At 50.0% G+C, this 57,671-nt stretch carries 52 protein-coding genes and 3 tRNA genes (2 of these 55 cut by a window edge); 52 read left to right on the top strand and 3 right to left on the bottom strand.

Going from position 1 to position 57,671, the window contains the following annotated elements; all coding sequences use genetic code 11:
• Positions 1-1,002 carry the 3' portion of a transposase gene (locus DWZ76_RS12440; protein ID WP_347561295.1) on the top strand. It extends 285 nt beyond the left edge of the window, so only the last 1,002 of its 1,287 coding nucleotides appear in the window; the start codon falls outside the window, past its left edge; it ends in the stop codon at positions 1,000-1,002.
• Between the two features lie 234 nt (positions 1,003-1,236).
• Positions 1,237-1,866: an RNA polymerase sporulation sigma factor SigK gene (sigK, locus tag DWZ76_RS12435; RefSeq protein ID WP_118472874.1), complete on the top strand. Its 630-nt coding sequence runs from the start codon at positions 1,237-1,239 to the stop codon at positions 1,864-1,866.
• Positions 1,867-1,928: 62 nt separating this feature from the next.
• Here the strand turns inward: sigK and galE are convergent, their stop codons facing one another.
• Complete coding sequence (galE, locus tag DWZ76_RS12430) at positions 1,929-2,954, bottom strand: UDP-glucose 4-epimerase GalE (protein ID WP_118472873.1); 1,026 nt, start codon at positions 2,952-2,954, stop codon at positions 1,929-1,931.
• 288 nt (positions 2,955-3,242) lie between these two features.
• Between galE and DWZ76_RS12425 the strand changes: the two genes are divergently transcribed.
• The 43 genes from DWZ76_RS12425 (at position 3,243) to DWZ76_RS12220 (ending at position 47,762) form a co-directional block, all read left to right on the top strand.
• Positions 3,243-4,865 carry a putative DNA modification/repair radical SAM protein gene (locus DWZ76_RS12425; RefSeq protein ID WP_118472872.1) on the top strand — a complete coding sequence of 541 codons (1,623 nt, stop codon included), beginning with the start codon at positions 3,243-3,245 and terminating at the stop codon, positions 4,863-4,865.
• Between the two features lie 20 nt (positions 4,866-4,885).
• The gene (locus DWZ76_RS12420) at positions 4,886-5,683 is read left to right on the top strand and encodes a TIGR03915 family putative DNA repair protein (RefSeq protein ID WP_118472871.1); all 798 of its coding nucleotides are present in this window, start codon (positions 4,886-4,888) and stop codon (positions 5,681-5,683) included.
• Between the two features lie 329 nt (positions 5,684-6,012).
• Positions 6,013-6,306 (top strand): hypothetical protein, encoded by a 294-nt coding sequence (locus DWZ76_RS12415; protein ID WP_118472870.1) that lies wholly within the window; start codon positions 6,013-6,015, stop codon positions 6,304-6,306.
• A 183-nt stretch (positions 6,307-6,489) separates the two neighbouring features.
• Positions 6,490-6,882: a GntR family transcriptional regulator gene (locus DWZ76_RS12410; RefSeq protein ID WP_107000076.1), complete on the top strand. Its 393-nt coding sequence runs from the start codon at positions 6,490-6,492 to the stop codon at positions 6,880-6,882.
• Positions 6,869-7,768, top strand: coding sequence for an ABC transporter ATP-binding protein (locus DWZ76_RS12405; RefSeq protein WP_117795722.1), 900 nt, complete (start codon positions 6,869-6,871; stop codon positions 7,766-7,768). Before DWZ76_RS12410 ends, DWZ76_RS12405 begins: the two co-directional genes overlap by 14 nt.
• A complete protein-coding gene (locus tag DWZ76_RS12400; protein ID WP_118472869.1) occupies positions 7,743-10,160 on the top strand; it encodes a DUF6449 domain-containing protein in 2,418 nt (805 codons plus the stop codon). Before DWZ76_RS12405 ends, DWZ76_RS12400 begins: the two co-directional genes overlap by 26 nt.
• Positions 10,161-10,409: 249 nt before the next feature.
• Positions 10,410-10,985: a zinc ribbon domain-containing protein gene (locus tag DWZ76_RS12395; RefSeq protein ID WP_118472868.1), complete on the top strand. Its 576-nt coding sequence runs from the start codon at positions 10,410-10,412 to the stop codon at positions 10,983-10,985.
• 3 nt (positions 10,986-10,988) lie between these two features.
• Positions 10,989-11,495, top strand: coding sequence for a small multi-drug export protein (locus tag DWZ76_RS12390; protein WP_022358562.1), 507 nt, complete (start codon positions 10,989-10,991; stop codon positions 11,493-11,495).
• A gap of 211 nt (positions 11,496-11,706) precedes the next feature.
• A complete protein-coding gene (locus tag DWZ76_RS12385; RefSeq protein ID WP_118472867.1) occupies positions 11,707-14,379 on the top strand; it encodes a heavy metal translocating P-type ATPase in 2,673 nt (890 codons plus the stop codon).
• A 73-nt stretch (positions 14,380-14,452) separates the two neighbouring features.
• Positions 14,453-14,788: a metal-sensing transcriptional repressor gene (locus tag DWZ76_RS12380; RefSeq protein WP_022358560.1), complete on the top strand. Its 336-nt coding sequence runs from the start codon at positions 14,453-14,455 to the stop codon at positions 14,786-14,788.
• A 130-nt stretch (positions 14,789-14,918) separates the two neighbouring features.
• Positions 14,919-14,992 (top strand) — tRNA-Pro (locus DWZ76_RS12375).
• Between the two features lie 18 nt (positions 14,993-15,010).
• Positions 15,011-15,082 (top strand) — tRNA-Glu (locus DWZ76_RS12370).
• Positions 15,083-15,127: 45 nt separating this feature from the next.
• Positions 15,128-15,200 (top strand) — tRNA-Thr (locus DWZ76_RS12365).
• Between the two features lie 297 nt (positions 15,201-15,497).
• Complete coding sequence (locus DWZ76_RS12360) at positions 15,498-16,841, top strand: Mur ligase family protein (RefSeq protein ID WP_118472866.1); 1,344 nt, start codon at positions 15,498-15,500, stop codon at positions 16,839-16,841.
• Between the two features lie 54 nt (positions 16,842-16,895).
• Entirely contained in the window at positions 16,896-17,051 is a 156-nt protein-coding gene (locus tag DWZ76_RS15095) for a hypothetical protein (protein WP_022358683.1), read from the top strand.
• Between the two features lie 6 nt (positions 17,052-17,057).
• Positions 17,058-18,479: a tetratricopeptide repeat protein gene (locus DWZ76_RS12355; RefSeq protein WP_233430161.1), complete on the top strand. Its 1,422-nt coding sequence runs from the start codon at positions 17,058-17,060 to the stop codon at positions 18,477-18,479.
• A gap of 192 nt (positions 18,480-18,671) precedes the next feature.
• Positions 18,672-19,019, top strand: a complete 348-nt coding sequence (locus DWZ76_RS12350; protein WP_022358681.1) for an anti-sigma factor antagonist — start codon at positions 18,672-18,674, stop codon at positions 19,017-19,019.
• 142 nt (positions 19,020-19,161) lie between these two features.
• Positions 19,162-19,620, top strand: coding sequence for an anti-sigma F factor (gene spoIIAB / locus DWZ76_RS12345; protein WP_182429178.1), 459 nt, complete (start codon positions 19,162-19,164; stop codon positions 19,618-19,620).
• Positions 19,613-20,335: a SigB/SigF/SigG family RNA polymerase sigma factor gene (locus DWZ76_RS12340; protein ID WP_118468787.1), complete on the top strand. Its 723-nt coding sequence runs from the start codon at positions 19,613-19,615 to the stop codon at positions 20,333-20,335. The genes spoIIAB and DWZ76_RS12340 overlap by 8 nt, the downstream gene beginning before the upstream one ends.
• A 121-nt stretch (positions 20,336-20,456) precedes the next feature.
• Positions 20,457-20,669 (top strand): hypothetical protein, encoded by a 213-nt coding sequence (locus DWZ76_RS12335; protein ID WP_022358678.1) that lies wholly within the window; start codon positions 20,457-20,459, stop codon positions 20,667-20,669.
• On the top strand, positions 20,666-21,301 hold the full coding sequence (locus DWZ76_RS12330; protein ID WP_118472865.1) for a stage V sporulation protein AA: 636 nt from the start codon (positions 20,666-20,668) through the stop codon (positions 21,299-21,301). The genes DWZ76_RS12335 and DWZ76_RS12330 overlap by 4 nt, the downstream gene beginning before the upstream one ends.
• Positions 21,291-21,854: a stage V sporulation protein AB gene (locus DWZ76_RS12325; protein ID WP_118472864.1), complete on the top strand. Its 564-nt coding sequence runs from the start codon at positions 21,291-21,293 to the stop codon at positions 21,852-21,854. Before DWZ76_RS12330 ends, DWZ76_RS12325 begins: the two co-directional genes overlap by 11 nt.
• A gap of 15 nt (positions 21,855-21,869) precedes the next feature.
• Positions 21,870-22,319: a SpoVA/SpoVAEb family sporulation membrane protein gene (locus DWZ76_RS12320; RefSeq protein WP_118472863.1), complete on the top strand. Its 450-nt coding sequence runs from the start codon at positions 21,870-21,872 to the stop codon at positions 22,317-22,319.
• A 259-nt stretch (positions 22,320-22,578) separates the two neighbouring features.
• Complete coding sequence (gene sufC, locus DWZ76_RS12315; protein ID WP_107000429.1) at positions 22,579-23,349, top strand: Fe-S cluster assembly ATPase SufC; 771 nt, start codon at positions 22,579-22,581, stop codon at positions 23,347-23,349.
• Positions 23,350-23,448: 99 nt separating this feature from the next.
• Positions 23,449-24,855: a Fe-S cluster assembly protein SufB gene (gene sufB, locus DWZ76_RS12310; RefSeq protein ID WP_118472862.1), complete on the top strand. Its 1,407-nt coding sequence runs from the start codon at positions 23,449-23,451 to the stop codon at positions 24,853-24,855.
• Between the two features lie 91 nt (positions 24,856-24,946).
• Positions 24,947-26,089 carry a SufD family Fe-S cluster assembly protein gene (locus DWZ76_RS12305; protein WP_118472861.1) on the top strand — a complete coding sequence of 381 codons (1,143 nt, stop codon included), beginning with the start codon at positions 24,947-24,949 and terminating at the stop codon, positions 26,087-26,089.
• Positions 26,090-26,168: 79 nt separating this feature from the next.
• Positions 26,169-27,380 carry a SufS family cysteine desulfurase gene (locus DWZ76_RS12300; RefSeq protein WP_107000052.1) on the top strand — a complete coding sequence of 404 codons (1,212 nt, stop codon included), beginning with the start codon at positions 26,169-26,171 and terminating at the stop codon, positions 27,378-27,380.
• Positions 27,370-27,804: a Fe-S cluster assembly sulfur transfer protein SufU gene (sufU, locus tag DWZ76_RS12295; RefSeq protein WP_118472860.1), complete on the top strand. Its 435-nt coding sequence runs from the start codon at positions 27,370-27,372 to the stop codon at positions 27,802-27,804. The genes DWZ76_RS12300 and sufU overlap by 11 nt, the downstream gene beginning before the upstream one ends.
• 342 nt (positions 27,805-28,146) lie before the next feature.
• Entirely contained in the window at positions 28,147-29,370 is a 1,224-nt protein-coding gene (locus DWZ76_RS12290; RefSeq protein WP_118472859.1) for a type II secretion system F family protein, read from the top strand.
• A 73-nt stretch (positions 29,371-29,443) separates the two neighbouring features.
• Positions 29,444-29,911 carry a prepilin-type N-terminal cleavage/methylation domain-containing protein gene (locus DWZ76_RS15430; RefSeq protein ID WP_270497524.1) on the top strand — a complete coding sequence of 156 codons (468 nt, stop codon included), beginning with the start codon at positions 29,444-29,446 and terminating at the stop codon, positions 29,909-29,911.
• 356 nt (positions 29,912-30,267) lie between these two features.
• A complete protein-coding gene (locus tag DWZ76_RS12280; RefSeq protein ID WP_118293240.1) occupies positions 30,268-30,801 on the top strand; it encodes a type II secretion system protein in 534 nt (177 codons plus the stop codon).
• Between the two features lie 118 nt (positions 30,802-30,919).
• Positions 30,920-31,696 carry an A24 family peptidase gene (locus tag DWZ76_RS12275; protein WP_118472857.1) on the top strand — a complete coding sequence of 259 codons (777 nt, stop codon included), beginning with the start codon at positions 30,920-30,922 and terminating at the stop codon, positions 31,694-31,696.
• 13 nt (positions 31,697-31,709) lie between these two features.
• Positions 31,710-32,771, top strand: a complete 1,062-nt coding sequence (locus tag DWZ76_RS12270) for a pilus assembly protein PilM (protein WP_182431324.1) — start codon at positions 31,710-31,712, stop codon at positions 32,769-32,771.
• 12 nt (positions 32,772-32,783) lie between these two features.
• Positions 32,784-33,413 carry a hypothetical protein gene (locus tag DWZ76_RS12265; protein ID WP_118472855.1) on the top strand — a complete coding sequence of 210 codons (630 nt, stop codon included), beginning with the start codon at positions 32,784-32,786 and terminating at the stop codon, positions 33,411-33,413.
• A complete protein-coding gene (locus DWZ76_RS12260; protein ID WP_118472854.1) occupies positions 33,410-34,105 on the top strand; it encodes a hypothetical protein in 696 nt (231 codons plus the stop codon). The genes DWZ76_RS12265 and DWZ76_RS12260 overlap by 4 nt, the downstream gene beginning before the upstream one ends.
• A gap of 3 nt (positions 34,106-34,108) precedes the next feature.
• Complete coding sequence (locus tag DWZ76_RS12255; RefSeq protein WP_117795689.1) at positions 34,109-34,972, top strand: hypothetical protein; 864 nt, start codon at positions 34,109-34,111, stop codon at positions 34,970-34,972.
• Entirely contained in the window at positions 34,962-35,387 is a 426-nt protein-coding gene (locus DWZ76_RS12250; protein ID WP_147341923.1) for a hypothetical protein, read from the top strand. Before DWZ76_RS12255 ends, DWZ76_RS12250 begins: the two co-directional genes overlap by 11 nt.
• Before the next feature lie 11 nt (positions 35,388-35,398).
• Positions 35,399-36,070 (top strand): type II secretion system protein, encoded by a 672-nt coding sequence (locus tag DWZ76_RS12245; RefSeq protein WP_117795685.1) that lies wholly within the window; start codon positions 35,399-35,401, stop codon positions 36,068-36,070.
• 81 nt (positions 36,071-36,151) lie between these two features.
• The gene (locus DWZ76_RS12240; RefSeq protein WP_118472853.1) at positions 36,152-41,044 is read left to right on the top strand and encodes a prepilin-type N-terminal cleavage/methylation domain-containing protein; all 4,893 of its coding nucleotides are present in this window, start codon (positions 36,152-36,154) and stop codon (positions 41,042-41,044) included.
• 268 nt (positions 41,045-41,312) lie between these two features.
• Positions 41,313-44,891, top strand: a complete 3,579-nt coding sequence (locus DWZ76_RS12235; RefSeq protein WP_118472852.1) for a DUF5717 family protein — start codon at positions 41,313-41,315, stop codon at positions 44,889-44,891.
• A 27-nt stretch (positions 44,892-44,918) separates the two neighbouring features.
• Positions 44,919-46,139: a DUF5716 family protein gene (locus tag DWZ76_RS12230; RefSeq protein ID WP_118472851.1), complete on the top strand. Its 1,221-nt coding sequence runs from the start codon at positions 44,919-44,921 to the stop codon at positions 46,137-46,139.
• Complete coding sequence (locus DWZ76_RS12225; protein ID WP_118472850.1) at positions 46,136-46,948, top strand: hypothetical protein; 813 nt, start codon at positions 46,136-46,138, stop codon at positions 46,946-46,948. Before DWZ76_RS12230 ends, DWZ76_RS12225 begins: the two co-directional genes overlap by 4 nt.
• Before the next feature lie 85 nt (positions 46,949-47,033).
• Positions 47,034-47,762, top strand: a complete 729-nt coding sequence (locus DWZ76_RS12220) for a histidine phosphatase family protein (protein WP_118472849.1) — start codon at positions 47,034-47,036, stop codon at positions 47,760-47,762.
• A gap of 67 nt (positions 47,763-47,829) precedes the next feature.
• Here the strand turns inward: DWZ76_RS12220 and DWZ76_RS12215 are convergent, their stop codons facing one another.
• Both DWZ76_RS12215 and DWZ76_RS12210 read right to left on the bottom strand, forming a co-directional pair.
• Entirely contained in the window at positions 47,830-48,840 is a 1,011-nt protein-coding gene (locus DWZ76_RS12215; protein ID WP_118472848.1) for a nucleoid-associated protein, read from the bottom strand.
• A 7-nt stretch (positions 48,841-48,847) separates the two neighbouring features.
• Positions 48,848-50,563, bottom strand: coding sequence for a CvpA family protein (locus tag DWZ76_RS12210; protein ID WP_243017834.1), 1,716 nt, complete (start codon positions 50,561-50,563; stop codon positions 48,848-48,850).
• A gap of 251 nt (positions 50,564-50,814) precedes the next feature.
• Between DWZ76_RS12210 and secG the strand changes: the two genes are divergently transcribed.
• From secG to DWZ76_RS12175, 7 genes are all read left to right on the top strand, one after another.
• The gene (secG, locus tag DWZ76_RS12205; protein WP_107000428.1) at positions 50,815-51,051 is read left to right on the top strand and encodes a preprotein translocase subunit SecG; all 237 of its coding nucleotides are present in this window, start codon (positions 50,815-50,817) and stop codon (positions 51,049-51,051) included.
• A 615-nt stretch (positions 51,052-51,666) separates the two neighbouring features.
• Positions 51,667-53,772 (top strand): ribonuclease R, encoded by a 2,106-nt coding sequence (gene rnr, locus DWZ76_RS12200; protein ID WP_118472882.1) that lies wholly within the window; start codon positions 51,667-51,669, stop codon positions 53,770-53,772.
• A 49-nt stretch (positions 53,773-53,821) separates the two neighbouring features.
• Positions 53,822-54,286: an SsrA-binding protein SmpB gene (gene smpB / locus DWZ76_RS12195; protein ID WP_022358767.1), complete on the top strand. Its 465-nt coding sequence runs from the start codon at positions 53,822-53,824 to the stop codon at positions 54,284-54,286.
• Between the two features lie 104 nt (positions 54,287-54,390).
• Positions 54,391-54,888: a PD-(D/E)XK nuclease domain-containing protein gene (locus DWZ76_RS12190; protein WP_337412500.1), complete on the top strand. Its 498-nt coding sequence runs from the start codon at positions 54,391-54,393 to the stop codon at positions 54,886-54,888.
• A gap of 487 nt (positions 54,889-55,375) precedes the next feature.
• Positions 55,376-55,912: a transcription termination/antitermination NusG family protein gene (locus tag DWZ76_RS12185; RefSeq protein WP_118472846.1), complete on the top strand. Its 537-nt coding sequence runs from the start codon at positions 55,376-55,378 to the stop codon at positions 55,910-55,912.
• Positions 55,909-56,820 (top strand): glycosyltransferase, encoded by a 912-nt coding sequence (locus DWZ76_RS12180; protein WP_118472845.1) that lies wholly within the window; start codon positions 55,909-55,911, stop codon positions 56,818-56,820. Before DWZ76_RS12185 ends, DWZ76_RS12180 begins: the two co-directional genes overlap by 4 nt.
• Positions 56,821-56,928: 108 nt before the next feature.
• Positions 56,929-57,671, top strand: partial view of an exopolysaccharide biosynthesis polyprenyl glycosylphosphotransferase gene (locus tag DWZ76_RS12175; protein ID WP_118472844.1) — the 5' portion only. Its footprint extends 628 nt past the window's final position; 743 of the gene's 1,371 nt are visible here — the first part of the coding sequence; it begins with the start codon at positions 56,929-56,931; its stop codon lies beyond the right edge, outside the window.

Raw genomic sequence — 57,671 nt, 5'->3', positions numbered from 1 at the left:
TTTTATGCCCTTAAAAAGACCGGCGGGATCAAAGCGCCAAATCCTCCGCGATTTAAACAGGACAATATACCGATCACTTACATGCAGATGGGAATCCGGCACGAGAAGGGTTCCGGCCAATTACGGCTGTCTCTGTCAAAGGATCTGAAAAGCTACATGGAAGAAACTTACGGGATTCATGAAAAATTTCTATATCTTGAAAATAAGATTTTCAGGAACATGGATCACATAAAACAGCTGCGGATCTATCCACCGGAAGATGGAAAATGTGACCTTATCGTTATCTATGAGGTCAAAGAGCCGGAACCGCTTTCCCTGAATGGCCATTATTTATCAATGGATCTTGGAATTCATAATCTGATGACCTGTTATGATTCCGGAAATGGAAGGAGTTTTATTCTGGGAAGAAAATATCTTTCGCTGGAAAGATACTTTCACAAAGAAATCAGCAGGGTTCAATCAATATGGTATGCACAGCAGGTGGAAAATGGCATAAAATATCCCCGATCATCGAAACACATCAAGAGGCTTTATCGGAAAAAACAGAACGCAGTAAAGGATTACCTTCATAAGGTGACCAGATGGCTTGCAGAATACTGTAAAAAAGAAAGGATAAGCTGTGTAATCATAGGAGATATCCGAAATATCCGTAAAGGAAAAGATATAGGGCACAAGACAAACCAGAAGTTTCACGGACTGCCGTATAATAAACTTTATATCATGTTGGAATATAAACTAAAACTGTATGGAATATCACTGACAAAACAGGAAGAAAGCTATACCAGCCAGTGCAGCCCGTTTTCACCAGAAATATCAAAAAGATATGCAGAAGCATCAAACAGAAAAGAGCGGGGCATGTATATAACGGATGGAGTAAGATATAATGCGGATGCAGTAGGAGCATTTAATATCCTGCGTAAACATCTTTCCGTATCCGGAAAACAGAAAGAACTGTCCGTAACCGGACTAAAGAATCCAGAAATAATAAAAGTAGCTGTATAGCCGAAAGGTAAGCAGTAGTGGTGTCATGGACGCACCCTGAAAAAAGGCGGTATCCCGCCAGATTTCAGATGCTCTGGTAACTTAGTTACCGAGTAGTTCACACGCAGCGGATTTATAACCGGCTGGATGGTATGATTTTTAGCGCCCTTTCTAAAATCGGAAAAGCAAGTGGTGCACTGGAAAAGCCACCGAAGCATAAACTATCAGTAAGTAAGCTTCAGGGTGGCTTTTTCTTTGCATACATTTCCAAAGCCTTTGACACCTGGAGAGGAACGGTCCTGTCTGGAACGCATGAAAGAGGGAGACCATGAGGCACGCAATACTCTGATAGAGCGAAATTTACGGCTGGTGGCGCATGTGACCAGAAAATATCAGGGTACAGATTATGAAATGGAAGATCTCCTGTCGATCGGCACCATCGGGCTCATTAAAGCGGTCAATACGTTTCATCCGGAGCGGGGATCGCGGTTGGCGACGTATGCGGCGAAATGTATCGAGAATGAGATTCTGATGACCTTCCGTGCTGGTAAAAAATATGCAAAGGATATCTCGTTATATGACCCGATCGGGGTAGATAAAGATGGAGAAACCGTCAGCCGGATGGATGTGCTGGAGGCAGAAGGAAAAGAAGTTCTGGAAACCATTATTTTAAAGCAGGAAATTGAACAGCTTTACCGCGCCTATGAAGCGTGTTTAAAAGAAACAGAGAAAATCGTCTTACGCAGCCGGTACGGGCTGTTTGGCGGAAAGGAACAGACGCAGCGGGAGATTGCCGACGGACTTGGAATCTCGCGTTCTTATGTGAGCCGGATCGAGAAGCGGGCGCTGGAAAAAATGCGGCGGGGATTTGCGGAACACAAATAAAGAACAGAAAAAGCGGCTGGCAGATGTTAGGGTGGACATCTGTCAGCCGCTTTTGTTATCTTTTAGTCCTCAGCGTCCCGATATCCGTTCGGGTTCATCGACTGCCATTTCCAGGAGTCAGCGCACATCTCCTCAATGCCGTACTGAGCTTCCCAGCCGAGTTCATTTTTCGCTTTGGTAGCATCGGAGTAGCAGGTTGCGATATCGCCGGCGCGGCGTGGCTTGATTTCATAAGGAATTGTTTTGCCGCAGGCTTTTTCGTAAGCCTTGACAACATCGAGTACGCTGTAGCCTTTGCCGGTGCCGAGGTTGTAGATATATACGTCTGGCTTATCGTTAAATTTTTGGAGTGCTTTTACATGACCGACTGCAAGGTCAACTACGTGGATGTAATCGCGCACACCGGTTCCGTCCGGAGTCGGGTAATCATTGCCGAAGACACCGAGGCATTTCAGCTTGCCGACAGCAACCTGTGCGATATAAGGAACCAGGTTGTTCGGGATTCCCTTCGGATCCTCGCCGATCAGACCGCTCTTGTGTGCACCGATTGGGTTGAAGTAGCGGAGCAGAACGACATTCCATTCCGGATCTGCCACGTGCAGGTCAGTTAAAATCTGCTCAAGCATTCCCTTTGTCTGACCGTAAGGGTTTGTGATTTTGCCTTTCGGGCATTCTTCGGTGATCGGGACGAATGCCGGATCTCCGTATACGGTAGCGGAGGAACTGAAAATGATTTTCTTGACGCCATGATTGCGCATTACGTCGCAGAGAATCAAGGTTCCGGTGATATTGTTGTGGTAATATTCCAGTGGCTTCGCAACGGATTCTCCGACTGCCTTTAAGCCTGCAAAATGAATGACCGAATCGATGGATTCTTTCTCAAAAATCTCATTGACTGCCTCGCGATCCAGCATATTTGCCTTGTAAAAGGTTACATGCTTGCCGGTGATTTTCTCCACGCGGCGCAGCGCTTCCTCACTGGCATTGTAAAGGTTGTCCATGACAACGACCTCATATCCGGCGTTTAAAAGTTCGATGCAGGTATGACTGCCGATGTAACCGGCGCCTCCAGTAACTAAAATAGCCATTGTAAACTCCTCCTTCATCCTACCTATAAGAATAATTCATTTTATACCTTCAATCTTTCTTTATTATAAACGCGGCTTGCGAGGAAAACAATCGGAAATATTGTCATGTGTTATCGAAATTATATTTTAAGAGGAAGTTTAACAACGCTTTGCGTAGAATTGGAAAGACTCGGATACAGTGTGCGGGATGATAGAATGTGCGTTCGAAAAACGGCTTGCATTTAAAAAGAGGGTGTGATATGATAAATACAGAACGGATGTTCGAGAAACGGGAGGAGGCAGAACCTCATGCTGATACAGGAAAATCTTTCAATCGAAGAAAAGTTAAGAATTTTATCGGATGCGGCGAAGTATGACGCCGCCTGCACATCCAGCGGCGTGGGTAGAAAGGGAAAGGAAGGCTTTCTTGGAAACAGCCGGGTGGACGGCATCTGTCACAGTTTTGCCTCGGATGGGCGCTGTATCTCCCTGCTGAAAATTTTATTTACGAACCAGTGCATCTATGACTGTCATTACTGTGTCAATCGTCGGAGCAATGACACGGTCCGTACCTCCTTTACGCCAGAGGAGGTCTGCCGTCTGACGATGGAATTCTACCGGCGCAACTATATAGAAGGATTGTTTTTAAGTTCCGGTGTGCTGGAGACACCGGATCACACGATGGAACTGCTGTATCAGACCTTGTACCGGCTTCGGCGGGTCCATCGATTTAACGGTTACATCCATGTGAAAGCAATTCCGGGGGCAGATCCGGAGCTGATTGAGAGAGTGGGCTTTCTGGCGGACCGGATGAGTGTGAATCTGGAGCTTCCGACGGCTGATGGTCTGGCGCGCCTGGCACCGGGAAAGACGCGGGACAAGATACTGCGCCCGATGCGCCAGATCCAGACTGGGATTGCGAGACAGCTGGAGCAGGAAGGGCGTCTGGAGAGCAGAGGGGCATGGCTTCCGCAGAAAGAGCGCGGAGAAATTCAGATTCCGGGAGACGGGAGATATGGAATTGGTGGTAAAGCGATAGGAAAAGGGGAAAAGGAATGTCTGCAGGCTGACAAGGGAATTCTGAGTCTGAATCAGACAAAGACAAAGATGGATTGGGGGCGGAATGGAGACAAGGTAAAAGGATTTATGAGGTCGAAAGAGCCGGGGGGAACGGATGAAAGGGTTGGAAGGACACATACACCGGAGACCCCCCGTGTCATCCCGGGACGCTCGATCTATGGCAGTTTCGGACTGGGAAATATCTCAAACAGCAAGAATTATTTCGTCCCCGGCGGTCAGAGCACGCAGCTCATTGTCGGGGCGACTCCGGAGAGTGATTATCAGATGGTTGCAGTCGCGGAAGCGCTGTATCGGAATTTTGGATTAAAGAGGGTCTTTTATTCGGCGTTTATCAAGGTGAATGAGGACAGCCTGCTTCCGGATCTTCCGGACGGACCGCCGCTTCTGCGAGAACACCGTCTGTACCAGGCGGACTGGCTGATGCGCTACTATGGCTTCCGGGCGTCGGAACTTCTGAGTGAAAAACACCCTAATTTTAATGTGTTTCTGGATCCGAAGTGCGACTGGGCGCTGCAGAACCTGGGAGAGTTCCCGGTGGAGGTAAACCGGGCACCGTATGAGATGCTTCTGCGGGTTCCGGGCATCGGGGTAAAGTCTGCGATGCGGATTGTCGCTGCGAGAAAGCAGACGGCGCTTCGGTTTGAAGATTTGAAAAAGATGGGAGTTGTGTTGAAGCGGGCGGTATACTTCATTACCTGTTCAGGGCGGATGATGTACCCGGTGCAGATCCATGAGGATGCGATCGCGGCACAGCTAGTCAGTGAAGAAAAGCGGAAGCAGTGGCAGCTGTCACAGAGCGGGCTGTACCGCCAGATGTCGTTGTTTGATGATTTTCATATGGCGCAGGTATGAAACGAACGGAGGAGAGAAAAATGGTTGTATTTGTATGTGAAGACAGTCCGGAAGGCATATTCACAGGAGTATATGATGCCTGGAGCAGCCGCTTGGGGCATGAGAACGTGCGGCTGGAAGTACAGGGCGAATATAATTACAGCCTGTTTTCGGAGTACCGGGAGGTGGCGGTGGATCAGCTCAAGGCGCAGAAAGTCGTGCGCTCGGTGCGCAGATCCCTGTCAGAACTGGCGTACAGCTGGATTTACCGCACGGCACTGAGTGAACGGGAGGATCGGGCAGAGGCGGTCTACCGGTTTCTGGTCTGTGGATTTGGCGCAGGGGCAGCAGGGAGACGTATCACGGACAATTTACAGATACCGGCGGTGCAGACAGTCTTTCAGATCAACCGCGCGGTTGCCAATGAAGCGCATTTGCAGATAGAATTTATGCGGTTTGCGGAATATTCCGATCAGGTACTGTTTTCTGAGATTGGTCCGAAAAACCGGGTGACGGCATTGCTGATGCCGTATTTTACGGATCGCCTGCCATCGGAACCATTTATTATCTATGATAAAAATCATCAGGAAGCGGGAGTCTGGACAGGAAAGGGGCGGTGGTATATGATGCGCGGGGCTGAGACAGAACCCCTGCAGGCGCTTTCCGGGAAAACCGATCAGAGCGAATATGCGGCGCTCTGGAGTGCATTTTTTCATCAGATAGGAATTAAGGAGCGGGAAAATCCAGCCTGCCAGCGAACGCGCCTGCCGCTTCGCTACCGGAAATATATGACGGAATTTCAGTCCGGTTCCAACCGTTCAAATTTGGCTAAATTGTGAACAAATCGTAAACACAAAATCGGGAAAATTGTTCATAAAGAAACGAAAAAAGAATAGAAATAAGCTGGAAACTGGGAAAAAGCAGCATTGAAACGAGAAAACTGCCGCATATATATTAAGATTTAAAGACTTAAAAAAATGATGTAAAACCAACAGAAACAAGGATTTTTCTTACGAAAACTTTCGTTTTTTGTAAGAAATATGGGATTTATTTAGTGAATGTTAATTATCTGTTCATATTTTGGACATAATTTGTTTTTATTATAAGTCCTGTACCGATGAGGTACAAGAAAACATAAATCGTATGTTTTAAAGAGGAGAGAATAATTATGAGAAAGAATCTTACAAAAACAGCAGCAATCTTAGTTATGAGTGCAATGGTAGCAGCATCTGCTCTGACCGCTTGCGGCAGCAAAGCAGAGGAGACAACTGCAGCAGCAGAGGAGACTGTAGCAGCAGAAGAGACTGAGGCAGTTGAGGAGACTGAGGCTGAAACAGAAGAGACTGAGGAAGTTTCCGAGGAAGAGACCGAAGAGGCATCTGAGGAAGAGACTGAGGCAGCTGAGGAGACTGAGGCTGAAACAGAAGAGACTGAGGCAGCTGAGGAGACACAGGCTCAGTAATCAATCTTTGATTGCAGAAGTTTGTTTCTATTCGGATATAACCAAAAAGGTTGTTAAGAAAATCGTAAGAGGGCAGTCGGTTGACAATCGACTGCCCTTTTTGTATACTATAACTGTATTAAATGAACTAATACACTTATGATTTTTGATACAGGGCAGAATGGAGGAAAGGAGAATGTGAGCATGATTCTGATTGATTATAAAGATCGACGACCTCTCTATGAGCAGATTGTTGAGAAGCTGTCGGATCTGATGGTCCGGGGGATTTTGGAGCAGGACAGTCAGCTTCCATCCGTGCGGAGTCTGGCAACGGAGTTGTCGATGAATCCGAATACGATCCAGCGGGCGTATGCAGAGCTGGAACGCCAGGGATATATTTATTCGGTTAAGGGCAGGGGCAGTTTTGTGGCGGATAACCGGCAGATTCGGGAGAGGAAGCGGCAGGAGATCTGGGATCAGCTGGAACTTCTGATCCGGGATGCAAAAGGAACCGGCATCACGATGCTGGAGTTCCAGGAGCAGGTCATCCAGAGCTATGGAAGTGAGGAAGGAGGAAACAGGAATGATAAAGGCTGAGAACCTGACGAAGCGTTTTTATGATACAGTGGCAGTCGATCATATCCATGCGGAGATTCACAATGGAAGTGTCTTTGGTCTGATTGGAACCAACGGCGCCGGAAAAAGTACTTTTTTGCGGATGGCAGCCGGTATTTTAAAGCCGGACGAAGGGAGCATTACGGTTGATGATGAGACGGTATTTGAGAATACAAAGGTAAAGGCACGGTGCTTTTATATCCCGGATGAGCCGTATTTCTTAAGCAATGGAACGGCGGAAGATATGAAGGTGTTTTATCAGGGGATTTATCCGAAGTTTGATGCAGCCCGGTTTGATAAACTGCTAAAGAATTTTGAACTGGAAAGCCGGCGGAAGGTGCAGACCTTTTCGAAGGGTATGAAAAAACAGCTCGCTGTGCTGCTGGGCATTTGCGCGGGAACCGATTATCTGTTCTGCGACGAGACGTTTGACGGGCTGGATCCGGTCATGCGGCAGACGGTCAAGAGTCTTTTTGCCAATGATATCGAGGAGCGGAACCTCACGCCGGTTATCGCCTCCCATAATCTGCGGGAGCTGGAAGATATCTGCGACCATGTAGGTCTGCTTCACAAGGGAGGAATGCTTCTCTCAAAGGATCTGGACGATATGAAGTTAAATATTCACAAGATTCAGTGTGTGCTTCCGGCGGGAGTGGGGAGCAGCGATTTGCAGGGAATCGATATTATAAAGACGGAACAGAGGGGAAGTCTCCTGACGCTTACCGTGCGCGGAAAACGGGAAGAAATTCAGACAATTTTACAGGCGTATCATCCGGTGTTTTTTGAAATGATACCGCTTTCCCTGGAAGAGATCTTTATCAGTGAAACGGAGGTGGCTGGTTATGACATCAAAAGGCTTGTTTTTTAAATATATGAGAGAAAATACGAAGCAGCGTCTCTGGAGCGTGGCGCTTACCGCACTTTTGTGCTTTTTTCTGTTTCCGGTCCTGACAGCGCTGGAAACCAGCATAATGCTGCGTCCGGATAACTTGTCTAAAGATCTGAGCGTCGAAGCGGCGTTAGCAGAAGCAAAATTAAAGCTGACCAATGAGATGCTGAATATGTATTCGATCCAGAATGCAATGCTGGTATTTATCCTGATTGTGGCGGCAGTGGTGCTGGCAGCGTCCGGTTTTTCGTATCTCCATTCGAAAAAGAAAACGGATTTTTTTCACAGCCTTCCGATCAGCCGTGAAATGCTTTATACTGTGACCTGCCTGGACGGTATCCTGTATCTGGCAGTCCCGTATCTGGTATTTCTGCTGGCGGCAGGAGTGATGCTGCAGGTAAAGGGCGCACCATTTTCATGGGGAACCCTGTTGATTGGGTATGTACAGCATATGTGCTTTTTTACACTGGTGTACATGACGGTTGTGCTGGCAGTGATTCTGACAGGCAATCTGATCGTGGGTTTACTGGGAACCGGCGTGCTTTTTAGCTGGGGACCGGGTGTGGCTGCAGTGGTATCGACGTATTTTTCCGAATACTTCATGACGTTTTATGACAATGGCAATTTCCTGCTGCGCTGGTGCGAGCGGACCTCACCGGTTTTCTGGTACGGCACGGCAACTGGTTCGGATCATCCTACCCGGATGGCAGTCATTGCATTGGCAGTGGCAGCCCTGCTCTTTGGCCTGGGAATGTTCCTGTACCGGAAACGCCCGTCTGAGGCGGCGGGAAGAGCGATGGCATTTAAGGTAAGTGAGCCGGTGATCCGTTTCCTTCTGGTTGTGCCGATCACGCTGTTTTCCGGAATGATTTTCCGGTCAATCCTGAATGATGATATCTGGACCGTGTTTGGCTTGATCTGCGGACTGCTCATCACCAGCTGCCTGATCGAAATTATCTATCATTTCGATTTTAAGAGCTTGTTTGCGCATAAGAGACAGCTTGTCATCAGTGCGGTGGCAGTGGCAGCCATTTTCTTAGGGTTCCGCCTGGATGTGGCAGGATATGACAGCTATCTGCCGGATGATGACAAGGTTGCATACGCGGGTATTTACTGTGATGCACTGGACAACAATGCGGTAGGGGCTTACCATGTGACTCCGAGAATGTATAGGGATGGCTACAGTGCTGGAATGGAATGGGCGTCCCAGGGAGATGTGGCAGATAAAATGCAGATCTCGGATGAGGATGGAATCCGTGTCCTGCGGGAAATTGGCGCGCAGGGCATCGAGACAGCTTCCAGACAGCGGAAGCATTTGAACGGCGGACAGGATTGGATGAGTGAGGCGGATCTGGATTCACGCTATGATTCGATCGTGCTGTCCTGGCATCTGAACAATGGAAAAACCGTTTACCGTAATTACCGCACGATCAATGTATCGGAGCTGCGGGAACAGCTAGATTCCATTTATGAAAATCAGAGCTATAAACTGGGAATGTACCCGGTGCTGTCCCTACAGGCAGACGATGCCGCAGGCATCAATTACAAAGAGGAAGAGGACTGCAGCCATGTGAAGCTTCCGGATGAGCAGACGAAGGTGGCACTTCTTGCTGCATACCAGAAAGAGCTGATGGCTCTGACGCCGGATATGCGCCGGGAGGAGATGCCGATCGCGGAGATTCAGTTTAAGACAAATGAGATGCAGGCGATGATTGATGTGATTCGTAAAAATGGCGGCTATTATGACACATTTAACCAGTTTGATTATTATCCGATTTATCCGTCCTTCCAGGAGACGATCGCGATTCTGGAACAGTGTGGTACCGAGGTCGGCAGCAAGGTGACACCGGAAAACACAGAAAAAATCGTGCTTCAGTATCAGGGCGGCAAGATTCCGGAGGATCAGCTGGCACCGGCAGATACAGAGCTTGGAAAACGCCAGCGGGAGTATCTTCAGAATGACAGCAGACGCGAGGTAACGATTACAGATCCGGAACAGATTGCAGAAATTCTTGCAAACTCCGCTTCGGATGATATGGTGCAGATCAATCAAATGGCGGAGGCATATCAGGGGATCAATATTGCAGTATATGTGTCCAGTACAGAGGACACAGGGGCAGTTTCAGAGGATGATTTGAGGGATTCGGTAAATTCAATGGAGGAAAATGAGATAGGTCAGACATATACGGTGGATGCCGGTCAGAATGCCCTGTATGATGGGGAATATGCGGCGGACTATGAAATGGATGAATCGGGTCAGTATGGCATCTACCAGCGCTCATTCCGCTATGGCAAGGTTCCGGAGTTTGTGAAATCGACCTTCGGCCTGACACCGGAATTGATGCGGCTGAACCGGGTGTTTGCGTATTAAAAAAGCTGCCTGGAGTTGATTCAGGGATGCAAAAGATTGACTTTCTCCCCCGTAGGGGCTAAAATAAAGGGAAACGTAGCGGTTCAGCCGGTTTATGTATTTGATGCAAAAACCGGCTGAATCGTTATGAGAAAATATCAGACGCTTTGGTTTTGCATGAACCTGCCTTTGGATTTAGAACAGCGATGCGCTGTCCCATCAGGCAGAACAAAATTTGAGGCGTACATATCCCGCAGAGGAGGAAGAAATATGGCATTTTTCGATGAACTTGGAAAGGTGATCAGCGATAAGAGCAAGGAAGCTGCGAACCGGGTAAAGGACATCACAGGCGTATTACAGCTGAAATCGAAGCTGTCCGCCGAGAAAGATAAGATTAATAAGGCATATATCACACTGGGAAAAGCATACTATGACAGACATGAGGGCGAGCTGGAAGGGAAATTTGCAGATGAGTTCCACACTATCCAGGCAGGGCTTGTGAAGATTGCGTCCCTGGAGGATGAGATTGCCGAGTTAGAGGGCACAAGAGTCTGCGCGGAGTGCGGCGCAAAGGTGGAGAAAAATGCGGCATTCTGCAGCCGGTGCGGTGCGCCGATGGATTCGACGACATCTGCAGATGTGCATGAGCCGGAAGAACCAGAGGAGATGCAGGAGACTATCTTTGAAGAGAAGGATGAAGCTGCAGCAGATAAGGCGGTTGACAACGCAGAAACAGAAGGCACGGCTGGCCCAGACGCGGATTCCGCGGATGCTTCGGACTCTGTTTCGGAGAACACCACCGATACTGCGGCACAGAATGAAAATAACAGCGGGGAGCAGGCATAATTTATGGATTCACTGGTACAATGGTTTACAGCTAATTTATCCGGAGTCATATCGAAGGAGGCAATTATCTTCATTATCTCGATGATTCCGATTCTGGAACTTCGAGGCGGGCTTCTGGCTGCGTCACCGGCACTCTTAAACGTGCCGATCCTGCGGGCGATCCCGATCTGTATCGTGGGAAATATCCTGCCGATCCCGTTTATCCTGCTTCTGATCCGCCATGTGCTGGAGTGGATGAAGAAGGTTCCGTGTTTCCGTGGTATTGCGCTGTGGCTGGAACGCAAAGCGATGAGCAAAAAAGGGCAGATCGAGAAATATGAGTTCTGGGGGCTGATGCTCTTTGTCGGCATCCCGCTTCCGGGAACCGGCGCATGGACAGGCGCGCTGGTGGCATCCCTGCTCCACATGAAATTTGGCAAGGCATTTGGCGCGATTTTAGTCGGTATCGCGCTGGCGACGGTGATTATGTCGATTCTGTCCTACGGCGTGCTGGGCGTGCTGTTTGGATGATGCGCAGATAAAAATGGAATAATGTCTATGCCCGCAAAAGGGCGGCATGGATGCGAATGTATAAAAGACTCTGTAAGGGGAAATTCTCCGGACAGAGTCTTTTTGCGTCCATTATTATTTTGTTGAGAAAAAGAGATCATAAATGAAATTGGGGTTGACATATACCCTATGGGGGTATATTATAAAGGCAGTTAAGAGATAGGAGGAGACCATGAAGCAATATACAGTAACCGGCATGAGCTGCGCGGCATGCAGCAGCCGGGTTGAAAAGGCAGTATCGAAAGTGCCGGGTGTCACGGCATGCTCGGTCAGCCTGCTGACAAATTCGATGGGCGTCGAGGGCGATGTGCCCCCGGAGACCGTGATTCATGCGGTGGAAGATGCCGGATATGGCGCATCCCTGAAAGGACAGGGCACTGCAGCGCAGGCGCAGAGCGCGTCGGAGGCAGAGGACGCCTTAAAAGATCGGGAGACGCCGGTCTTAAAACACCGTCTGATCGCATCGCTGGGATTCTTAGCAGTCCTTATGTATATGTCGATGGGACATATGATGTGGGGCTGGCCGCTGCCGCACTTTATGGATGGCAACCATGTGGCGATGGGACTTTTGCAGCTCCTTTTGGCCGGAATTATCATGGTGATTAACCAGAAATTCTTTATCAGCGGTTTCAAGGGACTTTTACACCGCGCCCCGAACATGGACACGTTGGTAGCACTTGGTTCCGGCGCGTCGTTTATCTACAGCACATATGCGTTGTTTGCGATGACGGACGCCCAGTTAAAGGGCAACGACACGGCAGTCATGTCCTACATGCATGAATTTTACTTTGAGTCGGCGGCAATGATTCTGGCGCTGATCACAGTCGGAAAAATGCTGGAGGCGCGTTCCAAGGGAAAAACGACGGATGCCTTAAAGGGACTGATGAAACTGGCACCGAAGACAGCTGTTATCATCCGGGATGGAGTGGAAACAAAGGTTCCGATTGACGAGGTAAAGAAGGGTAATGTATTTGTTGTACGCCCAGGTGAAAATATCCCGGTGGACGGTGTGGTCCTGGAAGGAACAAGCGCGGTCAACGAGGCAGCACTGACCGGCGAGAGTATTCCGGTGGATAAGGCACAGGGTGACCCGGTTTCGGCGGCAACGGTCAACCAGTCTGGTTATCTGCGCTGTGAGGCGACCAGAGTCGGTGAAGATACCTCCCTGTCGCAGATCATCCGCATGGTCAGCGACGCGGCGGCGACGAAAGCGCCGATCGCCAAGATTGCAGATCGGGTTTCCGGCGTGTTTGTCCCGGCGGTTATCACGATCGCAGTGGTGACAACGATTATCTGGCTGTTGGCAGGACAGACGTTTGGATTCGCACTGGCGCGAGGTATTTCCGTACTGGTTATCAGCTGCCCGTGTGCACTGGGACTGGCTACGCCGGTTGCGATTATAGTCGGCAACGGCATGGGCGCGAAAAACGGAATCTTGTTCAAGACAGCTGTTTCGCTGGAAGAAACCGGAAAAATGGACATTGTAGCGCTTGATAAGACGGGTACGATCACCAGCGGCGAGCCGCGTGTGACCGACGTCATCCCGTCTGGAGGTGTGACTGAGAAGGAGCTGGTAAGCCTGGCGCTTTCCCTGGAAAAGAAGAGTGAGCACCCATTGGCGAAAGCTGTTCTTCTCTATGCAAAAGAACAGCAGATTGATGCGCCGGAGGCGGCTGATTTCCAGGCGCTGCCGGGTAATGGACTTTCCGGTACGTTAGACGGCGCTTCACTGGCAGGCGGAAGTTTTTCCTATATCAGCGGACATACGACGGTGTCCGCACAGGAACAGGCATCCTTTGAGCGTCTGGCATCGGAAGGCAAGACGCCGCTGTGCTTTATGAAAAATGGTCGTCTGGCTGGTATGATTGCCGTGGCAGATGTCATCAAGGAAGACAGCCCGCAGGCGGTCAAGGAACTGCAGAACATGGGAATCCGTGTGGTTATGCTGACCGGAGATAATGAGCGGACCGCCCGTGCGATTGGGGCACAGGCTGGTGTGGATGAAGTCATTGCCGGAGTACTTCCGGATGGGAAAGAGAGTGTCATCCGCAGCCTGAAAGAACAGGGTAAGGTGGCAATGGTCGGTGATGGTATCAATGATGCCCCGGCGCTCACGCGTGCCGATATAGGTATCGCGATCGGAGCTGGTACAGATATCGCGATTGATGCCGCGGATGTGGTGTTGATGAAGAGCCGTTTGAGTGATGTTCCGGCGGCAATCCGTCTAAGCCGTGCGACGCTTCGAAATATTCACGAAAACCTGTTCTGGGCATTCTTTTACAATGTTGTGGGTATTCCACTTGCAGCCGGTTTGTGGTATCCTATCTTTGGATGGAAATTAAATCCGATGTTCGGCGCTGCAGCGATGAGCTTATCCAGCTTCTGCGTAGTGACGAACGCGCTGCGGCTGAATCTGTTTAAGATGCACGATGCATCGAAGGATCATCCGATGCGGAAGAGGGCTGAGAAGGCTGCTAATAAAGGTGGAGAAAAGGCAGAAAACGCAGGTGCAGTTAGGGTGGGGGCAGAAGATACCCGGTCAATTGGGCAAACAGCAAATGGAAATGAAACTGTTTCAAAAGAAATGCAAAAAAGTGAGAATCAAAAAAATAATATAAATATGGAGGGAATAACGATGACAAAGACAATGAATATCGAAGGAATGATGTGTGGACACTGTGAGGCACGCGTAAAGAAGGCGTTGGAGGCACTGGCAGGCGTGGAGAGCGCAGAGGTCAGCCATGAGAAAGGAACCGCGGTCGTAAGCATGAGTGCGGATGTGGCAGACGATACGTTGAAAGAGGCGGTTGAGGCACAGGATTATAAGGTGGACTCGATTCAGTAGGATGAAAAAAGCTGCGAAATGGTGGAATTAATATGCCATTTCGCAGCATTTTGATAAAAGATAGGAGAAAAGCATGGGCTGTTGTAAATGTGAATCACAAGCGCAGGTCTGTCAGGGAGGAGAGACGGAACGCCACAAACACAGAAATCTGACCGAAGAAAAAGATCTGCTGAAACGTTTAAACCGGATCGAGGGACAGGTGCGCGGTGTGAAGGCGATGGTGGAAGACGAGCGATACTGCGTCGATATATTAAACCAGGTATCAGCGGTTCAGGCGGCGCTGAACAGTTTTTCCAAAGTCCTGCTGTCCAACCATATCAAAACCTGTGTGGTCGATGATATAGAGGCGGGAAATGGGGAAGAAGCGGTTGAGGAGCTGTGCAAGACCATTCAGAAGCTGATGAAGTAAATATAAATTTATTGAATTGAGTAAACACAAGCAACTATAGCGAAATATTAAACATAATAAATATTTTTAAAAATTCTTCAAAAAAAGTGTTGACATTCTCCTGGATTTATATTATACTACGTCATGTAATCGAGGCGTGGCTCAGTTTGGTAGAGCGCTGCGTTCGGGACGCAGAGGTCGCGTGTTCGAATCACGTCGCCTCGATTCTATTATAAAACATACGGCCTGTTGGTCAAGCGGTCAAGACGACGCCCTCTCACGGCGTAAACCCGGGTTCGATTCCCGGACAGGTCATCGAAAGTTGCTTTGGGTTTTCCAGAGCATTTTTCAAATTAAAATGCTTCCTTGGCTCAGTTGGTAGAGCGACGCATTCGTAATGCGTAGGTCGCCGGTTCAAGTCCGGCAGGGAGCTGATGAGTGGAACCCCTCTTGATTATCAAGAGGGGTTTCTTGCATAATAAGAAATACCTTGGAATTTGCCGATGCTTCACATTTTAAATTGGCAAAATCTGCAATCAGAACTGTGTCGTACGGAAATTTCAGTTCAGAAAATTCCTATCTGTGAACAGTAACGGTACAGCCTTTATTCTATATAACCACTTGCACGATCTCCGCAAATGATATAAAATAATAACATACAAAAGACAAGGCGGCAGACGGCAGAGTTCGTACTGCCGCTTCCGTTTGCCAGGAAAGGATATTTCATGCCATGAGACAAGAAGAATGGACGGTAGAAGCGGCAGATGCATATCTGAATGAGATACCGAAATTTACCAGTGAAAAACATACGGCGGAGGGGCTTCGCAGGATGCTTTCATACCTGAATGCATTGCCGCAGGAGGAAAGAATCGTACATGTGGCCGGAACGAATGGGAAAGGGTCGGTCTGCTCGTTTCTCGATGCGGTTTTGCAGAAAGCCGGGAAGCGGACGGCGCGGTTTACGTCTCCTCATCTGGTACGCGTGACGGAGCGTTTTTCTTTTGATGGACAGGAAGCAGACGATGCACTGTTCCTGGAGGCATTTGAGGCGGTTAAGGCATCATATGTTCATTTTGAGCAGGAAGGACTGGGGCATCCGACGTATTTTGAATATCTGTTTTTGATGTTCATGTGGATGGTGCGCCGGAAAAAGCCGGAGTATGTGATTCTGGAAACGGGGCTTGGCGGACGGCTGGATGCAACGAACTGCATCGAGCATCCAGCGCTTACGGTTATCACTTCGATCAGCCTTGACCATATGGAATACCTGGGCGGCACGGTGACACAGATCGCGGGCGAAAAGGCGGGAATTCTGAAAAAAAATATGCCGGTGGTGTACGATGATACGGATGCGGCGGCTTCGGCTGTTATCAGAAATCGGGCGGCGGAACTTTCCTGTCCGGCATATCCGATCAGCCCGGCAGTGTATACGGATCTTCGGCGGGAACATGGCGGGATGATTCTGATGATAAAAGAGAAAAGCCAGCGTCTGTTTATTCCCTTCGAAGCGGAATATCAGGCGGTCAACGCCTGCATCGCTTACCAGGCGGCACGGCTTCTTGCAGTGGACGGGGAGACAGCGGCAGCGGGCATCCGGAATGCGGTATGGCACGGACGCATGGAGGAGATCCAGGACGGAGTTTATCTGGATGGCGCTCACAATGAGGGCGGAATCCGTGCGTTTGTGGGCGCGGCGGCAGAGGTGGCAGCGCGCAGAAGAGAAGAGTCCGGGAAAGATGGTCGGATTTTTCTGCTGTTTGCAGCCGTTTCAGATAAAAATTATGAATCGATGCTGGAAACACTGATGCGGAAACTGAAGCCGGATCGATTGGTGCTGACTCATTTATATACATCGCGGGCACTTTCGATGGAGGCGATGGAAAAAGCAGCACACCGGGTGGCAGATGGCTGTGAGGTTCAAAGTGTACCAGATGTAAAAACAGCTTATCAGACACTGGTTCAGGAAAAACGTCCGGAGGATACCTGCTTCTGTGTGGGTTCTTTGTATTTAATCGGAGAGCTGGAGAAAAAGATTTCCCGAACTGGATTTGACAGCACCGCCAGAATGGTGTAAGATTAGCGGGAATGTATATCCATGTAATAAAGGAAGAAACTCTGGAGGAAAAACATGAGTGGCGAAGGAATGACAATCAATTTCGAAGAAGAAATCGAACATTTTAAACCGAGTCTGGAGGTCGAGGAGGTCGGCGAGGCGATCGTGAAGAGTGACCTGACAGATATGTCGGATATTATGATGGAACTTTTAAAACATATGAAGGAATAGGCGGACATGATGGATCGAACAAGAAAAATTCGCCTGATTTCCAACAGCTTTTACAATGCCGGACTGGAACGGGCAAAGAGACGGGATTTAACAGGGGCGGTCGAGTATCTGAAAAAATGCCTGAACCTGAACAAGTATCATATTGATGCCAGAAATCTTCTCGGACTTATCTATTATGAGATGGGTGAGGTGTCGGAGGCGCTGGTGCAGTGGGTTATCAGCATGAACTTTAAGGAGCAGGATAACCGGGCTGATTATTATTTAGACCAGATTCAGCGTAAACAGGATCGTCTGGATCAGGCGAGCGCGACGATTCAGAAATATAATCAGGCGCTTCTGCAGGCGCAGACCGGAAGCGACGATCTGGCGACCTTACAGCTTACAAGAGTTGTAGAAGCTAATCCGAGATTTGTAAAAGCGCATCTTCTATTGGCTCTTTTGCATATTAGTCATGAGGATTATACGAAAGCGGGCAAATCCCTGTATAAGGTACTCAAGATTGATAAAAACAATCCCAAGGCGAACTGGTATATGGAGATTGTTAAGGAACATACCGGCAAGGCGGATATCGAGCGGAGAAAGCTGAAAAACGCATTTTCCCACCGCCAGATGCAGGATGATGATGTCATTATGCCGCCGACGTACAAGGAGAATACGGGACTGCAGTCGGTGCTCAATATCGGCGCGGGACTGCTTTTGGGCGCGGCAGTTATCTTTTTCCTGGTGATGCCAGCCAAGATTAAGCAGGCAAATAATGCACATACGCAGGAAATGCTCCAGTACAACGAGCAGCTCAATCAGAAAAATGAAGAGATTGACAGTTTAAATGAGAGCATTGAGACTTCGAAAAAGGACAAAGAAGAGGCGGAGAACAAGCTGGATACGATGCTCAACAGCAATGACAGCGTTCTGAACCAGTATGCGAAGCTCGTCAAAATGCTGCAGGCATACCGCAACAATAACCTGGCAGAGGCGGTTACCTATTATGAGGGCTTTGATCCGTCGTTATTTACGGACGAGACGGTCGTTTCCATTGCCAACGGGGTAAAGCAGGACATCGAGACAAATGGCTACCAGACGCTGGAGGATCTGGCATACACGATGTGGTCGGCAGGCCGTATGGCGGAAGCACTGGCAGATTACCAGACCTGTCTGGCGATCCGTCCGGCAAACCCGAAGGTTATCTTCAGCATGGGTATGATTTACCGGGCACAGGGCGAGACAGACAAGGCGGTCGAAATGTTTACGCAGATTGTGACCCAGTATGCGGATTCCGAGCAGGCGGACAAGGCAAGACAGCAGCTCGCCGAGCTTGCGCCGGATAACCAGCAGGCTGCAGTTCCAGGTCAGTCCATCATCAGTCAGGGAGAGACTGCGGCGGATGAAACGGCAGCAGGCAGCGGAGCGGAGACGCAAGCGGCGCAGTAAGTACAAATATAATACGGCAGATAATTAAGAAGAAAAGCACTGTAAAGATAAAAACTTTACGGTGCTTTTTTGTGTAATAGGAAATTCCTTGGAATTCCCTATTACACAAAAAGGCACTAACGTGCCAATGATGCGCACTCGCGCGAAGCAGAAACATGTCGCATAAAAAATCGAAAAAGGGGGAATCCTGATATGGAACGAAATATGTTTACATACGAAGCGATCGATTCGGCGCTGGTGATTCATCTGCCGAAGGAGGTAGATCATCATAACTGCCTGACACTCAAATATGAAACAGACCTGCTTCTGGCGGAAAATTATATTAACCGGATTATTTTTGATTTTTCGGGGACGGAATTTATGGATAGTTCCGGGATCGGTGTAATTCTCAACCGGTATAAGCAGATGGAGGGCAGCAGCGGCACGGTGGCGGTGTACGGGGCAGGCGAGCGGATGCGCCGGATTTTGCGGATCGGCGGCGTGTATCGTCTGGTGCAGTCGTACCGGACGAGAGAGGAGGCACTGGATGGGAGACATTAAAGGAGAGATGAATATGTATGCGGATGATATATCTGTATCAGAAACGGAAGTGAAAGGAAAACTTAAAAAAATAAAAGATTCAGAAGAATACAGAAAATTTAAACAGAATGAACAGAGACAAGCAGAGAAGAATGGCACGTGGATGCACCTGGAGATAGACAGCCATTCATCGAACGAGGAGTTTGCCCGTGTCACAGCGGCAGTCTTCATGAGTCGGATGAATCCGACGATGGAGGAGCTGGAGGATGTGAAAACGGCGGTCTCGGAGGCGGTGACAAATGCGGTGATTCATGGGTATAGCGATGAAATCGGAATTATTTACATAGAAGCGCGGATTGAGGGAGAAGAACTGATAATTTCGGTCCGGGATGAGGGAAAAGGAATCCTGGATGTGGAAAAGGCGATGGAGCCGATGTATACGACAGACACGACCGGCGAGCGCTCAGGGATGGGCTTTTCGTTTATGGAAGCGTTTATGGATGAGGTTGAGGTGGAGTCCAAGGTGGGCTGCGGAACGTGTGTGACGATGAAAAAGCAAATTGGAAGGGGATATATGAATAAAGAGCAGGAAGAAAAAGAAACGGCAGAGTCCTATGGATAAAACCATCGAGCAGATCAAACGGGCACACCAGGGCGATAAGACGGCGCGGGAGGCGCTGGTAAAGGACAATCTGGGACTTGTATGGAGCATCGTCCGCCGCTTTGCGGGGCGGGGGTGTGAGACGGAGGACTTATTTCAGATCGGAAGTATCGGGCTGTTGAAGGCGATTGATAAGTTTGACCTATCATATGAGGTGCGTTTTTCGACGTATGCGGTGCCGATGATTGCGGGGGAGATCAAACGTTTTCTCCGGGATGACGGGATCATCAAGGTCAGCCGTTCCATCAAAGAGCAAAACCAGCGGCTCCGGGCAGCGCGGGAAGCGCTCTGCACGGCGCTTGGGCGGGAGCCGACGCTGGAAGAGCTGGCGGCGCAGATTGGAGTGAGCTGTGAGGAAGCTGCCGCATCGATGGCGGCGGACAGTCCGGTTGAATCGCTCTCTGCACCAGCCAGCGCCGGGGAAGAAACTGGTCTTCTGCTTCAGGACCGGATTGCTGGGGAGACAGCGGAGAATGAGGTTCTGCTTGACCGGATGCTTTTGGGAGATTTGCTGAAAATGCTCAATGGACGGCAGCGGGAGATCATTGTGCGGCACTATTTTTATGATCAGACACAGACTCAGATCGCGGCGCAGCTCGGCATTTCACAAGTACAGGTGTCGCGGATCGAGCGGAAAATATTAGGGCAGATGCGCGCAAAGCTGGAAGAAACATGAGAAAAAAAGACAGGCTCATAATTCAGAATATATGAATGTGCATACTCCATTGAAAGACAGCCATACTACTGGATACAGGAACTTTTGGAGTTTCCAGAATACACAGGAAGGATGGAAAAAAATGACGGGAAATGTGAAAGTGACAATGAAAAAAAAGATGGGAATCTGTATCTGGGTCGGATGCATGATTCTGATTGTGGCAGCGCTCTGTCTCTGTCTGATGGCAGTGGGGCGGGACAGCGTCTACATTGACGGAACCTTCGTACAGCATTCCGGGGACAGCGCGGAGGCATTTTTGAGACCGGAGGCACAGACGGAGAAGGCAGCATTATGACACAGACGGTCTATCTGAAACTCAGCCAGATCACGCAGGTACATGAGAAAAATGTACCGCTTGCAAGCCTGGGAGAAGTTTATTGCAGTGAAAAAAGCGTGGAAAGCCGCTGTCGTGCGATGATCGTGAAGAGGATCCGCGGCGGCGGGAAACAGCGCGAAAGCCGTCTGATTGGAAACGTCATGGAGATTATCCAGCAGATTGAACGGGAAATTCCGGGGACATCGGTGCAGAATCTGGGGGAGACGGACTATGTCATTCATTATCAGCCGCCGCGCCGTCAGGCGCTTGTCTGGCAGTGGTGCAAGACGCTGTTCGTCTGCCTGATTTGCTTTTTCGGGGCGGCATTTGCGATCATGACATTCAACAACGATGCAAACGTGCTGGATGTATTCAGGAAAATATATGAGATCACGACGGGGCAGGCGTCGGACGGAACAACGGCGTTGGAGGTCGGTTATTCGATCGGGCTTCCGGTGGGGATTTTGCTGTTTTTTAACCATTTTACTTCGTGGAAATTCAGTCTCGATCCGACGCCGCTGGAGGTAGAAATGCGCCTGTATGAGGAAAATGTCAATAAAACGCTGATTCAGAACGAGGAGCGGAAGGAGGATGACATCGATGTTTCTTAAAGAAGCGCTGCTTTTGCTGGCGGGGCTGGCGGCGGGAAGCACGGTGGCAGCAGGAGTCTACGCCTTTCTGGTGGTCATCGGCGTTTATCCGCGCCTGATTGGAAAGACGGCGACGGCGTCGAAGGGGAAAATCTTCTTGTATGAGACGATTATCGCGCTGGGAGGATTGTTTGGAAATGTGGTGGATTTATTTACAGAGAAAGTGAAACAGCTGACCGGGAGTTTTCTGAGAATAGCGTGGCCAGCGGCAATGCCGGAGGTAGAGTTGTGGCAGAAGGCAGCAGAAGGCGGTGGCAGAACGGGAGCTGGTGCTGGATTTCTGGTGATGCTTGGAAATGTCTCCGGACAGCTGCTTCTAGCGGCTGCGGGACTTTCCTGTGGTATTTTTGTGGGCTGCCTCGTCATGTCGCTGGCAGAGACATTGAAAGCCCTGCCGGTGCTGAGCCGCCGCCTGCGTCTGGCAGTGGGGCTGCCATATCTCCTTCTCGCGATTGCGGCGGGGAAATGTGCGGGTTCGCTGTATTATTTCTTACATGGAATTGGAAGACAGTAGAAGAGAGGAGAAACCATGGAAGCCAGAAAAGATCAATATGAAGCATATGTCAAATCGATTACGCCCGTCCACAGTACATGGAAAAATGTGTTGATGGCGGGCATTTCCGGCGGGCTGATCTGCCTGGCGGCGCAGATCAGCACAAATTGTCTGGTTCAGACAGGCATGGAGGAGAAAACGGCGGCGCTCTGGACGATGCTGGGACTGATTCTGCTCAGCGTTATCCTGACAGGGGCAAATGTATTCCAGAGGCTGGCTCGTGTTTTTGGAGCTGGTGTGCTGGTTCCGATCACCGGATTCGCCAATTCAGTTGCATCCCCGGCGCTGGAATACAAGGCGGAAGGACAGGTGTTTGGTGTCGGATGCAAAATATTTACAATCGCGGGTCCGGTGATCCTGTATGGGATTCTGAGTTCGTGGGGATTAGGGGTTGTGTATTGGGGGTGGATGATGCTGACTCAATAATAAACGAGAAAAAGTCTCAATAATATAATAAGAATCTTTCTTGTTTTGTGAAAAATGAGGGTTTACAATCCGGAAATAAATACCTATAATAGCCATAGGGTAATCTGACCGTCTGAACAGCCAGATTCATTATAGAAAAAAGGAACCAGAGAGATGGACGTTTGCTAAGAAGGATAACCGCTTTCGTGACGAGGCGGCTGTCACAGATCAGATAGACCGAGCATGAATGTCTCAGCCGGTCCCGGAAATGGAGTGCTTTATGGCAGAAAAAGTGTTAGAAGTAAATCAGATAAAAGCAAATATAGAAGAAAAAGAGATCCTGCACGGCGTTGATTTGAGCGTCGGCGCAGGAGAGGTACATGTCCTGATGGGACCGAACGGCGCGGGCAAATCGACGCTCGGAAACGTCCTGATGGGAAACCCGCGATATCAGATCACGGGCGGTCAGATCTTATTTAAGGGTGAGGATATCACACATGAGTCCACGGACAAGCGTTCCAAAGCCGGTATGTTCCTGTCCTTCCAGGAGCCGCTGGAGGTACCGGGACTTTCGCTGGAAAGTTTCCTGCGGAGCGCGATGCGCCAGCAGACTGGCAAGAACTTAAAGATCTGGGAATTTCATAAACAGCTCAAAAAGGCGATGGACATTCTCCAGATGGATGAATCGTATGCACAGAGAAGCTTAAACGTGGGCTTTTCCGGTGGTGAGAAGAAAAAATCTGAGATTTTACAGCTGATGCTCTTAAATCCGAGCCTGGCAATCCTCGATGAGACAGACTCTGGTCTGGATGTTGATGCAGTCCGTCTGGTTTCTAAGGGTGTGGAAGAGTACCAGAAGAACCAGAACGGCGCGCTTCTTATTATCACGCACAGCACCCGGATTCTCGATGCACTGCATGTTGACTATACGCACATCATGGTAGATGGAAAGATCGTGGCAACCGGTGACGGCTCCCTGGTTGATAAGATCAACCAGGAAGGCTACGAATCCTTTATCCGTGAGGCGGGTGTGGCAGACGCCCGGAACTAATTGTTATTGTTCGCAGGCAGGCATTTTTGAAATCGAAAGTGCTGCAGGATAACGCGACAGTAATAACGAATCAGCACGGGTAATATGGAGGCATCAAACATGAAAGAAAAAACGTATGTAGATGACATTGATCGCAGCATCTACGATATAAAAGACAAAGAAAATGACGCATATAAAGTAAAAGCGGGTCTGACCCCGGAGATCGTTGAGAAGATTTCTAAGGAGAAAAATGACCCAGCATGGATGCAGCAGTTTCGTCTGCAGTCCTTACAGATTTACAATTCCCTGCAGGTTCCGAACTGGGGACCGGATATCGAGGATCTGGATATGGATAACATCGTAACCTATGTCCGTCCGAAATCCAAGATGAGCGCCAAATGGTCGGAGGTTCCGAAGGACATCAAAGATACCTTTGAGCGTCTGGGAATCCCGCAGGCGGAGCAGAAATCACTGGCAGGCGTGGGCGCCCAGTATGACTCGGAGTTAGTATATCATAACGTGCGCGCGGAGGTAGCGGCGCAGGGCGTTGTCTACACCGATTTGGAGAGCGCAATGCACGGCGAATATGCGGAAATGATCCGGACGCATTTTATGCATCTGGTCAAACCGCAGGAACATAAATTTGCAGCGCTGCACGGGGCGGTCTGGTCCGGCGGATCTTTTGTGTACGTGCCAAAGGGTGTGTCGGTTACGATCCCGCTTCAGTCCTATTTTCGTCTCAATGCACCGGGAGCCGGACAGTTTGAACATACTCTGATCATCGTTGATGAGGGGGCATATCTGCATTTCATCGAGGGCTGTTCTGCGCCGAAATATAACGTAGCAAACCTGCATGCGGGCTGTGTCGAGCTGTACGTCGGCAAAAATGCGAAACTCCGCTATTCGACGATCGAGAACTGGTCGAAAAATATGTACAATTTGAACACCAAGCGCGCGATTGTGGAAGAGGGCGGCACGATCGAGTGGGTATCGGGTTCCTTTGGTTCCCATGTATCGTATCTGTACCCGATGAGTATCTTAAAGGGCGATGATTCAAGAATGGAATTTACCGGCATTACTTTTGCCGGAGAAGGTCAGAACCTCGATACCGGTGCGAAGGTAGTCCACACGGGCAAACGGACTTCTTCCTATGTTAATACGAAATCTATTTCCAAGGACGGCGGTATCAGTACGTTCCGAAGCAGCGTGCAGATTGGAAAACAGGCATCCGGTTCTAAGGCATCGGTTTCCTGCCAGTCCCTGATGCTGGATGATATTTCACGTTCCGATACGGTCCCGGCGATGGATATCCGGACCCGCGACGCGAACGTCGGCCATGAGGCAAAGATCGGACGGATCAGCGACGAGGCTGTTTTCTATCTGATGTCACGCGGCATCAGCGAGGAGGACGCGCGCGCAATGATCGTCAGCGGATTTGCGGATGATGTATCGAAGGAGCTGCCGCTTGAGTACGCGGTTGAGATGAACAACCTGATTCAGCTTGAGATGAAAGGCAGTATCGGATAATAGATGGTTACTGTTTGCAGCGGGGATTTTGAAATAACAGATTCTGCTGCGGGGCATGCAAGTGCATGAATGGTAACGACAGGAGGAAACAATGGGACAGAAAGAAATGACAGTAAACATTCTTCCGACCCGAACCTGGAACCGGCTGGGAATGAACGAAAGCCAGATACAGATTGAGTGGCCGGAGGAAAGTGTTTTGATAAAACCGGAGCGCTTGGCAGCAGGTGTGACCTGGGAAAAAGAAATCTCCGGAAAAGAGTGGGACGAGATCCAGACCGGCATGGGACGCGAGTACGATGTGATGGCGGCGGAATGCGGAACGGCTGGCGCAAATAGAACGGACACTGTAAATGGAACGGCTGTTGCAGAAGAAAATGCCGGTGTGGGAAGTATCTACCGGCTGACAGCGGAAGCGGCAGCTGTGCTGCAGAATGAAAATACAGAATGGACGGTTCTCTGCGTCGATTACAAAAACGGCAGTTACCAGAACCGCCTCTGCCTGGATGCAAAGGAAAACAGCCGCTTAAACGTGCTGATCGTATTCCGCTCCGGGGAGGGCGCACAGGGAACATCCTCGTTCCAGGTAAAGGTCCATGCGGAAAAGAATGCAAAGGTACAGCTTCAGGAAGTGCAGCTTCTCGGCGCCGGATATACCTGCCTGAGTGATATCGGTGCGTCCTGCGGGGAAAATGCCACATTTGAGCTTTTGAAACTGGAACTGGGCGCAGGCAAGGTCTACGCGGGCTGCCTGACCGAGCTGGAAGGAAAAAAGAGCGCAGCTGACGCGAAGATCGGCTATTACACCAGTGTAAACCAGAAGCTGGATATGAACTATACAGTACGCCACCGCGGCAAAAAGACAGAGAGTATGATGGAAGTCTCCGGCGTTTTGCAGGACGGTTCCTCCAAGCTGTTCCGCGGAACGATCGATTTCGTGCCGGGATGCGCCGGGGCAAAGGGAACTGAGCGCGAGGATGTGCTGCTGCTCGGCGATGACATCGTAAATCAGACAATTCCGCTGATTCTGTGTGCGGAAGAAGATGTCGAAGGAAATCACGGCGCTTCGATGGGCGATCTGGACGATGCAACGCTGTTTTATCTGTGCTCCCGCGGACTGTCGAGAGAGGAAGCTGAGCGCATGGTAGCGCGGGCGAGAATCGACGCGCTGAATGAGCTGGTAGCAGACGAGGCAGTACAGAAGCAGGTTCAGGAGTTCATGAACCAGAAGCGATAATAAAATGAAAAAACTGTAAGTTGGCTGCGGTTTGTTTTTGCAGCAAGTATACAAACAAATATATAAGAAGGAACAGAACATGACAGATTACAAGAAAGATTTTCCCCTGCTTGCGGGTTCGGATATCGCATATCTGGACAATGCGGCGACGGCACAGCGTCCGGAGGCGGTATTAAAGGCAGTGGAAGATTTCTATACAAAGAAAAATGCCAATCCGCTCCGCGGGCTCTATGAGCTGGGAATCGAGGCGACGGAGGCATATGAAGCGGCAAGAGAGCGCGTGCGGGAATTTATCAATGCTGGAAAGACGAGCGAGGTCGTGTTTACACGCAACAGCACCGAGAGCCTGAATTTGATCGCGTACAGCTATGGTTTAACCAGTCTGAAAGCAGGCGATGAGATCTTAATCAGCATTGATAACCACCACAGCAATATCCTGCCGTGGCAGATGGTATCCAGACAGACAGGCGCGAAGCTCGTTTATCTGGAATGTCAGCCGGATGGTTCCTACCGGGATGAAGATATGGAAGCCCTGGTGACAGAAAAGACAAAGATCGCAGCGATGCCGCAGATTTCCAATGTCCTTGGCCGCAGAAATCCGGTCGAGAAACTGACGAAACTGGTGCATGAAAAAGGCGGTGTCATTGTCATCGATGCGGCACAGAGCGCCCCGCATATTCCGGTGGATGTGCAGGCACTGGATGCAGATTTCCTTGTATTTTCCGGTCACAAGCTGATGGCACCGATGGGAATCGGCGTCCTGTACGGAAAAGAGACCCTTCTGGATGCGATGCCGCCGTTCCTGACGGGCGGCGAGATGATCGATTCGGTCAGCCGGGAATCCGCAGTCTTTGCCGAGCTGCCGCACAAATTCGAAGCCGGTACCGTCAATGGCGGCGGTGCGGTCGGCTTACAGGCGGCGATCGATTATCTGATGAACGTCGGATTTGACGAGGTGCGGAAGCGTGAGGAGCTGCTGACAACACGGGCAATGACGGCGATGCAGCAGATTCCGGGCGTTCATATCCAGGGAAGCGATAAGCCGGAAGAGCACAACGGAATTATCAGCTTTACCGTGGACGGCGTACATCCGCACGATATCGCGTCGATTCTGGATGCCGCAAATGTCAATGTGCGCGCAGGCCACCATTGCGCCCAGCCACTTTTAAAACATCTGGGTGTATTTGCAACAGCGCGTGCCAGCTTTGCGTTCTACAATACGGAGGAGGACATCGACCGTTTTGTCCAGAACCTGAAAGAAATCCGGAGGAAAATGGGATATGGAGAATAGAACCTTTTACAATGAAATACTGACGGATCACAATCTGCATCCGTTACATAAAGAAAAGCTGCCGGATGCCAATCTGGTATTAGAGGGCGTCAATCCGAGCTGTGGAGATGACATCATTCTTCAGTTGAAGGTCGAAGATGGACAGGTGGTAGACGGTGCTTTTGAGGGAAGCGGCTGCGCAATCTCCCAGGCGTCCGCTGATATCATGCTGGATCTGATCATCGGAAAATCCGAAGAGGAAGCACGCCATCTGGCGGATCTGTTCCTGCGGATGATCAAGGGCGAGGCAGGCGAGAACGAGATCGAAGAACTCGAGGAAGCCGGTGCCCTGGTCGATGTTTCCCATATGCCGGCGCGTGTCAAATGCGCGGTGCTGGGATGGCATACGATGGAAGAGATGCTGGATAAGAAGAACGAGAAATAAGAGAGAAGATAAAAAGAAACGGGAGCTATTCTTTTGGGAGTGTCAGGCGGGACGTACCATTTCCGCTCTGATGATCTATATACCAGAAATAGTCTGGAAAAGAAAAGTCAGAAGTGTTGGCGAAAATATATACAAAAATAGATTGGCAAAAACAAAGCGCGTATAGAGAAAATAGCAAAAAATAAGCCAATCTAGATGCACACTTTTATATAAAATATTCAAAAGATTGACAGCGTATTTACAAAAATAAACAAAGATGTTAAAATAATCATAAAAAGGATGCAGATGGCGATGTACATACAGATGGCGTACAGCTGAATCCTGTGGCTGGAGGTATGAGAGATGCCGAATTTTTCATATAAAGCGCTGGGACGGGATGGAAAAGAAGTCCGGGGAGTGCTCCAGGCTGAGAGTGAAGCGGCAGCCGCTTCCAGAATCCGGGAAAACTATCCGATTCTTCTGAGCATCAGTCAGAAGAAAGAGAAGAAAAGACCTGATGACGGCAGTCTCCTGGAGATGGAGATCGGAAGCAGGCGGATCAAGACGAAGAAGCTGGCGATCCTGTGTTCGCAGTTTGCAATCACTCTTCATTCGGGTATGACCGTGGCGCGCGCGATGCGTATGCTGGCAGCTCAGAATGAGGACAAGCGGATCCGGAAGATCATGGGGGCTGCGGCAGAGGAAGTAGCTGCCGGAAGTACCGTTGCGTCGGCGCTGGAAAAGTATAGCGACCGTTTTCCGCTCACGTTTATCGAGACGATCCGGGCAGGCGAGCAGTCCGGTACACTGGAACGATCCTTTGACCGGCTTCAGAAGTTTTACGAAAAGTCCTACAAGACGACGGAGAAGATCAAGGGAGCGATGACGTATCCTTTGTTCGTCGTTGCGATTGCGGTGGTTGTCCTGATTATCGTCATGGCGAAGGTTATCCCGACACTGGCAGATGTATTTACCGATCTGGGCGGTACGCTGCCGCTGATGACGCGGATGCTGATTGCGACTTCCCATTTCTTCGCGAAGTGGTGGCTGCTGATGCTGGCGGTGCTGGTGTTTTTGAAGATTGGTTCGCAGGTCTATGGCAATACGCCGCAGGGGCGAATTCAGAAAGCAAAGATCGCGTTATCCCTTCCACTTGTGGGCGTGATCAACCAGATGAACGGCGCAGCACAGTTTGCTAATACGATGTCGGTGCTTCTGGCAGCGGGTATCACGATCAATCAGGCGGTTGACACGACGGCGAAGGTCATGGACAATGCACTTCTGAGCGAGGATGTCCGCTCCCTGCGCGAAGGAATCGAGCGGGGACGCAGTCTGGTGGAATGTCTGCAGGGAAAGAAATATTTCCCGCCGACGATGGTCGATATGTGTTCTGTCGGAGAAGAAACCGGTGAGCTCGAGGAGACACTGGACAATGTTGCCGATTATTACGCCAACGAGGCGGATTATCGAATTCAGCGGCTTCTGGCACTGCTGGAACCGACGATGCTGGTGGTGCTTGCGATTTTTGCGGGTATCATTGTAGTGTCGATTTATCTGCCTATCTTTACGATGTACGATCTGATGTAGACGGAGTGCATGATTCAGGATGAAACAGGGCGGAATCCCTGTTCATTAATAAAAAAGAAATAGGAGAATGATTATGATGAAAGGATTAATGAAAAAAGTTCGTGGGAACAAAAAAGGATTCACACTGGCAGAGCTGCTGGTGGTTGTTGCGATCGTAGGTATTCTGGTTGCAATCTCGATTCCGGTATTTACGGCACAGCTGAGCAAGGCTAGAAAGGCTACGAATCAGGCAAACTTAAGAGCGGCGAAGGCAGCAGCGATAGCAGCGTATTTGACAGATGAAGATGTGACGTTAGCCGATAAAGATGGTAAAATTGTATATTATGAGTACGATTTGGATAGTGGCACGTCTACGAAAGATGGTGCTCTTAAGACTGATTTTGCAGCACCAACAACTGACTATAGCGAAGTCACTGATATGGATTCTGCAACCGATAAAGCTAAGTACGAGCATATACAGGTGGCTATTAAAATCAGCAGCGATTCAGACAGTACTGCAAACGGTACAGAAGTTAAATTGTATGCTTCTACTAAGGAGTAAGAAATAAACCACATACGTGGAGAAAATGGATGGGGTTTTCCCATCCATTTTTGCTAAAGGCGCCTGACGTGCTTCTCTGACAAGTAAACACACAGTATAAAGTCAATTTACTATGAAAGTTCTGCCGCCGATTAGGCGGCATGAATTCAAGGATGCCAAATGTGCCTGCCAGAGCTTTCATTTGTGGTGGTACACCTGACTGCCAGGCGCATGAAGGTTTAGAATGAAAGTGATGTTCACATCAGAAATTTTTCAGGATTGAAAAATCCATTCATTGTCAGATACATAAGCGTGGCCTGCAACGCACGAATCAAAACAAAGTCAGCAGGTCATTTTGATAAAAAGTGGGTGAGCAAATGAAAAAGAACCAACACGGTTTCACACTGGCAGAACTTCTGGTGGTGATAGCGATCGTAGGGATTCTGGTGGCGATCAGTATTCCGATTTTTACGGCACAGCGGAAAAAAGCGGTCATCGCAGCCAATCAGGCGAATGTCCGTGCGGCGAAGGCAGCGGCCGTGGCGATGCTGTATGGAAGCAAGGAAAGCCTGGAACGTTACGAGAACCAGCCGCGGAAGCAATACCGCTATTACCGGTATAATGTAAAAGAAGGAAAAATTGTCTGTCAGGCAGAGGGAGAGAACGCGCACATTGAGTATGCACAGGGAAGTGGAACAAAGAAGGTAAATGACCTGGGGCAGGAATACCGGAAGACGGCGATGGAAGCCAAGACACCGTGTACAGATATTCTGGTGTACATCGGAAATCCGGCGGCTAATCCATATGCGAATACGTCTCCGCTTCAGACCGCTCCTTTCTATGAGGGAAATGAAGTTGGGGGAACCGACCAGAATCCATTTGGTCCGAAGCCGGGATTTGGTGCCAAGTAAAAGAAATGAAAGTGGGCGTTTTAAGATAAAGATAGCGTTTTACATATCTTGGAAGATATAAAACATTGGGGATTTACAAACAGACAGAACATGGATACGGACAGGAGATATTCCATTGATGCTGCATCAAACCACATTTTTAACGATTTACATATTAACCATAACATTTATCCTTGGCTGTGCGCTCGGAAGTTTTACTGACTGTCTGGCAGGGCGGATGTTAAACGGAACGTCCGTTTTGAAAGGGAGATCCCACTGTGATGCCTGCGGTCATGTGCTGGGAGTACTGGATTTGGTACCGCTTTTTTCACGGCTGTGCCTGCGGGGCAGGTGCCGTTATTGCGGAGCGAAGATCCCGGCGGAGGCATTCTGGACGGAATTTGTTTTAGGAATTGCATGCTGCCTGATTATGTACCGGTACGATGTCTCGGTGCTGGCACTGCGGGGAATTCTGCTCTGGATGGTGCTTTTATGTCTGACACTCACAGATCTGCATGCGTGGATCATACCGGACCGGCTTCAGATAGCCGGAATCCTGATCTTTTTTGGCACGGCGCTGGGCTTACCGGAACCGGGAAGACAGATGCTGCGGGGAGTTCTGACCGGTGCCGGACTGGCTGTCAGTATGCTGGCACTTTCCCTGCTGTTTGACCGCCTGACCGGAAAAGAAAGCTTGGGGGGCGGCGATGTAAAACTTTTTTTTGTGACGGGACTGTATATGCGTTCCGCCTGGGAGGTATTATTTTTCCTGATTCTCAGCTGTGTGCTGGGAATTGCAGGTTCTGTCATCGGTCGGAGGGAGAAAATTCCGTTTGGACCGGCGATTGCGGCGGCATGTTTTTGTATGCTGCTGTATGGAGATATATGGACACAATGGTATACAGGGCTCTTTTAAAGGGAGTGCAGAGATGAAGAATTGTTTAGGAATTGAGATTGGACATTACCGTATCAAGATTGCATATGCGGAAAATGGCGAGCTTCGCGAATTTATCAGCGAGCGGGTCGAGGGGATCGACCGGAACGATATGCGTCAATATGCGGATTTAATAAAGGATTTGTTGAAGGAGTATGCGATCCGCTGCCGGAACGTCGTGTTTGTCATCCGGCAGGAGGATGCGTATGTGCGGCGCTTTGAGCTGCCGCTGATGACGGAGGAACAGCTCCGGCTGAATCTTCCATATGAGTTCCATGATTATATCGGAAACGAGATGGATAAGTACGTCTTTGATTATGCGATGATCTATGCGGATCAGGAAAAAATGGATTTGATTGGTGCGGCGTGTACGAAAGAGCTGTCGCAGCAATTTGAAAAACTGGCCAAGATGGCACACTTGAAATTGGTCGGTCTGGTTCCGGCCGTGCTGGGACTGGAATGGATTCTGGAATATGCAGAAGAGAGAATGGCGGATGAGAAGAAGGCTTTGGAGACAAAGCTGAATGCAGAACCTCATAAAAAGGAAGAAAAAGAGAACGCAGAGGGGGCAGAAAAATCGGAAACTGTGAAAGACTATGCGATTCTCGATCTGGGAACCCAAGCATTGCGGATCCATTTCTTTCGCCAGGGGATCTATGATATTACCCGTACCATGGAGCCGGGCTGTGAGGAGATCGAGCAGATCCGTTTGGGAGATAAGAACAAGATGCAGGAACTGGGAATTGAGGTGGAGGAAGAAAACCGCGAGGAGACCGACAAAGAAAAGATGGCGGCTGTGCTGGAGGAGCAGTACCGGACCCGCGCCGTCCAGGTCATGCGAGTTTTGAACTTTTATAGCTTCAACAATGTGAATAATACGATCGACAGCCTCTATTATTGCGGCGGAGGCGCACGATACGGGGAATTGATTGATGCGCTGAAAGAAACGCTTAATCTGCCGGTGCGGAGTGTGGCGGAGCTTCTGCCGGAGGTCTCTTTGGATGAGGAAGACGAGTGGATCGACAGCCCACAGGCATACGGTGTATTACTTGCATAAGGAGGAAGAGCGGTGGCTGATTTAAAATCAATCGCGAATATGCAGATTGGCGGTCCGAAGTATCCGAAAAAACGGCGCATCAATCTGTATCAGAAGCAGGTTAAAAAAGGAAAGATAGCGGCAGAATTGGGTGTGTTTGTCGTATTTATGGGACTAGTTTATGGGTTTTCGCAGTTTGACGTGGTGCGTCTTCTGAGAAAGGCAGACCAGGCGGAGGCAGTCTATGCGGCGACTGAGCAGCAGCTTTCGGCGCTTCAGAAGTCCAACGAGGTGTACAGTGAGGTTCAGGCGGAATACGCACATTATGGAAATGGGTACCTGAATGAGGAAGAGAGACAGCTTCCAGACCGGAGAAAGATGTTGGATTCGCTGAAATCACAGATTTTCCCGCTGACGGCCGTTTCGACGGTTTCGATCACCTCCGATCAGATGGCATTAGAGGGAAGAATTCCCAATGGTTCCTCCTTTCCGGAGCTGGTTCGCGATGCGGAGGCGGATCCGGATGCACGCTATGTGACGGCGTCTCTGGAAGAGACGGTTCAGAAAGAGGGGGAGGAGCGGGTTCTTGCGGCTTCCAAACCGGTGGGCGTGTCGATGACTGTATTTTTTAACGTACCAGAAGAGGACGGAGAAAAACAATGAATTCGTTAAAGAAATATATCTTATCAAGAACGCAGAAGATTGTACTGCTTCTGTTTGTAATCATATTGATCGCGGCGGGCTACTATGCCGGATTCTATCTTCCGGTGCAGAGGCGGATCCAGGCGGCGGATACGACGGATCTGGAGGCACAGATCCAGATGGAGCAGGTAAAGTCGAAGCAGATCCAGCAGATGAAGAAGGAGATAGAGGAAAATAAGGCATCCAATGCGCCGATGGTTCCGGCTTACAATCATTTTAAGGAAGAGACGGAAGAGCTGAACCGCATTTTTGCAGATGCGTATAATTTCAGCTTCCAGTATTCGGAACCGAAGGTGGATGGGATGCAGATCCGGCGTGCGATGAATATTTCTTTTACGGCAGATTCGTTTGATCACGCTGTTTCGATGCTTCATGAGGTAGTGGAAGGATCATACCGCTGCCTGATCGAGGATCTGAGCATTCAAGATGATGAAGATCTGGAAGATGAAGAGTTAAAGGATATCCGCATCCACCCGGTAGCAGTGACGTTCCAGCTGACTTATTTTGAGACCCGATACGATGCGGAATCAGAAGAAGGTCTGGATCTGGAACCGGAGGAAACGCAGGCACCGTCGGGACTGGCGAATGCGGATGTGTCGAACCTGCAGCGTTCGGACCTTGAGACAGCGGCAGAGGCGGCGCTGGGAGAATAAAGCATGAAAAAAGCAGAGAACAGTGAAAAACACCCGGAAATCTGGAAGCGGGTTTTCAGCTGTATGAAAAATCAGGATGGCGCCAGCTTGATGGCGGCGCTCCTGTTTTTTGTGTTTTGCGGGGTGGGCGCGTCGATCATTCTGGCGTCCGCCTCTGCATCGGCTGGTAAGATCCGGAATCTTCCGGGAGAAGATCAGAAGCGGTATGCGGTGGACTCGGCGGCGGTATTTCTGCGGGATGAACTGCAGAAGACGGAAAATATAGTCAAGATCAAGGAAGTGATCGTGCATGACAGCCGGGAAGACGAGGAAAACGATAAGGATGATTTTTACTGCTACTACGTCGGCAGCTGGAAAAACACGGATAATGAGGCGTCGTGGCAGAAGTTCTATGGAACGGATTCGGGTTTGTCAAGCCCAGAGAGTGGGAATAGCGCGATTCTCGATTCACTGATCGTGGATATTTATAGAAATAATGAGTATCGGAAGCTGGCAGACGGGGACGATGCGTCGGAGGAAGAAATGGCGTACAAAGATTTTACCCTGTCAGTGAAGAAAGACGGAACGACCGGGGACACGATTGACCCGTTAAAGACCAGTGTACGTCTGTGGATGGCGGATGATTATAAAATCAAGGCGGTTATCTCAGATACAGTAACGGCGGATGACAGGAAGGAAGAGCGGTGCGAGAAACGGCTGGAGCTGGAAGCAGCACATAGCTCCGAGCATAAGACGGTCACAGTACGGGGCGATGACGACGAATCGGACGACGACGATTCCTACACGATCACGACGACGACCATCATTACGACGATCCGCTGGCAGAACGGAACAATAGAGAAGGAGCTGCTGCAGAATGATAAGTAGAATGAAATGGGCAGCTGGAAGAAAGCTGCGTGCCAATACGGGCGAGACACTGACAGAGGTACTGATATCGGTTCTTGTGATTGCACTGGGAATGACGATGTTTCTGAGTGCATTTCTGGCGTCCGGCAGGATGCTGCGGCAGGGCGAAGAGCAGATGGCGAGCTATTATGACAGCCGCAATCAGCTGGAGAACAACCGGACAGCGAAACAGGCGTCGGGCAGATATGTTCTGGAGCTGGAGGCATCTGGAACCGGCGGCATGAAGAAAAGCCTGGCGTCAAATGCCTACCAGACAGGCACACAGACGAATTACCGGACGGGACAGTATCCCATCGTGCTGTATGTGAGCCAGGCTGATTCGGATGCAGAAGAGGAAGAGGTAAACTTACAAGAGCTGCTTTACAGATACCGATAGAGGAGACAGAGATGGGACAGGAGAGATGTGAATGCCGCAGATGCAGAAATAGGCATTGCAGGCAGCAGAAACAGACGGCATCCAAGGGTCACCGGAAGCTCTTTTCAGTATGTCAGAAAAAACTCCGGTCACAGAACGGTATGACGCTGACGGAGCTTCTGGCGGCGATTGTGATTCTCGGTATGATCGGCACGGTGCTTGGAGGCGGCGTGATGATGGTAAAAAATGTTTACCAGAGGACGCAGGAACAGGCAGATGCAGAGCAGGCGCTGTCGCTCACGGCGCAGCTGATGACCGATGAATTTGCGAATGCGCTGGAAGTGAAAAATTCTGCCGGGACTTCCGCAACAGGAGAATTGGTAACACCTCTTTTGCGGAGTGGAAACAGCCACCTGTGGCTGCACTTCAGTGCGACAGACTGGTCTGGCACGGGCATTGAAAAATGGTATGGGGATTATACTTACGATGATGCGTATAATAAGATATCCTTGCTGACGCAGGCGGCGATTTCGGATGAATACTATACGGCATTTGACGGCTATACCTATTCGGAGGAGACAGCATGCTTTACGGTTCAAAATCTGGCGATCTACCGGAAAAAAGATACGATGGGAACTTCCCGGAAAGCGGTGGTAAAGCCGATTAACCTGACCGTGCGTGCAGTCAATCTGGATCAGAAATAAAATAAAAACTAACTGTTCAGCAGGTCTGCGCGTGACTGTGAAGGTACTGAACAGTTACAATAAAAAGAGGAACGAGGACAGATGGAGCAGAAGAGACAGAACAAACAGAAGAGAAGGGCGGCGTTTACACTGGCGGAATTTTTGACGGTGATTGCGATTGTCGGTATTCTTGCCAGTCTTTCTTTTGTTGCGGTGATTCATTACCAAAGAAAGCTCCGCCGTCTGGAGATGGATCAGACGGCGAAGGAGATCTTTCTGGCGGCGCAGAATCATCTGACACTGGAGGTCTCCAGTGGGACGATTCCGCGTCTGCTCCATATGGAGGCACAGGGGGAATTTTCAGACGATCAAAAGCAGGCAAAGCTGGGAATTTCGGTAGATAATACAGTGCTGGCGGAGGAGAAAGAGGGAAATATCTACGGGGTTCTCTATGTGCCGGAAAAACAGGCAGGGCAGCCTGAATCGGAACAAGAAGAGTCTGGCGGTGAGATGGCGCTGGCATCTGCGAATGTGACCGAGGAGATCCGGCAGCGCCTTCTTCCGTTTGGATCGATTGATGAGACCGTCCGTGGAGACGGGAGCTATCTTATTTTCTATGATCCGGAGGCAGGACTGGTCCGCGAGGTGTGGTATTCGGATCGTTATCAGTTTGTGCAGACGGATATCGGAAGCGAGGCACTTCTGGCGGCGGCGTCTGATGCCGGAAAACGGGAGCGGTTTACGGGAGCTAACTCCAATTATAAAGATCAGAAACTGCCGATCGGATATTACGCATCAGGAAATCTGGAAGTCCCGGAACTGCCGGTGGAGGAATTCGAGGCGCCGACAGTGAAACTGGTGAATGATGATATTTTATATGCAAAAATCGAGGATCCGAATAAAAATGAACATTCACTGAGTCTGTTTGTAAAGGGAGAAAAGAGCGGTACAACCGGATACATCGAGATCAATCCCCCGGAAACCAGCCGCTCGGCGCGTGTGGCGAAGGTGTCCGGAGCTTCGGGCAATTCGGATGGAACGTATCAGGTCATTCTGGATGACATAGCGGCGCCAGCCGGCACGGGCACAAGTACAGGATTCAAATTTATGGATTTCAACCAGCCGGCACAGACGGATATGATATTTCAGCAGGATGAAAGAGGTTTTGCCTCCTTTATTCCGGGCGAAAATATCTTTGTGTACGCGCAGGTTTTCAACAATGAAGCGCTTTCGCAGGTTAAAACGAGCAATATAGAATCCGGCAGCAGCCTCTTTGCATCGATCAGTACGGACCGAAGCGCGGAGATTGGCAGCTTCCGCCATCTGGAAAATCTGGATGAGCGGGTTTCAGGCTGGGATCCGGATCAGCTGTACACTGGGGCGGTGACTACATCCAAAACGGTTACGGCGATGCAGAATAGTGATCTGACCTGGAAAGCGGGAGAAAATATTGCGGACGAGAGCGGTTACTGCGGACATGTGGCGAAGCTGCATACGGCATTTGGCTCGAATTTTTTGAATCAGAATGCGGAAACCATCTCGATTGCCTACCGGGTGACGGATCAAACGAATGCAGATCGGACGAACCCGACGGCACAGGCATATATCACGGAGGCGGGAAGCTATCTTCCGCTTAGTCTGCCGTATCCACTGGACTATCAGGGAAATACATACCGGATCGATGGTCTGCAGGTAGGAAAAACGGCGGGAAGTTCAATCACAGCAGTAGATGGGACGGGTGGACTGTTTGGAACGGTAACACAGGATATGAGTGTTAAAAACCTGCTGATCTGCCAGCCGGTGGTCCGGACGAAGGCGAGTGCAGGCGCTTTGATTGGTGCGGTGACGCCGGGAACGGATTCCCGGGGAACTACGAATCTGGCAACGGTGAAAATTAAAAATGTGCAGATTGAATATCCGCAGGTACAGGCAGAGCAGACCGGCGCTTCTGCCGGTGCGTTGGTGGGCACATTTGAGGGCGTCACTCTGACCGTCCAGGATGCACTGGCGGAGAATCATTTCCGTGATAAGCTGGGAAGCAGCACAGAAAAAGCGGCAGATCTGAAGCAGGAGGAAGAAAGCAAATACCGGATCCGCGCTTTAAAGGGAACGGCGGGCAGCCTGATCGGCACGGCAAAGGGGGAAATTTCTCTGACCGACAGCGCAGCGGCACTCTATGTGGAAGGCATGTACGCCGGCGGTCTGGTCGGAACTGTTGAGAAAGCATCAACTGCAGCCGCCGCAAGCGGTCCCACGGTGCAGATTCAGAGCTGTTATGTCGGCGGTCATACAGCAAACAAGAAGTTTGACACATCCCAGAAACCGGGGAATGGGGCAAATGCCAATGCAGCCTTTGAGAATCTTACCGGACGTTATAATGTAGCGGCATATACCGGCGGATTCGCAGGAGGTCTCGCCGCACAGCTTCCGGCAGACAGTCAGATAGCGAATACATATGTGTCGGCGTCGGTGTATTCGCCGACGGCTGAGGAAAAATCGGATGAAACGGAGGATGGAAGCGGAACGGCAGCGAATGAAACAGAGAATCCGGCGCTGAAAGCACCTGCGTTTGTTGCGTTCTATGATTATGCAAATAGAACGGATGGAATGCTGCCGTCGGAGACGAGCGGTACGGGAACAAACAAAAAATCAGTTTATCCGGGCTGTTATGTGTGCAGTAAGGTGAATGAGAAATATGTGCTCGCATACGCAGAAGAACTTTCAGAACTGTTTGGTGCTGAGGGAACGGGTGCAGACAGCGAGAATACATATCCGTATGATCCAGAATTAAAGAAAGCAGAAATACCGATTTATCCCATGCCGACGATCCAGAAAGTAGCGGAAAAACTTGCTGCGCAGAACGCTTCAAAGGGATTTTCCTGGTTTCTGAATAACCATGTCGGGGACTGGGACAAGGAAGAGAACGAAGAGGCGCTGCATACTGGAAACAGGCTGTATATCGATTATGTCTCTCCGTCTCCGCTTGAAGAAAATCAGAGAATACATCTGATATTTTCGATTACCGGCGAATTGAGCGGTAAAACGATGTGGTATGTTCTCCAAGTCAATACGGGTGATTTGCAGGAAAATACTCTGAGAATGGGATCAAAATTTTGCTTTGTAGATACGGAAGAGAAAGCTGCCAGCTGTGTAAAAAATGAGGCAAATGGCAGTTGGACGAGATTTGCCGACAAAAACAGGGTAAATCGTTTTGAAATAGGCATAACGGAAGAGAAAAAGTTGAAATTGCGTTTCTATCTGGATGATTTATCACGCGAGGGTGGAAATTTCTGTAGTCTGGGTACCTGGGGAGGTTATCAGCCGGGCGGTTACATAAATGGAGAAAATGTTACCGTAAAATTGAGCGAGGATGGCTATCCACCGACAGAAAATACAAGGCTCTCATATAAGTTCAACAGTTGTTTTGCCGATGTAATTGAACCCAATGATGATGGAACGGATACCTATACGGTTAAGGTTGCCAATGGGCGTCATCTGCAGAATCTGAATTTCTGCGGAGAAGGCTATGGTGGTTTAAAGATCACACGGGTCATTCAGACCGATAATATTCTCTGGCAGGAGGATGATTCGATTACCTCACAGACGGAAGCGTATTGTAAAGAGGTGAAAGATGCATACGGAAAGATGACGATCTACAGTCCGGGAAATTCCAAGTATGAAGGTGGAAGTTTCTGGCCGATTAACAACCCGGATATTATCTCTTATGATGCGGAGGTGGATGAGAAAGAAAAAGCAAAACTGGGTGAATGTTATACGATTGCAGGCTTAAAGATAACTCCTGTTGCCTGGAATGGTGCGGCTTTATTTCAGAAGACGGATCATCTGACGATATCAAACTTGAATCTGAAGGATCCGGACATTTCCTGTCAGGGGCAGAATACAGCAGGGCTGGTGGCGCAGGCAGGCACTTCGGCGGACAGCTATCTAACGATTAAAAATATCCATATATATGGAGAAGAATCCCGGATTTCTGGAACGCTGGCAACAGGCGCGGTGGTTGGAAGCACGAATAGTGGCAGTCTGACACTCGACCATGTAGTTGTAGATGCACCGACGCTGCAAATAAGTGGAGGAAAAACCGGAGGCTTGATCGGGGAAGCAAAAGTAAGTGATTTAGTGATGAATCACGTATATGTTTCAGGAAAAAATGCACGGATACAGGGAACCGATGCTAGCGGAGGTCTGGTCGGCTTTGCCGAGAGCTCTGGTCAGATGAAGTTGGAAAACAGCTTCTTCTCTGGGTATGTGGATACAACTGGAACCGCCGGAGGTTTGTATGGATACCTGAAAAACAACCAGAATGGCGGAACTGCCGGGAAAGAATTCAGCATTGAAAACAGTTATGTCGGCGGACGGAACCGCTCTTACGGTTATACGGAAAGTGGTGCGGAAGTGCTGTCAGATAGAAAGAATGTGTCAGGCGGCAGGTGTGCCGGAGGCCTCGTGGGGTGGATGGATGGTCCGATTTCGGTAATACAGAGTTTCAGTGCAGCGGATGCGTGTGGAACGAATACATATAATGCCATCGCAGGCGGTTTATTTGGAAAATATGATTCTGCAAAACTGGTTCTTTCGAACTGCTACACAACAGGAAGTGTGAAAGCGGCTGGAACCTCAATGTTCCTTGGACACTATATTGGTCAGTTGAACAATACCTGGTGGTGGGGGCCAGGAGCCCAGCTGGAAGCTGGCATTCTTTCGGTCCCGGAAGAATGCTGGTATCTGCCAAAGCTAAGCGACGCAATCATTGGCGCACCTTATGTGGACAGCAGCTCTGTAAAGGACAGCTATTCTAGTATTACCAGGACAGGTGCCGCTGACCTGTCGTCCAAAACAGGCACCAATGGCGTTGATCAGACGATCGCAATAGATGATTCTCTGCAAGGAAAAGCATATCCATATCCAATTTGGACGATCTATGAACCAACAGTTTGGCAGACTGGCACACGCCTGTATGTGGGCGACTGGGATTAGGAAATTAAGAAAAATTAGAAAACGATTGAAAACTGGAAACAGGCGCTATTTTACATACCGGGCGGAACCATCAAATTTTTGCCCGGCAGGCAGGATAGCGCTTGTTTCTATAAAAATGCCGGATGGGCAATCAGCGAAATTCTCCAATTCCCTGATGTAAATGCAGACAAAATATGGTATGATATAAGGTACGAGATTTCGAACCGACGGAACTGTGGGAAGACAAAGCAGTTACCGGGACAGGATAATGAAACGGCAGGTGATAGGAATGAAAGAGAGAATTAACCGGCTGGCGAAGGGAATCATCGATTCGGAACAGCCGAAGATGACCTGGTCGCCTGAAAAGATAGACGAGACGCTGCGGATGAATACCCTGATGCAGAGAAATTTATGGATCGGGAGCGAAAATGGATTAAGTGTGAAGGGATTTGTGTATTCCTCAAACCTGCGGGTGCGGATTCCGGGGGATAACAATTCGTTTGGCGGACTCCGGTGCCGGATCGTATATGAAGTGGACACTTCGTTCCTGACGGCAGGCGACACGATCACAGGTTCTTTTTATCTGGTGACAAACTGCGGGGAAGAGGAGATTCCGTATGAGTTTCACGTCGAGGTGGCAGACGCCGGGAAGACTTTAGGTGATCTGAAAACGGCGGAAGATTTTCTGCACATCGCGGAAAATGATATGGAGACGGCGCTCCGGCTTTTGGAGTACCCGGATTTTGTGGAAGTGCCGTTTATGCAGGATATGCATGTGCGCGCACTCTATGACGGCCTGAAGGGGCACGGCAGCCGGGCAAATTTTATGGAAGAATTTCTGGTTGGACTGGGCGTGAAAAAGCCGGTCGGTCTGACGATTCCGGGCAGGGCGCGCGTATATGCCGAGCTGGCTGAGAATGCCGAGGACACGATCGAGATCCGGATGGATAACTGGGGCAGTGTGTACCTGGAGGTGACGGCAGACGGCGAGTTCCTCCATTTGCCAAAGAAGAGTGCGACGCAGGCGGATTTTGAAGATGGTCTGCTCCGTCTTCCGGTACGGATTCTGGCGGAACGGCTGCATGCCGGAAAGAATTTCGGTGCCGTCCTGATTCACACTGCCAGAGAAACCGTGCGGATCCCGATCGAGGCATCGGCTGCCGATGCGGGCGGATGCGACCGGGCACATATGTCATTCCAGAAAGAGCTTGGAAATTATCTGACTGCCCGTCTGGCGTATGAAAATGGGATCGGCGGCACGGAGGCGGTTCACCAGATGCAGCGGGAGCTGGATCTGATGAAAATGACGCACTATGACGCGGGACTGCGGCTTTTGCAGGCGGAATTATACCTTTTGACTGATCGGCGCGAGAAAGCGCAGACGATTTTAAAGGAGCTGCAGGATTCAGCGGCGCTTAAAATATCGGGCGACCGGAAGCTTAACTGCCTGTACCGCTATCTGTACGTGACGCTGACCGGCAATGCCGAGCAGAAGGACACTTTGATCCGCCTGTTGCAGCAGTATGCGTCGGAGGAGACGGGCAGCAGCCTGTTTTATTATCTGATGCTTCTGCGTCTGGATGAGGAATTGCAGAAAAATCCGGTTACGGTGCTGATCAGCATGGAGCAGGAGTTTAAGGATGGCTGTCACAGCCCATTCCTCTATGCGGCGGGACTGAAACTTCTGGAGAGTGATCCGATCCTTTTAGACAATGCGGGCAATTTTGAGCTTCATGCCCTGTACTATGGGGCACGCCGGAAAATTATCAGCCGCGAGCTGGCACTGGCGGCGGTCCGGGTGATGCGTGCGTCCCGTTCGTACCGGGAGTTTTACAGACGCCTTTTGACGGAACTTTACGGGCTGTATCCGGAGACGGAGATTCTGGAGGCGCTCTGTGCAATGCTGATCCGGGGAGACTGCCGGGAGACAGCCTGTTTTGAATGGTATAGCCGGGCGCTGGAGGCAGATTTGAGTCTGACGCGCCTGTATGAATATTATTTATATGCGATGCCGGAGAATTATGACCGCCTGATGTCGCGTGAGGTATTTTTATACTTTTCGTATTCGGCAAATTTGGATGCGGGGTCACTGGCGAAGCTTTATGCGAACCTTCTTACATATGGAACGCCGGATTCGGATATTTACCGGATGTACGAGCGGGCGATGGAAGAGTTTGCGGTGGATCAGCTTTTCAAGGAACGGATAGACGGTGCCCTGGCGGTCCTGTACCGGAAATTGATCTATCCGGAACTGATCGATACGCAGATGGCGCGTGTCCTGCCGGGGATTTTGAAATCCTGCCGGGTAGAATGCCGGGAACCGGCGATGAAATACGTGGTGGTGCGCCATGAGGAGCAGATGACGGAGGACGCGTATGTGCTGAACGAGGGCACGGCGTATGTGCCGCTGTTTTCGGAGCGCGATCTGGTTCTATTCCAGGATGAAAATGAGACGCGGTATGCGCGGGTAAATTGCGCCATCCAGCCGGTATTTACGGATATGGAGGAACTTTTACAGACCTGTTTTGAAATGAATCCGATGCATCCGTTCCTCTTTATGAATGCGTGTGCAAAAGCCTGCCGCAAGGAGGTGCTGACCGGGGACGATGCGATCCTTTTGGAGCACGCGGATCAGAAGATGGAGCTGCACCCGCTGTTTAGGGCAAAGGTGCTGTCAGCGATCGTGCGGTATTATAAGAGGATGGCGGATGGGATTGAGGATGCGAAAAAGGATGGAAGTGTTTCCTACCTTCTGAGCCTTGACAAGGACCAGCTGACGCGGGATGAGAGAAACGGCGTCTGCGGGACGCTGATCCGGTGCGGGCATTTCAGCGAGGCGTATGAGATGGTGTGCCGGTATGGTCTGGAAGGTCTGCCGGTCAATCTGCTGCTGCGGCTTTGCGGGAGAATGCTGCTTCAAAATCTCTTTGACCGGGATGACCACCTGCTTTATCTGACCTGGTATGTCTTTGAACACGAGAAGCCGGACAGTGTGATTCTCGATTATCTCTGCGAACATTTCAACGGTACGGTGGATCAGATGTACCGCGTCCTGATGCAGGGACTGCGGCTCCGGGTGGAGACGTACGATCTGGAGGAACGGCTGGTGGCGCAGATGCTCTTTACCGGCAATACAGCAAAGTTAGACCGGGTGTTCGAGCTTTATGCGTCACGCAAGAAAACAGGGGAAAATATCGTGCGCGCGTATTTCACGGTCAAGAGCGTGGAATATTTTCTGGAAAACCGTCCGACGGACGACAAGGTGTTCGCATTTTTGGAGGGTGCTGTGCAGGGAAGCTCTGATCGGGAGCGGATCCCGGATATTTATCTGCTGGCGCTGACAAAGTATTATGCGACGCTGCCGGAGCTTTCGGAGGAACAGCGGCGCCTGTGCCAGTCGGTGGTGGATGTGCTTTTAGATGCGGGCATGATTTTTGCCTATTTTAAGGATCTGGCGCGGTTTATCCATATCCCGGGCAATATTTTAGATAAAGAAATCATCGAGTATCACGGAAACCGGGCGGTGCGCCCGTATCTGCGGCTGCGGATTCTGCCGCAGGAGGAAGAGTTCCACTATGAGGAAATGCGTCTCGTTTACCGGGATATTTACATTCGTGAAAAGGTGATTTTTGAGGGCGAGACGCTGGAATATCAGATCGAAGAGGAAGAGGACGGCGTCCGGAAAACGAAAGAAAAGGGAGAGATTTCCTGCCGGGAGATTCCGGGACGCAGCCGGGAAAGCCGGTTTGCGGCGCTCAATGAGATGAGTCTTTCTTTAAAAGTAAATAACGAGACGGCGCTTCGGGAAAAGATGCGGGAGTACCAGAAGAGAGATGCGGCGGTAAGCGCACTTTTCCCGATCGCCTGAGGAAAGGGACAGACGGACAAACGATAGATGAATGGACTTATAATTGGCATGGATCTGTGTGATTCATGCACACATATATCCTGTCAGGGGCAGGAGACGATCTGGTCGGTTCCGACCCGGATCGGAAAAGAACCGGATTCGGACGTCTGGCGGGTGGCAGAGGAGAGTGCCGGGGGCGCGTTAGAGGGCATGGTAGTGGAAGATAAGCTGCTTTCCCTGGCGATGAAGGACGGCACCGCCACGATCGACGGTGTCCGCTACGAGGGCTTATATCTGCTGAAAATGTTCCTGAAGCAGGTGCTTGCGATTCCCAGACAGGCGTCCGGAAAAGAAGAGATAGAAAACCTGGTAATCACGGTGCCAAAGCTTGAGGTAAAGCTGGTGGACTGCCTGATGTACTGTGCCGATTTTCTGGAAATCGACCGGAGCCGGGTGCATGTGATCAGTCACGCGGAGAGCTTTGTATATTACGTGATGAGCCAGAAACGGGAAGTCTGGAGCAACCAGGTGGGAATGTTTGAACTTTCGGAGAATGGTCTTCATTATTATGAATTGAGAGTGCAGCGCGGGTTGCGCCAGATGCAGGTGGTCGCGGATCAGGAGGAACTGGAGGAGTCATTCCACTTAAATGTGCTGGACAGCGACGCGGGCATCCAGATGGCAGACCGGATTCTTTCCTCCTGTGCGGAACGGCTGCTGCAGAAGCGCCTGTTTTCAGCGATCATCCTGACCGGCAGGGGATTTGCACAGACGGACTGGGCGTCAGATTTTATGCAGCAGATCTGCAAACGGCGCCGTGTATTTGCGGAGATGGATGTATTTACCCGAGGGGCGCTGATCCGCTCGGAAGATCTCTGTGAGGCACAGAGTGCGTACCATTTTACCTGTATCTGTGAGGGGCGGCTGAAAACAACGGTTTCCTTAAAGATTCAGGAGCGTGAGAAAGAGGGACAGCTGGTGCTGGCATCCGCCGGGGACAGCTGGTATGAGACGAAAATGACGGCGGAATTTATTGTGTCGGGCACGCCGGAGGTGGAATTTTCACTCCAGCCGCTGGAACCGCGCAAAAAGAAGACGGTGAAGATTCCGCTTGAGGGATTCCCGAAACGCCCGGACCGGACGACCCGGATCGAGATGGCATTTGGATTTACCGGGGAAGACACGATGATCGTCATGATACGTGATTTGGGATTTGGAGAATTATTTCCGGCGACAAACCGGATGATTAAACAAGAGGTTTCATTATGAGTCTGATACTTTGCCGGCAGGAGCCGGTTCGACATCCTTTTTACATAGAACGGCTGGGCGTCCATATCGCATCGTCGCAGGAGCTGTGTTATGTCATTTATCAGAATCCGCTTCTGGTGCTGGATGGATTTGTGGATGACCGCCTGATTGAGTTTATCCGTTCGGAGCTGGGACTTTCGTTTCTGGCAGGCAAACTGGAGGCATGGCAGCGGAGCGGCGAGAGCCAGGACGAGCTGCCGATCGTGATTCTGCAGGAGTGCTGTTATTATACGGCAAAGGAGATTGCGGCATACCGCCAGAAATTGGCGGCATTTCGCAAAATGAATGCGGCGGAGTTCCGGAAGGAGATGGCGGATTACTATTTCCGCCTGCGGCAGTTTGGGACGGCGATCTATTACTACAACCGGATTCTGGAGGACTGGCGGGTCAAATCGCTGACGGACGAATTTACTGCGAAGATCTGGAACAATATCGGGGCGGCGTATGCCGGGATTTTCTGGTTTGAGAAAGCGTTTACTGCTTATGAAATGGCGTACAATTTCGACAAGAGCCCGGAGATGCTGAAGCACCTGTACCAGCTTGCCTTGATTGACCCGAAACTGGAGCTTAAGGAGCGCCATGCGGCTGCGATGACGCCGGAACAGAAGAAGATCTGGAAACGGGAACTCGACGAGGCGAACCAGACCGCGGAGAAGTGCGGGAATGTCCGCATGGTCGAAACGATGTTTGACCGCAATCCGGTCCGGCGGATGGAGAGTGCGGGAGAACTTTTAAATGGGTGGAAGCAGGAGTATCGGAAGATGCTCTGATTTTGCCCGCGCCCAGATACATCCCCTGGTCATGAGCACCGCGCTTTTTGGTTTTGTAACATTTCTTTACGAAAGGAGTTTTCCTATGCGCCTTCTGATTGTCCGCCATGCGGATCCTGATTACTCAATTGATTCCCTGACCCCGGCTGGCTGGGAGGAAGCAAAGCTTCTGGCAGACCGTCTGGCGCCGATTCCGGTGGCGGCTTATTATGTATCGCCGCTGGGGCGTGCGAAGGACACGGCGTCCCTGACCTTAAAAAAAGCCTGCCGCACGGCAGAAACCTGCAGCTGGCTGCGTGAATTTGCCCCGCAGGCGGTACATCCGGGGAAGGATTCCGGGCACTGTGTCTGGGACTGGCTGCCGGATGCGTGGATGGCGGAGCCGAAGTATTTTGATAAGGATCACTGGCATGAAACAGAAGTCTTTCAGAACGCCCATGTAAAAGAAGAGTACGACTGGGTGATTGGAGAGCTTGACCGGCTGCTCAGACGGCACGGATATGTGAGAAATGGATTGTTTTACCGGGCCGTGGCACCGAATGAGGACACGATTGTTTTATTCTGTCATTTTGGCGTCGAGTGCGTCCTGCTTTCCCATCTCTTAAATATCTCTCCGATGCAGCTCTGGCACGGAACCTGTGCGGCGCCGTCGTCGGTGACGGTGCTCTGTACAGAAGAGCGCCGCTCCGGCGTCGCATCCTTCCGCATGAGCAGTTTTGGGGATGTTTCTCATCTGTATGCGGGTGGACGCGAGCCGTCGTTTGCGGCGCGGTTCTGTGAGGTGTATACAAGATTTGATCAGCGGCATGACTGATGGATGTTTCTGTTATTATGTATCGCAATCGTTTGAATCAGCCGATAAATAAATTTTGTGTGAGATGCTATTTACTGCTCAGCATCCCAATATTTTTAATCAACACTGAGATTGTCCCGTCCATGTTGGTGATAAACTCCACATGGTCGGGATTTCTGTATTCTTCCATCGGGATCGTGATCTCGATGCCGGTGTCAGTGTACAGCTTCTGTTTCTGGAATTTCTTGATCGTCTGCTCATTTTTCGGCGCGACCGTCTCGTAGGAGAGGTTGTAGCGGTCGAGTTTTTCATCCAGCTCCTCTAGCATCTCCGGGCTGCCGGGAAATACTTTTTCGCGCAGTTCAGACACCTTGATTTCGCCCTGTTCCTCCAATTCATTACAGATAATGTCTTTGATTTTCATCTTTTTCTGTGCATCCTCGTCGCCGTAATATTTTTTGGCAACCTGATCGACGGCGCGGGTGACGATGTCGAGCTTGGATTTCTGGGAGAGCGGGGCGCGGCATTCGAGGAAGAGCTCGGAGAAATAGAAGCATTTTTCGCCGTTGACCTCATATTTTTTCTCAGCCAGAATCAGGGAGCCGTCGGAGAGATCGAGGACAAACGCCTCGGAGAGGCGCTGTCCCTGTCCCGGAAGCAGTGCGCGCTGTAAAATGATCTCGTTGCTGTTGCCGCCGTCCGTTTCCCTGGTCTGATGCGTGTAGGAGGTCTTGTAGTTCATCTTTAAGAATGCCAGATAATCCTTGCCTTTGCAGCCGAACACGGTCATCGCCACATCGGCGGCTGGAATGTCAATATTCGCATTCATGATGTCGTAGAGGCGCTCGGCGAGCTGTTTGCTCGTCTCGACGAAATTGTCCGGGGTGCAGTTTTGCAGCAGCTCTTTGACCTCGGATCCTTCTGCAAATGTACAGTGCTTGACATCGTCACTTTCCGTTATTTTCTCGATATGCGCTTTCAGGAAGTCGGAAAAATCGGGTCCGACCTCCATGCTCTGGTCGGAGAGAACCGGGATTCCCACCGAAGAATCAAGAATGTGCACGATGGCTGCCTTTAAAATCATATCTTCACTTTTCAATGTTATCTTACCTCCAGGTTATAACTTCTTTTGTAGAACCATTCTCGACGCACTCAAAGGAAACGGAGTCGCCCGCCTGCACGAACGGAAGCTGCTCGGAAACGGTGATCGCAGCGGTGTAGACGCTGTCGGTGCGGTCATCGGTCAGCGTGAAATAGTAGTAGGTGTTACCGGAAATGACGACATTCTCGATCGCCTCGACCGTGCCGGAGACAGTTTCGCTTGCCGTCGGTTCCTTTGCAGTCGGATCTTCGATTTCCTCCTGTCCCAGCGTCTCACGGTAATTGCGCTTCGCCTCATCGATCGTCTGTCCGGTGCCGACGATCTGGTACTGCGCGACATCGACGAACGCATACATTTTCACAAGCCCTGCAGCATCTTTCAGGGAAATGAAATATGCCGGTCGTCCGGAAATATTTAAGAGAAGCGGGAAGGTCGCACTGTAATTTAAGTGCTGCACCTGTCCGCGCGCGGAATCCATTGCGGCGAGCTCGGTGGCGCCCGGAACGGCGTAAAATTTCGTTTCTTTCGTCCGCAGGTTGACGAGGACGAAGCCAATGTTCGACTCATCTGAGGTTACAGAGCTCATGCCGGTGTACAGCCACACATCGTCGTCGATGGCGAGATAGTTGTAGCCGTAGGTCGTCCGGCGCACGCCGCGCTGACCGAAGATGGAGTTTAAATAACCATTCTGGAATCTGCCGTTGTCGTCGAGCTGTTCCATGATGAGGTTCGAATCATAGAGCTGGTCGATCCACTGCGGGACATCCGCCTTGGCGTACCACTTAGATTCGCCGGTCTCAGCATTGACGAGGATCGCGCCGTCGATGTCCTTGCCGTTCCACCAGCCGATCCGGTAGGCGATGGTCGGCGCCACCCAGTATGGGTTTCCATCGTCGTCGATCTCGAAGGAGACCGTCTCAAACATCCGTGTCGGGTAGCAGAAACGGATGTAGCGGTGGATATTGCGGAAGAAATATTCACTGGTGGAATACTTCATGCCGGAGGACAGCCAGACGAGATCGGTATTCTGATCGACCATATTGACAGCAATGTATGCCGGAAGTCCCTTCTTCTGGTTGTACAGCCACTTGATCGGGTCGGCATAGCGCAAAGGCGTCACGCGGTACGGTGTCCCCTTGTAGTTGATCTGTGTGTAATTTTCCTGAATCTCAAACTGGGAGACCAGGTCGGTCATCTCACCGAGCTTTTTGCTTCCGAGCCGGGAGGCGGTGTCCTTATCAACGACCGGGATCTGCGACATGCCAAGCTCTGCGACATCTGAGGCAAAATCGCCCTCGGTAACGGTGATCAGATCGCGGTAGCGGGACGCATTAAAAAGCTGGACGCCCGCCGCCGAGGCGATCAGGGAAAAGAAGATCAGGACAGCGATCGCGATCGTGCCATATTTGCACGGGCGTCCCATCGCCTTAAAACCGGCAAACGGACTGCCGGAGGCGTCGGCGTACTTGCGCCGCAGAACCATCCGTCCGGTCACAGGATCGCGCACGATCTCAACGCCGCGGTTTTGCTGCACTGTTTTCAGGAATATGAGAATGCTTTCCATAAAGTTGACTGCCAGTACAATCAGAATGCAGATAATCAGGAATACGATGAAATCCTGATCGTGCAGATTGATGGCTGGCATCATGGTGTAGAACACCAGAAAAATAAGGACGGCAGAGAGAAACAGACGCCCAAACGCCGAAGTGAATTTTTTCAAAATAGAACCCTCCTGACTCGTTTTATGATAAAAAAATAGCTGTTCCCATGAAAAAAAGGATTTCGCTGATTGTAAATGTGATAGAACTCTATTGTATCGCACGACGGGAGATAAAATCAAGCCCGGAAACGGAATTTGCCGTGGCTTCGCATTTAAATACGGCAAATTCCTGGGTTGAAGTCGGGAAAAAAACAGTTGTCCTTCCGCCGAAAATATGCTATGATTACTATGTTTATTCAGGAGGTGCGAAGATGATCAAGACGATCCTTACGATCATATTTATTATTATCTGTGTATTCCTGTCGGCGGTAATCCTACTGCAGGAGGGCAAATCGGCAGGTCTGTCCGGTTCCATCGGCGGTATGGCTGACAGCTACTGGGGCAGAAATAAAAGCCGTTCTATGGAAGGAAAGCTGGAGAAGCTGACCAAATATGCTGCAATTCTGTGGCTGATCCTTGCATTAGTTTTGAATTTGAAATTCCTGTAAGGAACCTTTAAGAGGCTGTCGCGTGGCAGCCTTTTTTTCATATTGAGAAAGAGAAGTGAGATAAATTTGAACATATTTGATAAAATCATGGGAAAAATAAAGAGAAGCGAGGCTCAGAAATACGCAAAACAGCAGAAGCGCCAGGCGCAGATGCAGAGTGCGGCAGCTTCACAGAAAGAGGAAGGACAGAAAATGCCGGAAAATCGCAGGAGAGAAAGAGAGACGTTTGAAAAACGTCAGCAGACGGAGATGAAGCTCTCGGATGAGATGCTGGAGACGATCCGGAAGAATGCAGAACAGCGGTTTGCGATGCGGAAAGAAGAAGCGCGGGAAGAGAAAATGTCCGGAGAAAGCCGGGAGAGCAGCGTACAGCGCCAGATTGACGGGGATGGGCTGATCGGCGAGTGGGAAGAGAGGTACGGAAAAAAGAAGAAAAAGCCGGAGCGTGCGAAAGGTCCGAAAGAGGAATCGGTGCGCCAGAAAAAGGATAAAGCGGGAAAGAAAGACCGTGATCGAAAGTTTGAGCGTGAGATGGATAAGAAGCGCGAAAAGCGCGGCAAGAAGGAGCGTGAGGATGCTGGCGCTTCCGAGGAGGAGTTTACCCGCCGCTGCAAGATGATTCAGGATGTCATGAATGAACCGGCATACGTGCCGATGAAGCTGAAGGAGCTGGCACTTCTTTTAAATATTCCGAAGGAACAGCGCCGGGAGCTGCAGCGGGTTATCGATTATCTGCTGGAAGAGGGAAAAATCAGCATGTCCCGCAAGGGCAAGCTGGGACGCCCGGAGACATTTTCAGAGGCAGGTATTTATTCGGGACACCCGAAGGGTTTCGGTTTTGTGACAATCGAGGGACGTGAGCAGGATGTGTTCGTTCCGCGTGAAAAAACAAAGGGCGCGATGCACGGCGATAAGGTGCTGGTTGTGATTGAGCAGGAGAGCGACGGCGGACGCAGAGCCGAGGGAAGTATCGTGCGGATCCTGGAGCACGCCAATCAGGAGCTGGTCGGTCTGTATGAGAAAAACGGCGGTTTCGGCTTTGTGATCCCGGACAATCCACGGATTTCACGCGACATTTTCATCCCGCAGGGGTGTGACGCGGGCGCAGTGACCGGTCATAAGGTCATCGTGAAGATCAAGGATTACGGAAACGGCCCGGATAAGAAGCCGGAGGGCGTGATCACCAGCATTCTCGGACATATGAACGATCCGGGAGTCGATATTTTATCGATCGTGAAAGCATACGGTCTGCCGGAAGAATTTCCGCCGGAGGTCATGGCGCAGCTTGAAGAGATCCCGGATGCCGTCCGCGAGGAGGACAAGGCGGGACGCAAGGATCTGCGCGATCTGCCGACAGTTACGATCGATGGTGAGGAAGCGAAGGATCTCGACGATGCGATCACGCTGGAAAAGACGGAGCAGGGTTACCGGCTCGGTGTACACATCGCGGATGTGACCCATTATGTCCGCGAGGGCAGCCCGCTTGACCGCGAGGCATTAAAGCGCGGAACGAGCGTGTATCTGACCGACCGCGTCATTCCGATGCTGCCGCATAAACTCTCAAACGGTATCTGTTCCCTGAATCAGGGCGAAGATCGCCTGGCGCTGAGCTGTATCATGGAGATCAATGACAAAGGCGTCGTGATCGGACATGAGATTGCAGAGACATTGATCCGCGTCGATCGCCGGATGACGTATACGGCGGTCAATGCGATCATCACGGATGATGATGCAGAGACAAAGGAGAAATATAAGGAATTTGTGGATTTATTCCTGCAAATGAAAGAACTTTCGCAGCTTCTCCGCAAGAGGCGCCAGGAGCGCGGTGCGATTGACTTCGACTTTCCAGAGAGCAAGATTTTACTCGACGCCAAAGGACGCCCGATCGAGATCAAGCCGTATGAGCGCAACGCGGCGACGAAGCTTATCGAGGATTTCATGCTGATGGCAAATGAGACGGTAGCCGAGGACTATTATTGGCAGGAAATGCCGTTCCTCTACCGAATCCATGAGAAACCGGATGAGGAGAAGATGGCGAAACTCGGCACGTTCATCAACAACTTTGGATATACATTGCGGATGCCGGGCGGCGAAGTCCACCCGAAAGAGCTGCAAAAGCTGCTTGAAAAGATCGAGGGCACGCCGGAGGAGGCATTGCTCAGCCGTCTGACGCTGCGCTCCATGAAACAGGCGAAATATTCGACCGTGAACTCCGGTCATTTTGGATTGGCGGCGAAATACTATACCCATTTCACCTCCCCGATCCGTCGTTACCCGGATCTGCAGATCCACCGGATCATCAAAGAGTGCCTGCATGGCAATATGGATGCGCGAAAAACCGCCCATTTTGAAAAAATCCTGCCGGAAGTGGCAGTCCAGACCTCGGCCCTGGAGCGCCGCGCTGACGAAGCCGAGCGCGAAACAGATAAGATGAAGAAAGTCCAGTACATGGAACATTACATCGGAGAAGAATTCGAGGGAGTCATTTCCGGTGTCACCAACTGGGGCTTCTATGTCGAGCTGCCGAACACGGTTGAAGGATTAGTTCATGTCAATGAACTGCGTGGCGACTATTTCGTATTTGACGAAGCACACTATGAGCTGGTCGGAGAGATGACGAGAAAGACGTACAAACTCGGTCAGACTATCCGCGTCCGCGTGACTGCGTGCGACCGGTATGCGAGGACGATTGATTTTATGCCGGCGGTGTACTGGAAGTAGAAGATTGTAAAATAAGATGTAAAAAGTAGAGAGGGAAAGAGGAATTAAAATGGGAGCAGGAATCAAGATGGTGGCGAACAATAAGAAAGCCTACCATGATTATTTTATCGATGATAAATTCGAAGCCGGGATCGAGTTATTCGGTACCGAGGTTAAATCGATCCGCATGGGTAAATGCAGCATCAAGGAGGCATTTATCAAGATCGAGAGCGACGGTCAGGTGTATGTATTCGGCATGCATATCAGCCCATATGAGAAGGGAAATATCTTTAACAAAGATCCGCTGCGTGTGCGGAAACTCCTTCTCCACAAACTGGAGATCCGCCGCCTGATGTCAAAGATCAAAGAAAAAGGATATACGCTGGTGCCGCTGCAGGTGTATTTTAAGGGAAGTCTCGTAAAAGTAGAGATTGGTCTGGCACGCGGTAAGAAGCTGTATGATAAGAGAGACGATCTGGCGAAAAAGGACGCGAAGCGGGAGATTGACCGGGCGTTTAAGGCGAGACAGAAATAATTATTATATTTGAAATAAGCGATAAAAAACAGAGCATGTTGTATCTGACAAGATACTTAACGAAAGCGCACAGAGCTGATTATAAGGATGAACTACCAGATGGCATGTCTGCCCTTATGATTCCGAATGCGGAAATTAAAGAGATCTTTGAAACGATCGTTATCAAATGGTTCGATAACAGCACCAGGAAATGTGATCGGAATGCCCTGTTTGATGCGGTCTGGAACGGTGACAGCGAGGGCATTACAAGAGAGATGAATGCTTTGCTGCGGCGCACGATCAGTTACCATGATTATCGGGAAGATTTTTACCATGCTTTTCTCGCTGGAATCTTTACCGGTGCTGGGTATATGGTGGATTCCAATAAGGAGCATGGAGAGGGGCGCAGTGATGTGGTCGTCTACGATTCCATCAATGCACGGGTTGCAGTCTTTGAGGCAAAGTATACGAAAAATCTGGAAAAATTAGAAAGTGAGTGCGATACAGCTCTGTGGCAGATTGATGACAGAATGTATGCGAAGGAGTATGAGGATGACTACGATCAGGTACTCTGCTATGGCATTTCGTTTTTTAAGAAACGGTGTATGGTGAAGAAAAAGTAAGTATCTAAGATAACGGTATTAAGGGATATACGGCTCTATCAGAAAATTCGGTAGGACATAAAAGAATAAGAAAATTGGGAAGCAGAGATGAAATCATAAAAAGATCCATCTCTGCTTTTTGTATGTTAAAAAACTAAGTAAGGGCAATTATACACAATTTGAGCATAAAGATAATGTGTATATATACTGTATGGTATTGCAAAATAAATCAAACAATAAAGATTTCGCAGAATACCTAGTTCTGCGAAATCTTTGTTCATTATACTATGCTTTTAGAGCGAATTCAATAGAAGTTTCTCCCAAGAATCTATTATGAAATTATTAAGATACGCATTTCTGATCAATTATTTACCAAATTTCCGATTAATACTATTTAAAAATCAATATTATCAAAATAAAACTCCTTTTGTGTCTCTGAAATTTCCTCCAAATTTCGCAGAACTAGGTATTCTGCGAAAACTGTAAAAACGAGAGGAAGAAGCTCGGTATGTGGTACGCAGTACAAACGCCTACAGGAAGAGAAGCTGAGATGGCAGAGAAATTGAACCGGGTTTATTCGGGAGAGTCGGATAAGCCCTGTTTTGTGCTGTCTAAAGAACGGTCCTGGCGGATGGGCGGGATTTATCACATCGGTGTGGAGCCGATGTTTCCGGGATATATCTTTGTGGATACGGATGATGCGGGAGAACTGGAACAGAAGATAGGAATTTTGGCTGGTTCTGCGAAGCTTCCGCTCGATGAGAAGGCAGTACCGTTGGAAAAGGCGGAGGAAGATTTCCTGAAACGTCTGCTTCGAGAGGATCCGCAGCATACGGTAAGACGATTTCTCGTACAGGTAAACGAGGCGGGAGAGCTCGTGTCGGCGGAAGGCATATTGGGAGAGTCGCTGGGACAGATTGTGCGGAAACGAATCCGAAAACGGGTTGTGACGCTGGAGATACCGATGCTGGGAGCAGCACGGCGGGTCGAACTGGCGATCCGTGTAAAAGGCGATGAAAACCGGGAGCAGGTGGCAGGCATATGAGAAGTATAGATATGAAGTATTCCGTTCTGATGCCTGTTTACCGAAAGGAAAATCCGTTCTATTTTTACCGGGCGGCGCTCAGCATGATGAAACAGAGTGTTTCCCCGGATGAGTTTGTCCTGGTCTGCGATGGTCCGCTGACGGAAGAACTCGATGCAGTAATCAGAAAATTAGAAGAAACATGGTCCGAACAGGTGAAAATCGTGCGTCTGCCGGAAAATCGCGGCATAGGACCGGCACTGGCAGCAGGGGTGGAAAGCTGCCGAAATAATCTGATTGCCCGCATGGACAGCGACGATATCGCCTGTCCGGAACGATGTGAAAAGCAGCTGGTGCAGTTCCGAGGCAACCCAGCGCTGGCGCTGGCGAGCGGGGCGATTGCCGAGTTTGAGATGGATTCGCTGGAAAAAGCAGCAAATATGCAGTGGACGATAGATACACCGAAAGAGCCGGTGGAGATTCCAGAAGATTGTTGTATCACCGGTACCCGGACGCTGCCGTGCGGTTATGAGGAGATTCTTATATTTGCCCGCAAGCGCAACCCGATGAACCACATGGCGGTTATGATGCGGCGGGACGCTGTTTTAGCGGTTGGCAATTATCGTGCCGTGAAGGGTGCCGAAGATTACGAACTATGGGTGCGGATGCTGCAGGCTGGTTATCGGGCGGAAAATCTGCCGGATGTGCTGGTATACGCGAGAACGGGAAATGGCATGATGCAGCGGCGCGGCGGTCTGGCGTATGCGAGAGAAAATATACGTCTGCAGACCCATTTTTATAAAAGTGGATTTTTGACATTTCCTGAATATATAAGTAACTGTGCTGTGCGTGTGGCGGCAAGCATACTGCCGGTTGGGATTCGCGGCTATTTGTATCAGAAAAAGTTGCGGGAAAGAATGCACGCCTGATAGTTCAGGATAAAAAAAGATGAAAGAAAGTAACTGTTTGGTAAGAACCGTACATTTGTACGCGGAGTTTGCCTGTGAGAAAGCAGACAGTTGCGAGAGGATACGATTTTGAGACAATACGAACCATTCAAGAGGCTGTTCCGAATGGGAGGCGCGGTCATTTTGATGGCTGTCCTGACGGGAATTTATGGATGCGTCTGGAACGGTTATTTCAATAAATTAATTGAATTTCCATTTTGGAGAAGAGGAAACTGGCTGATGATCGCCCTGTATGCAGGAATTTTGTTTTTCTTCCTATATACATATGGGGGATTCCGGATCGGATATCTGAAAAAGGGAAACCTGCTTTGCTCCCAGATACTGTCGATCGGGCTTTTAAATATTATTACCTATATACAAATCTCATTGCTGGATAAGAAATTTCACGATCCGCGGACTTTGCTGGCGATGATGCTGGTACAGCTTCTGGCGGCGATCGTCTGGACATATTTATTTCAGCGGCTGTACCGGCTGCTGTTTCCGCCGAGAAGAATGCTTCTGGTATGCGGCGATCGTCCGGCATTTCATCTGATGGAAAAAATCAATTCGCGCGAGGATAAATATTACCTGGCGAAAGCGATTCATATCCGGGCAGGAATGGAGGCGATCATCCGGGAAGCAGGGACATTTGACGCCTTGATTATCGGCGATATTCCAGCCAAGGAGCGAAATGCACTCTTGAAAAAATGCTTTGAAAAGGACATCCGCACCTATACAGTGCCGAAACTGTCGGATATTTTGCTCCGGACCTCGGAAGAACTGGATATTTTCGACAGTCCGCTTCTTCTGTCAAGAAATGAGGGCATTTCCGG

Origin of the sequence: Clostridium sp. AF35-15, assembly GCF_003477745.1 — a bacterium.
Taxonomy (GTDB): domain Bacteria; phylum Bacillota; class Clostridia; order Lachnospirales; family Lachnospiraceae; genus Otoolea; species Otoolea fessa.
The sequence above is the reverse complement of the archived record's forward strand: the minus strand, read 5'-3'. Positions and strand labels throughout refer to the sequence as shown.

Excerpts from the sequence above, each read along its gene's own strand:
- galE (WP_118472873.1), bottom strand. The coding sequence starts at position 2,954 with ATGGCTATTTTAGTTACTGGAGGCGCCGGTTACATCGGCAGTCATACC.
- DWZ76_RS12425 (WP_118472872.1), top strand. The coding sequence starts at position 3,243 with ATGCTGATACAGGAAAATCTTTCAATCGAAGAAAAGTTAAGAATTTTA.
- DWZ76_RS12420 (WP_118472871.1), top strand. The coding sequence starts at position 4,886 with ATGGTTGTATTTGTATGTGAAGACAGTCCGGAAGGCATATTCACAGGA.
- DWZ76_RS12415 (WP_118472870.1), top strand. The coding sequence starts at position 6,013 with ATGAGAAAGAATCTTACAAAAACAGCAGCAATCTTAGTTATGAGTGCA.
- DWZ76_RS12410 (WP_107000076.1), top strand. The coding sequence starts at position 6,490 with ATGATTCTGATTGATTATAAAGATCGACGACCTCTCTATGAGCAGATT.
- DWZ76_RS12405 (WP_117795722.1), top strand. The coding sequence starts at position 6,869 with ATGATAAAGGCTGAGAACCTGACGAAGCGTTTTTATGATACAGTGGCA.
- DWZ76_RS12400 (WP_118472869.1), top strand. The coding sequence starts at position 7,743 with ATGACATCAAAAGGCTTGTTTTTTAAATATATGAGAGAAAATACGAAG.
- DWZ76_RS12395 (WP_118472868.1), top strand. The coding sequence starts at position 10,410 with ATGGCATTTTTCGATGAACTTGGAAAGGTGATCAGCGATAAGAGCAAG.
- DWZ76_RS12390 (WP_022358562.1), top strand. The coding sequence starts at position 10,989 with ATGGATTCACTGGTACAATGGTTTACAGCTAATTTATCCGGAGTCATA.
- DWZ76_RS12385 (WP_118472867.1), top strand. The coding sequence starts at position 11,707 with ATGAAGCAATATACAGTAACCGGCATGAGCTGCGCGGCATGCAGCAGC.
- DWZ76_RS12380 (WP_022358560.1), top strand. The coding sequence starts at position 14,453 with ATGGGCTGTTGTAAATGTGAATCACAAGCGCAGGTCTGTCAGGGAGGA.
- DWZ76_RS12360 (WP_118472866.1), top strand. The coding sequence starts at position 15,498 with ATGAGACAAGAAGAATGGACGGTAGAAGCGGCAGATGCATATCTGAAT.
- DWZ76_RS15095 (WP_022358683.1), top strand. The coding sequence starts at position 16,896 with ATGAGTGGCGAAGGAATGACAATCAATTTCGAAGAAGAAATCGAACAT.
- DWZ76_RS12355 (WP_233430161.1), top strand. The coding sequence starts at position 17,058 with ATGATGGATCGAACAAGAAAAATTCGCCTGATTTCCAACAGCTTTTAC.
- DWZ76_RS12350 (WP_022358681.1), top strand. The coding sequence starts at position 18,672 with ATGGAACGAAATATGTTTACATACGAAGCGATCGATTCGGCGCTGGTG.
- spoIIAB (WP_182429178.1), top strand. The coding sequence starts at position 19,162 with ATGCACCTGGAGATAGACAGCCATTCATCGAACGAGGAGTTTGCCCGT.
- DWZ76_RS12340 (WP_118468787.1), top strand. The coding sequence starts at position 19,613 with ATGGATAAAACCATCGAGCAGATCAAACGGGCACACCAGGGCGATAAG.
- DWZ76_RS12335 (WP_022358678.1), top strand. The coding sequence starts at position 20,457 with ATGACGGGAAATGTGAAAGTGACAATGAAAAAAAAGATGGGAATCTGT.
- DWZ76_RS12330 (WP_118472865.1), top strand. The coding sequence starts at position 20,666 with ATGACACAGACGGTCTATCTGAAACTCAGCCAGATCACGCAGGTACAT.
- DWZ76_RS12325 (WP_118472864.1), top strand. The coding sequence starts at position 21,291 with ATGTTTCTTAAAGAAGCGCTGCTTTTGCTGGCGGGGCTGGCGGCGGGA.
- DWZ76_RS12320 (WP_118472863.1), top strand. The coding sequence starts at position 21,870 with ATGGAAGCCAGAAAAGATCAATATGAAGCATATGTCAAATCGATTACG.
- sufC (WP_107000429.1), top strand. The coding sequence starts at position 22,579 with ATGGCAGAAAAAGTGTTAGAAGTAAATCAGATAAAAGCAAATATAGAA.
- sufB (WP_118472862.1), top strand. The coding sequence starts at position 23,449 with ATGAAAGAAAAAACGTATGTAGATGACATTGATCGCAGCATCTACGAT.
- DWZ76_RS12305 (WP_118472861.1), top strand. The coding sequence starts at position 24,947 with ATGGGACAGAAAGAAATGACAGTAAACATTCTTCCGACCCGAACCTGG.
- DWZ76_RS12300 (WP_107000052.1), top strand. The coding sequence starts at position 26,169 with ATGACAGATTACAAGAAAGATTTTCCCCTGCTTGCGGGTTCGGATATC.
- sufU (WP_118472860.1), top strand. The coding sequence starts at position 27,370 with ATGGAGAATAGAACCTTTTACAATGAAATACTGACGGATCACAATCTG.
- DWZ76_RS12290 (WP_118472859.1), top strand. The coding sequence starts at position 28,147 with ATGCCGAATTTTTCATATAAAGCGCTGGGACGGGATGGAAAAGAAGTC.
- DWZ76_RS15430 (WP_270497524.1), top strand. The coding sequence starts at position 29,444 with ATGATGAAAGGATTAATGAAAAAAGTTCGTGGGAACAAAAAAGGATTC.
- DWZ76_RS12280 (WP_118293240.1), top strand. The coding sequence starts at position 30,268 with ATGAAAAAGAACCAACACGGTTTCACACTGGCAGAACTTCTGGTGGTG.
- DWZ76_RS12275 (WP_118472857.1), top strand. The coding sequence starts at position 30,920 with ATGCTGCATCAAACCACATTTTTAACGATTTACATATTAACCATAACA.
- DWZ76_RS12270 (WP_182431324.1), top strand. The coding sequence starts at position 31,710 with ATGAAGAATTGTTTAGGAATTGAGATTGGACATTACCGTATCAAGATT.
- DWZ76_RS12260 (WP_118472854.1), top strand. The coding sequence starts at position 33,410 with ATGAATTCGTTAAAGAAATATATCTTATCAAGAACGCAGAAGATTGTA.
- DWZ76_RS12255 (WP_117795689.1), top strand. The coding sequence starts at position 34,109 with ATGAAAAAAGCAGAGAACAGTGAAAAACACCCGGAAATCTGGAAGCGG.
- DWZ76_RS12250 (WP_147341923.1), top strand. The coding sequence starts at position 34,962 with ATGATAAGTAGAATGAAATGGGCAGCTGGAAGAAAGCTGCGTGCCAAT.
- DWZ76_RS12245 (WP_117795685.1), top strand. The coding sequence starts at position 35,399 with ATGGGACAGGAGAGATGTGAATGCCGCAGATGCAGAAATAGGCATTGC.
- DWZ76_RS12240 (WP_118472853.1), top strand. The coding sequence starts at position 36,152 with ATGGAGCAGAAGAGACAGAACAAACAGAAGAGAAGGGCGGCGTTTACA.
- DWZ76_RS12235 (WP_118472852.1), top strand. The coding sequence starts at position 41,313 with ATGAAAGAGAGAATTAACCGGCTGGCGAAGGGAATCATCGATTCGGAA.
- DWZ76_RS12230 (WP_118472851.1), top strand. The coding sequence starts at position 44,919 with ATGAATGGACTTATAATTGGCATGGATCTGTGTGATTCATGCACACAT.
- DWZ76_RS12225 (WP_118472850.1), top strand. The coding sequence starts at position 46,136 with ATGAGTCTGATACTTTGCCGGCAGGAGCCGGTTCGACATCCTTTTTAC.
- DWZ76_RS12220 (WP_118472849.1), top strand. The coding sequence starts at position 47,034 with ATGCGCCTTCTGATTGTCCGCCATGCGGATCCTGATTACTCAATTGAT.
- secG (WP_107000428.1), top strand. The coding sequence starts at position 50,815 with ATGATCAAGACGATCCTTACGATCATATTTATTATTATCTGTGTATTC.
- rnr (WP_118472882.1), top strand. The coding sequence starts at position 51,667 with ATGATTCAGGATGTCATGAATGAACCGGCATACGTGCCGATGAAGCTG.
- smpB (WP_022358767.1), top strand. The coding sequence starts at position 53,822 with ATGGGAGCAGGAATCAAGATGGTGGCGAACAATAAGAAAGCCTACCAT.
- DWZ76_RS12190 (WP_337412500.1), top strand. The coding sequence starts at position 54,391 with ATGTCTGCCCTTATGATTCCGAATGCGGAAATTAAAGAGATCTTTGAA.
- DWZ76_RS12185 (WP_118472846.1), top strand. The coding sequence starts at position 55,376 with ATGTGGTACGCAGTACAAACGCCTACAGGAAGAGAAGCTGAGATGGCA.
- DWZ76_RS12180 (WP_118472845.1), top strand. The coding sequence starts at position 55,909 with ATGAGAAGTATAGATATGAAGTATTCCGTTCTGATGCCTGTTTACCGA.